Genomic DNA, 56,146 nt, shown 5'->3' with positions numbered 1-56,146 from the left:
CGACGATGGCGGTTCTTCTTCCGCTGGATCTGACTCAGGGGGAGAACAGCAACAGCAGTGATTAAATACGCATCTCACATGAGATGCGTATTTAATTATGTCATTTATTTTTATTAAAAAACCTAAATGACTTCTTTATATTTTTTAATACTTAGTATTTTTATTGGAATTGTAAACTTTAATTCTTAGCTTTATGGTAAAATATTAGAAATTAACACAATCGTTTTATAGCAAAAGGAGGGAATTCGATGGAATTTCGCGTTATTAAAACGTTTCAAACCATTGTTCGTTTAGGAAGCTTTCAATTAGCCGCTGAATATTTAAAGTACTCTCAGCCTACCATTACACTGCACATTCAAAAGTTAGAATCCGAACTAGGATTTAAGCTTTTAGAACGAGGAAAAAGCATTAAACTTACTGAAGCAGGTAAAATCTTTTACGAACGGGCAAATATTTTACTAAAGGAATATGAATATCTAAATAATACCTTAAAGGATTATTCAACAGGCGAAGCTGGCACGATCCGTATAGGTGCTGCAGAGCCTACAGCAAGCAGTCGACTGCCTTCCATTCTCTCATTATTTAAAAAAAGATATCCCAACACAGAAATTAGCTTACTCGTTGCAGACGAAAAGCACCTTCATCAACATATACGCAATCAAGAAATTGATTTCGCGATTGGCACTGTATCAGAATCGTTCAGAGATATAGAGTTTGAGGCATTGCTAACAGAAAAACTTGTGCTGCTACTACCATTCAATCATGCGCTAACAAAAAGAAAAACAATCTTTGCAAAAGATTTAATACACGAAACGCTGATTACAGCTGGGCAATCTTCCGTTCAAAAGAAAATTGAGCAGCTAATCTTTGAACGAACAGGACAGCTGCCTGCTAAAGTCCAGTTAGGCACTATTAGCACACTTCAGCATTTTGTAAAAGAAAACTTAGGAATAGCCGTTGTTCCACAAATAAGCGCAACTCTTCCGCCGGATCAAGTGGTGGTTAAAACGATTCATGACTTACATGAGGGGCCTGCAATCGGCATTTTAAAGCACCAGTCTCACACCGTAAGTACAGCTGGAAAAACATTTTTAGCTCTCTTAAAACAAAACCTCGCATTTGATTTAAAAAAGACGCAGATTGAACTCTCTGTATAATAATAAAAAGCACGCGCTCGAACAGCGCGTGCTTTTTATTATTTTCCTGTTGCTGCTTTTTCATTTTCGCAAATAAATGCAATCTTGCTTGCAATCTCTCCATATATTTGACCTAAACGATGTGATTCGTCGTAAATGGAAGGTGCAAAATCTTCTTCATTCCAATCAGGCTGACTTAACGGAAGCTGTCCTAACAGCTCTGTCTGAAGTTCCTCAGCCAGTTTTGGACCCCCGCCTTTACCAAATACATACTCTTTTTCCCCTGTTAGCTGGCTTTCAAAGTAAGCCATATTTTCTACAACTCCAATGACCTCATGATCGGTTTTCAAAGCCATAGCACCCGCTCTAGCTGCAACAAATGCCGCTGTAGGATGTGGTGTTGTAATAATCACTTCTTTACAAGCAGGAAGCATGGAGTGAACGTCTAATGCGACATCACCTGTTCCTGGAGGTAAGTCTAGTAAAAGATAATCTAATTCTCCCCATTCAACTTCTGTAAAGAAGCTCGTCAACATTTTTCCGAGCATAGGTCCTCGCCAGATAACAGGTGAATTATCTTCTACAAAGAAGCCCATGGAAATAACTTTTACTCCGAAACGATCAACTGGAATAATCTTTTCACCTTCTACTACAGGACGTTGTGTGATTCCCATCATGTCTGGGACGCTGAATCCATAAATGTCAGCATCAATTAAACCAACTTTTTTTCCTAAACGAGCTAGAGAAACGGCTAAGTTAACAGAGACTGTTGATTTACCAACGCCTCCTTTACCGCTGGCAATAGCAATAAATTCTGGTGCATTCGGACTAGTTAGTAAGTTGCCAGTATTCGGCTGCTCAGCGCGGTACTGCTGAAGTTCCTCAGGTGTAAACTCAACAAATCGCAGTCCAACCGACTGTACACCTGCTTTTTTTAATTCTTCTACAATTGTGCCTTGCAGGCTCAACTGTTCACTCGTACCTGTTTTTGCAACAGCAATCTTCAGGCTTATATGCTGTTTTTCAGCTTTAATTGTTATTTCTTTAATCGCATCTGTTTCTGATAGTTTTTTATTTAAAAATGGATCTGTAATTTCCCCTACTACTTCTTTTACTTGCTTTTCCGTTAGCATACTCCCACCACCATGTTAAAATCTATTTATTTATACTATCAAGTATATCATACATATTAGATTTTTCTGAATAGAAGGGTGCTATGCTTTTTATTTAGGCTTTTCTCCAGTAAAATACCGGCTGACTCCTTCATAAATGGATTCAGCTAACTTTTTTTGATAGCGTTTCGATTGAAGCATTTTACGTTCTGTAGGATTTGACAAGAATCCTACTTCAACCAAAGCACCGGGTGGCTTAGAATGCTTAAGAAGGTAAAGAGTTTGAATAGCTTTTGCTTCACGGGTCGTATTGTCCAGATTATTTCTTAGCTCTTGTTGAATGAGTTTGGCCACTTGCTCGTTTTCTTTTAGGGATCCGTAATAGAAAGTTTGAGCCCCTCTCCACGCAGAGGATGGAATAGCATTCAAGTGAATACTTAAGTACAAATCAGCGTTGGATTTATTAATCATCGTTAAGCGATTTTTTAAGTCTTCTACTTTTCTGCGACTGTATCCTCTTGTATCTTTGGCCGCTAGGTCTTCGTCTTTTTCTCTCGTCATAATAACAAGTGCCCCTTGCTCTTGCAGATAGTCTCGAAGCATTAACGAAATTTTAAGAGTTATTTCTTTTTCAAGCACCTCATCCTCTCCTACCGCTCCTCCATCAACACCGCCATGTCCAGGATCTAGTACAATAACTTTCCCGCTAAGAGGAAGTGAAAGCGAACCGGATGATGTTCTATGATCTATTTGATATTGTACAATGACAAAAAGAACGAGAAGCGCTATAATTGTGCTCATTATTTTTACTTTAGACATTTTATCCCTTCCCTTCTTGCCTCACCTATTTATTTCTATATGGGACAAGAACGGGAATTATGAGTACTTTTTAATGCAAACGTAAACGGCGTCTTTTTTCTGCGGTTCGATAACCTTCTTTCCACCAGTCTTGCACATATCCTTGACACAAATAATACAGACCATCTTGATAAAGATCTGTTACAGACATGCTGACGGCTCCGTACAATGTATCAATTAAAAGAGACTCTTCTTGCTTACTGTGCTTCTGAACATCTTCGTAGCCTTTACCACGTTTACTCACCCGGGCACCTAATAAAAATGATTCGATAGCAATGTCAAGACAGTACTCCTCCACATGTTCGTCTCCTAGCATATTCCACTGAAACATTGGATGAAAATAACGGCGCAGCCTCTCTTGAAGCAAATCAAACGATAGTTCCCTTAGGACTTTGCGTTCATATTTCATTTCTTTTTCATAACGTTTTTCTTTTAAATATGTAACCTCGTTCACGATAACGCCTCCCTTTTTTACATATTGTCTGCACAAGCCTTCGTCTCATACGCAAACAACAAATAAAAAAAGCCTTGGTCCAAAGACCAAGGCTTGAAACGTAATATAAAATTAACGTTTTGAGAATTGTGGTGCACGACGAGCGCCTTTAAGACCGTATTTTTTACGTTCTTTCGCACGAGCGTCACGAGTTAATAGACCAGCACGTTTTAATGTTCCACGGTATTCAGGGTCTGCTTCTAATAAAGCACGAGAGATTCCGTGACGAATAGCGCCAGCTTGACCTGCATAACCTCCACCATTAACGTTTACAAATACGTCATAGTTACCTACAGTTTCAGTTAAAGCAAGTGGTTGTTTTACTACTTCACGTAGTGCAGCAAATGGAATGTATTCTTCGATTTCACGACCGTTGATTGTTACGCGACCGTTACCTGGTACTAAACGTACACGAGCAACAGAGCTTTTACGACGACCAGTTCCGTAATATTGTACCTGTGCCAAGATAATAACCTCCTCTTATTAATTATCCGCGAAGTTCGTAAACTTCTGGTTTTTGTGCTTCATGTGGATGTGTTTCACCAGCATACACATGTAATTTTTTGAACATTTGACGGCCTAGGCTACCTTTTGGAAGCATGCCTTTGATTCCTAATTCAAGCATTTTCTCAGAGTAGTTAGTACGCATTTCTAATGCTGTACGTTGTTTCAAACCACCTGGGTGCATGCTGTGACGGTAATAAATTTTATCAGTTAATTTTTTACCTGTTAATTCGATTTTTGACGCATTGATAAGGATCACGTGATCACCAGTATCAACATGTGGTGTAAAAGTTGGTTTATGTTTACCGCGTAAGATTGATGCTACTTCACTTGCTAAACGACCTAAAGTTTTACCTTCAGCATCGACAACATACCATTTACGCTCTACTTCGTTTGCTTTCGCCATGAAAGTTGTACGCATGAGTTTCCCTCCTAATTTTCATCATCAATTATAAAATTATTTCAACCTTCTATTTCAACACGATTAATTTCCGGGGCTAACCGTGGGGTTAAAATACATACCATATGATATATTATATCTTTAAGCTACTAATGTCAAGAAAATGTTACACCAGGTTTAGTTGTCATAGAAAACGCGCCATAAATATAGTCCTTGCGAAGGCGCAGTTTTCCCTGCACGAGGACGTGATTTGCTTTCTAGAATATCTTTTATAGCATCTGGTTCAATACGGCCTTGTCCTACTTCTAAAAGCGTTCCAACAAGAATACGAACCATATTATACAGAAAGCCACTTCCAACGAATCTAAACACAAGCTGACTATTCTCTTCATACATATCAATCTTGTAAATCGTACGAATCTTATCTTCCACTTCTGTCCTCGCTGAACAAAAGCTTGTAAAGTCGTGTGTACCGAGTAAATATGTGATGGCTTTTTTCATTTTTGAGTAGTCTAATGGATAAGGGTAATGGTATGCATAAGAACGAGTGAAAGGATTTCGATCTTCGCCGCGCAAAATATGATAGCGATACTCTTTTGAAGTAACGTCATACCGGGCGTGAAAATGTGCATCAACTTCACATACATTCTTCATTACAATATCATCTGGTAGCATTGAATTCAATGCTTTTTTCCACTTATCACATGGAATATTTAGGTTTGTGTCAAAATGAATGACTTGCCCCTGTGCATGAACATTTGTGTCCGTTCGTCCAGAGGCGTAAATCGGAACTTTTTTGTTATGCATTTTCTCTAAAACGGCTTCAATCTCCAGTTGAACTGTTCGCTTATTGGGCTGAACTTGATAACCTGAAAAGTGTGTGCCGTCGTATGCAACTATACATTTTAAACGTTTCATCTTTTCACCAAACAATCTTTACGTTCTAATCAGCACTAAAACAACTGCTACTGCCAGCAGAAGTAAAAGCATAATTGTATCTATGCTTCCCCATTTTAATTGACGATACTTTGTACGCCCTTCTCCGCCTTTATATCCTCTTGCCTCCATGGCAATAGCTAGCTCTTCAGCACGCTTAAATGAACCTATAAATAAAGGAACAAGCAAAGGAACGACAGCTTTCAACCGATCCGTAACGGGACCGCTGCTAAAGTCCACTCCTCGTGCTGTCTGCGCTTTAATAATTTTATCTGTCTCTTCCATCAATGTAGGAATAAAGCGAAGAGAAATGGACATCATTAAAGCTAATTCATGAACAGGAAGCTTGAGCTTTTTAAATGGATTCAACAAGCTTTCCATTCCATCTGTTACTTCAATGGGCGTAGTCGTTAACGTTAGCATCGTCGTAATTAAAATTAAGAACAAGAAGCGCAAGGAAATTAAAACACCTTGAATAAGGCCGCCTTTATAGACAGAAAACCATCCCCATTCAAACAAAAGAGGACCTTCCTTCGTCATAAAAATGTGCAAAAGAAACGTGATGATAATAATAAATAGAACGGGCTTTAACCCTCTTAAAATAAAGGAAACGGGCACTTTACTCATGGCCACTATCACAAGGGTATACACACCTAAAAAAGCATAGCCGATAGGGTTATTTGCTAAAAACACAATTAATACATACGCAAATACGAGAAGCAGCTTGGCCCGAGGATCCATTCGATGGACAACAGAATGACCCGGGACATACTTACCAATAATGATTGAGTTCATCATATTCGTTCACCTTGCTGCATAAGGTGCTGCACTTTCTCTACCACTTCAGAAAAGGTAATAACCGTATCCGATGCTTCAAGCTGAAATTTCTCTTGCAGCTTCAGCATAAAGCGAAGCGATTCTGGAACATCCAATCCATATTCTTTTAGCTGCGTATGCTGACCGAAAACTTCTCTAGGTGACCCTTTCATCGCAATCGTTCCTTTATTCATTACAATTAGCTCATCAGCGTACATAGCTGCATCTTCCATGCTGTGAGTCACGAGAATCGTCGTCAAGCCTTTTTCTTTATGAAGACGATAAATCATATTCATAATTTCTTGACGGCCTCTAGGGTCCAATCCAGCAGTTGGCTCATCTAAAATTAGCACATTAGGATTCATCGCTAGAATACCTGCTATCGCTACACGACGCATTTGTCCACCACTCAAATCAAAAGGAGATCTGGTGAGAATGTCTTCTGGCAACCCCACTAACTTGATAAGCTCTCGTGCTTTTTGCTTTGCTTCTTCTTCCGAAACGCCATAATTCATTGGTCCAAAAGCTATATCTTTTTCCACCGTTTCTTCAAAAAGCTGATGTTCTGGAAATTGAAACACCACGCCTACTTGCTGACGAATAGCTTTTAAATTCTTTTCTTTTCGATTGGCTTTAATAGTGCGCTCACCGATTTGAATTTCACCAGCAGTTGGCTTCAATAAGGCATTCAGATGCTGTATGATTGTTGATTTCCCAGAACCAGTATGGCCAATAACAGCCAAAAATGTACCTGATTGAATGCTTAAATTTAAGTCATGCAGAGCAATTCGTTCAAATGGTGTATTAACTTGATAACGATGCTCTACTTCTTTGAATATAATGTCCATAGTTCGTCCACCAAGTCCTCATCTGTTAAATGAATTTTTGATAAAGGAATTCCTACGGAAGCAAAACGATGGCTTAGTTTAACGGAAAACGGCAAGTCTAGTCCAATATCCGTTAACTTGGAACCTAATGCAAATACTTCGCGTGGAGTACCTGTTGCATAGATCTTCCCTTTGTTCATCACAACGACTCTGTCAGCCATTGCTACTTCATCTAAATCGTGGGTAATTGAAATAACCGTCAGTTGTTTTTCTTCTTTTAATTTTCTAACAGTTTCAAGTACTTCAGTTCGTCCAATAGGATCTAACATAGATGTTGCTTCATCTAGAATGATAACAGATGGCTGTACGGCAATTATACCCGCAATGGCCACACGCTGTTTTTGTCCACCTGATAGCTGATGAGGCTCTTGATCCAGAAAAGCACTCATATTGACCATTTCGATTGCTTCAGGTATACGTTTTTCCATAATCTCAAATGGAATCCCGTTGTTTTCAAGCCCAAACGCAATATCATCTTGAACGGTTGAGCCAACAAATTGATTATCTGGGTTTTGAAACACCATTCCAATCTGCTTGCGCACATCCCATATTGTTTCTTCAGATAAAAGAGTATCGCCCACTCGAACCGTTCCTTTTTCAGGTAGCAAAAGGCCGTTTAGAATTCGTGCCAGCGTCGATTTACCAGATCCATTATGTCCAGCTATCGCTAACCATTCACCTTTATAAGCAGAGAGAGAAAGGTGATCTAATGTTAGGTCTGCTTCAGGATCGTATCGAAAGCATAAATCTTTTACCTCTAAAGACATTTCTTTCAACGCTATCTTCCTCTCAGCTTTTTCTATTGCAGCATTGCCTACATTGGTTTTTTACGCTATTTACCCGGTTTAAGGTATAAAAAAAGGGCAACGACTAGTTACACACTGTCTCGCCCTTTTCTATCTGTATTAAAAATATTAAACTAATTCAATGATAACCATTGGAGCACCGTCACCACGGCGAGGTCCAACTTTTAAGATACGAGTGTAACCGCCTTGGCGATCTTCGTAGCGAGTAGCGATATCGCTGAATAGTTTTTGTAAAGCGCTTTGACCAGCTTCCTCGTTAGCTACTTCATTACGGATGTAAGATGCAGCTTGACGACGAGCGTGTAGATCTCCACGTTTACCTAAAGTAATCATTTTTTCAACAGTTGAACGTAATTCTTTTGCACGAGCTTCAGTTGTCTCAATGCGTTCACTGATGATTAAATCAGTTGTTAAATCACGAAGAAGCGCCTTGCGTTGTGCGCTTGTACGACCTAATTTACGGTAAGACATGTGAGGTCCCCTCCTTTGTTAAGTAGTTAAACAGGTAGATATAATCAGTCGTCCTTACGTAGACCCAAACCTAATTCTTCAAGTTTAGCTTTAACTTCTTCTAAAGATTTACGGCCTAAGTTACGAACTTTCATCATATCTTCTTCTGTTTTATTAGCAAGCTCTTGTACAGTATTGATGCCTGCTCGTTTTAAGCAGTTGTAAGAACGAACAGATAAATCCAGTTCCTCGATCGTCATCTCTAGAACTTTTTCTTTCTGGTCTTCTTCTTTTTCTACCATGATCTCTGCTTTTTGAGCTTCATCTGTTAAGTTAACGAAGATATTTAAGTGTTCCGTTAGAATCTTTGCACCTAAAGCAACAGCTTTTTCTGGCTCGATGCTACCGTCAGTCCAAACATCCAACGTTAACTTATCGTAATTTGTCATTTGACCAACACGAGTATTTTCTACATAATACGATACGCGAGTAACAGGCGTATAGATTGAGTCAATTGGAAGTACACCAATTGGTTGGTCTTCACGCTTGTTAGCATCGGCAGGATTATAACCTCGACCTGTGCGAGCAGTAAGTCTCATACGGAAATGAGCATCTGACTCAAGTGTTGCAATATGAAGATCCGGATTTAGAACTTCGATATCACTGTCTGCTTGAATGTCAGCAGCCGTTACTGTACCAGGACCTTTAACATCGATCTCAAGTGTTTTCTCTTCATCAGAGTAAATCTTTAACGCTAACTTTTTAACGTTTAAAATGATGTTTGTTACATCTTCAACAACTCCAGGAACTGTTGAAAATTCATGTAATACACCTTCAATTTGAATAGATGTTACAGCTGCACCAGGGAGTGAGGATAATAGGATACGACGTAAGGAGTTACCCAAAGTAGTACCATATCCACGCTCAAGTGGTTCGACGACGAATTTACCGTACTTTCTATCATCGCTGATTTCTACCGTTTCGATTTTTGGCTTTTCAATCTCTATCAATATAAACCCTCCTTCAAAACGTCGAAACCTCGGCTAGACGGCTGATTTCTCAAATGCCTAACCGAAATTCCCTATTAGACAGTTCCCGAATGTGCACAACAAATGGAAAACATTTCGTTGCATGAATAAATTCTACACCATCATCATTATAGACAACGAAATAGAATCTATACATATTAATTATACACGACGACGTTTTGGTGGGCGGCATCCGTTGTGAGGTACAGGAGTAACATCTCTAATAGCTGTTACTTCTAAACCTGCAGCTTGAAGAGCACGGATAGCTGCTTCACGACCAGCACCAGGGCCTTTAACTGTAACTTCAAGAGTTTTCATTCCGTTATCCATAGAAACTTTTGCAGCAGCTTCAGCAGCCATTTGCGCAGCAAATGGAGTGGATTTACGAGAACCTCTGAAGCCAAGTGCGCCTGCACTAGACCAAGCAATCGCATTACCGTGAACATCTGTAATTGTTACAATAGTGTTGTTAAACGTTGAGCGAATATGAGCTACACCAGCTTCAATATTCTTTTTCACGCGACGTTTACGTGTATTAGTTTTACGTGCCATCTGTTAATGACCTCCCTTACTAATTATTTCTTCTTGTTCGCTACAGTACGGCGTGGGCCTTTACGTGTACGAGCATTGTTTTTACTGTTTTGACCACGAACTGGTAAACTACGACGGTGGCGGATACCACGGTATGAACCAATCTCAATTAAACGTTTGATGTTTAAAGAAACTTCACGACGAAGATCGCCTTCTACTTTATAGCTATCTAAAATATCACGAATTTTACCTAATTCTTCTTCTGTTAAGTCACGAACGCGAGTATCTTCAGAAACTCCAGCTTCAGCTAGAACTTTTTCAGCAGTTGGACGACCAATACCGAAAATGTATGTTAATGAAATTACTACACGCTTGTCACGAGGAATATCAACACCAGCAATACGTGCCATATGAATAGTGCACCTCCTTATTGATTAACCTTGTTTTTGTTTATGCTTAGGGTTTTCACAAATTACCATTACTTTACCTTTTCTACGGATAACTTTACATTTTTCGCAGATTGGTTTAACTGATGGTCTGACTTTCATGTTTCATACCTCCTTGATAGTACGGAGTGCATAGGTTTTATTTGAAACGGTACGTAATTCTACCGCGAGTTAAATCGTATGGTGACAATTCTACAGTTACTTTATCACCAGGTAAGATTCGAATGAAATGCATGCGAATTTTTCCTGATACGTGAGCAAGTACTGTATGACCATTTTCTAATTCTACCTTGAACATAGCGTTAGGTAAAGTCTCAGCAACTGTACCTTCAACTTCAATTACATCGTCTTTTGCCATTAAAGTGCTCTCCTTTCTTTGAAACAGTAACAAGCTATCATTAAACGACTTAAAAAGAACCTGTTCTGAACATCCGGAGATCGTAATCATTAAATTCAAGATGATTGACGCTAATATACATCTTTACCATTTTAACAGCAATTCAGACGAAAAACGATCATCGTGAATTTAGATAATTACTGTTTACTGTCCAGTGCATCTAGCGAGGAATGGATAGAGATAACATCCTTTAACATTACAATGCTGTCAGAATTTCATATCCCGTCTCAGTAATTGCAATAGTATGTTCGAAGTGCGCACACATTTTACCATCCACTGTCACAACTGTCCAGTTATCAGGTAATGTCTTTACATATCGCATACCAGCATTCACCATTGGCTCAACTGCCAATACCATGCCTGGACGTAGACGCGGTCCTTTATTCGGTGGACCATAATGAGGTACTTGCGGATCTTCATGTAAGTCTTTGCCGACACCATGGCCAACATATTCTCTTACAATCGAAAAGTTACGTGATTCTGCGTACTGTTGAATAGCATGTGAAATATTCGACAAACGCTCACCCGGCTTCGCTTCTGCTAATCCTTTGTAGAGAGATTGCTCAGTCACATCAAGCAGCTCTTGATTTTCTAATGAAATCTTTCCTACTCCATATGTCCAAGCTGAGTCACCATGATAGCCACCGAATTTAGCTCCGATGTCTAAACTGATGATATCCCCTTCATTAAGCTTGCGTTCTCCCGGAATACCATGAACTAATTCTTCATTCACAGAAGCACATACACTGCCGCGAAAACCATTATACCCTTTAAAAGACGGAATTGCATCATGTTGACGAATAAAATTTTCAGCAATTGCATCCAATTCTATAGTCGTAATACCTGGAACGATATGTTTTTTCAACTCTTGATGAGTTAAAGCCACGATTCGTCCAGCTTCACGCATGACCTCAATTTCCTCTGGTGTCTTGCAAATGATCATTGCTTAACCCCAGCAAGTAATTGACGAACATCCTCAAACACAATGTTAATATCTTGATTACCATTAATATTGCGTAGATAACCTTTTTCTTGATAAAAATCAAGTAGAGGTTGAGATTGTTTAACATTAACTGAAAGTCTAGTTGAAACCGTCTCAGCATTGTCATCTGCACGTTGATAAAGCTCTCCGCCACATTTGTCACAAACTCCTTCTTTCGCAGGAGGATTGAATACTAAGTGGTAAGTAGCTCCGCAATCTTTACAAATGCGGCGTCCAGTAAGACGCTCCATTAAAATGCTTTGATCTACATCAATATTAATCACATAATCAATTTGCTTGTTTAGTTCTTTTGTAATTGTTTCAAGAGCTTCTGCTTGGGCTACTGTTCTCGGGAAGCCATCAAGTAAAAAGCCGTTTTCACAATCTTGTTTGTTTAAACGCTCGCGCACAATTCCAATTGTTACTTCATCAGGAACAAGGTTACCTTGGTCCATAAATGATTTAGCTTTTAAACCTAGTTGCGTTCCTTCTTTAATTGCAGCTCGGAACATATCTCCTGTTGAGATATGAGGGATATCGTAATGCTCAACGATTTTTTCTGCTTGAGTACCTTTCCCAGCACCAGGAAGGCCCATTAACACTAAATTCATTTCTTGCTTCCCCCTCAGTATCTTATCCGTTTAATGGGAAAGCAGCCTGCCTCCCACTAAACAGCTTTACTTAATAAATCCCTTATAATGGCGTTTCACTAATTGACTCTCAAGTTGTTTCATTGTCTCAAGAGCTACACCGACAACAATTAACAAACTAGTACCGCCGATCTGAGCAGATGAGGGTAGGTTTGCAATTTTGATGAACAGAACCGGCAACACAGCAATTAACGCAAGGAATATCGAACCGATTAATGTCAGACGATATAACACTTTCGTTAAATAAGCTTGTGTGCTTTTACCAGGACGAATGCCTGGGATGTAGCCACCTTGCTTTTTCAAGTTCTCTGCTACTTGTTCAGGGTTAACTTGAACAAATGTATAGAAGTAACAAAAAGCAATGATTAACGCTACATACACTATCATACCAATTGGCTTAGTATAGTCAAATGTATTCTGAATCCACGTCGTTACATCATTTGGACCGAAAAATGATGCAATTGTTGGTGGTGTGATAATAAATGAAACTGCAAAGATAACAGGAATAACCCCAGCAGCATTTACTTTTAACGGTAAATGAGTGGATTGACCTCCAACAGGATTACGACCAGCTGAACCCTTTGCATATTGAATAGGAATTTTTCGTAGCGCTTGTTGGAAGTAAATAACCCCAACAATAATAGCTAAAACTGCAATCGCAATTAAAACTACCGTTACGATACGAATGAATAATTGATCCCCAACGTCTTCAAATTGCTGTGCATAAATTTGATTTAATGTTGTCGGAATACCAGCTGCAATCCCAGCAAAGATAATGATAGAAATACCATTACCTACGCCTTTTGCAGTAATCTGTTCTCCTAACCACATTAAGAAGGCAGTACCTGCCGTTAACACTGTAGCAATTAGAAGATACGTAGAAATTCCTGGATTAGCGATCAATTGTCCGCCCGAAATATTGTTGAATCCTATAGACATACCTAAAGCCTGGATAAATCCAAGCACAATTGTTCCATAACGAGTTACTTGAGCTAATTTGCGGCGCCCAACATCTCCCTGCTTTGACCATTCTGTAAACTTAGGTACAACATCCATCTGCAATAATTGGACGATGATGGATGCTGTAATATAAGGCATAATGCCCATAGCAAGAATGGAAAAGTTTTTTAACGCGCCGCCGCCAAATGTATTCAGAACTCCGAATACATTTAACCCATCTTGCAATTTTAGTACATCCGTATTAACACTTGGTACAGGAATAAATGTACCAATTCGGAAGACAATTAACATTAACAAAGTGAAAAAGATTTTTTGTCTTATTTCACGCACGCGCATTAAATTGGAGATTGTTTGAAACATTAGATCACCTCAACTGTACCGCCAGCAGCTTCGATAGCTTCTTTAGCAGTTGAAGAGAATTTAGCAGCTTTAACAGTTAGCTTAGAGTTTAATGTACCGTTTCCTAGTACTTTAACGCCAGCTTTTGCTTTGCTTACTAAACCAGTTTCGATTAATAATTCTGGTGTTACTTCAGTTCCATCTTCAAAACGGTTAAGAGCTTCTAAATTAACGATCGCGTATTCTTTGCGATTGATATTAGTGAACCCACGTTTTGGAAGACGACGGAATAAAGGAGTTTGACCACCTTCGAAGCCAGGTCTTACGCCACCGCCAGAGCGAGCGTTTTGCCCTTTGTGACCTTTACCTGAAGTCTTTCCGTTACCTGAACCAGTACCACGACCTACACGGTTACGTACTTTACGTGAACCTTCAGCTGGTTTCAATTCATGAAGTTTCATTCCGGAGCACCTCCTTAGAGTGACAATTTATACTTATTGCTCTTTTACTGTAACAAGGTGAGCTACTTTGTTAATCATTCCGCGAATTGCAGGATTATCGTCTTGAACGACAGTTTGATTTAACTTACGTAGGCCAAGTGTACGAACAGTTACACGTTGATCTTCTGGACGACCAATTACGCTACGAGTAAGGGTAATTGCTAGTTTGTTTGCCATTCCATATCCCTCCCTTATCCTAACAGTTCTTCTACAGTCTTGCCACGTAGTTTTGCAACATCTTCAGCACGTTTTAGGTTAGCTAAACCGTTAAGAGTTGCACGTACCATGTTGATTGGAGTGTTTGAACCTAAAGATTTAGATAGAATATCACTTACTCCACCCAATTCTAGTACCGCACGAACTGGGCCACCAGCGATAACTCCTGTACCTTCAGAAGCAGGTTTTAAGAAAATTTGACCTGCACCAAATTGTCCAAGGATTTCGTGTGGAATAGTTGTACCAACCATAGGTACAGTAATTAAGTTTTTCTTCGCATCTTCAATTGCTTTACGGATTGCATCTGGTACCTCTTGTGCTTTACCAGTACCGAATCCAACGTGACCGTTTTTGTCACCAACTACAACTAATGCAGCGAAGCGGAAACGACGTCCACCTTTCACAACTTTAGCTACGCGGTTAACGGTAACAACACGTTCTTCAAGCTCTAATTTATTTGGATCAATACGACGCATGATTTTCCCTCCTTTTACAATTAGAATTGTAATCCAGCTTCACGAGCAGCGTCAGCTAATGCTTTAACACGGCCATGATATAAATAACCGCCACGGTCGAATACTACTTCGTTTACACCTTTTTCTACTGCGCGTTTAGCGACTAATTCGCCAACTTTGATAGCAGCTTCAGTGTTACCAGTGCTTTCTAAAGTCAGGTCTTTATCTAACGTTGAAGCACTTGCGATTGTTACTGAATTTAAATCGTCGATAACTTGTGCGTAAATATGTTGATTAGAACGGAACACGTTTAAACGCGGACGAGTTGCAGTTCCAGATAACTTCGCACGAACACGAGCATGTCTTTTTTTACGAACTTTGTTTTTATCAAGCTTCGTGATCATTTCGGGCACTCCTTTCTTTTACCTAACCGGCATTACTTCTTAGCAGTTTTACCTTCTTTACGACGTACATATTCGCCTTCGTAACGAATACCTTTACCTTTGTAAGGCTCTGGTGGACGAACGTCACGAATATTTGCAGCTAATGCACCTACGCGTTCTTTATCAATACCTTTAATAACGATCTTAGTTTGAGAAGGAACTTCGATTTCGATTCCTGTTTCAGGAGTAATCTCAACTGGGTGAGAGTATCCAACGCTCAATACTAATTTGCTACCAGATTTTTGTGCACGGTAACCTACACCGACTAATTCTAAACCACGTTCGAATCCTTTAGTAACACCTTCAACCATGTTACCTAAAAGGCTACGAGTAGTTCCATGAAGAGCGCGGTGCTCTTTATTGTCACTAGGACGATTAACAACTAATACGTTGTCTTCAACTTTAATTTCGATTTCAGGGTGGAATGTACGAGTTAATTCACCCTTTGGTCCTTTTACAGTTACAGTGTTGCTCTCGTTCGTAACTGTAACACCTGCTGGAAGTTCTAAAGGCTTTTTACCAACACGTGACATAGTTACACCTCCATTCACATTTAAAACTTATTACCAAACGTACGCTAATACTTCTCCACCAGTTTGCTTTTGACGAGCTTCTTTGTCAGTTAAAACACCTTGAGAAGTAGAAACGATTGCGATACCTAAACCGTTAAGTACACGTGGTACTTCGTTAGTTTTTGCATAAACACGTAGACCAGGTTTACTGATACGTTTTAAGCCTGTAATTACACGTTCGTTATTTGAACCGTATTTTAAGAAGATACGGATAATACCTTGTTTGTTGTCTTCGATGTATTCTACATCACGTACGAAACCCTCACGCTTAAGGATTTCTGCAATTTGCTTCTTAATGTTAGAAGCAGGAACTTCAATTTTCTCATGACGAACCATGTTCGCATTGCGGATACGAGTTAGTAAATCTGCAATAGGATCAGTCATTACCATATTAATTTACCTCCTTCCCAAACTTGGGTTTTACCAACTAGCTTTTTTAACACCAGGAATTTGACCTTTATAAGCAAGCTCACGGAAACAAATACGGCAAAGCTTGAATTTACGTAGTACTGAGTGTGGACGTCCACAACGTTCGCAACGTGTATACTCTTGTACTTGGAATTTTTGCTGGCGTTTTTGCTTCGCAATCATTGATTTTTTAGCCACATTTTCGCCTCCTCTGCTTAACGTTGGCAGTTATTACTTCTGGAATGGCATACCGAACTGAGTTAAAAGCTCACGAGCTTCTTCATCAGTGTTTGCTGTTGTAACAATAACGATATCCATACCACGAACTTTAGTTACTTTATCATAATCGATCTCTGGGAAGATCAATTGTTCTTTAACACCTAACGTGTAGTTTCCACGACCATCAAATGCTTTTTTAGATACACCACGGAAATCGCGCACACGTGGAAGTGATACTGATACTAATTTATCGAAGAATTCGTACATACGCTCGCCGCGTAAAGTAACTTTCGCACCGATTGGCATACCTTCACGAAGACGGAAACCAGCGATAGATTTTTTCGCACGAGTTACAACAGGTTTTTGACCAGTGATTTCAGCTAGTTCTTCAACAGCGTTATCTAAAGCTTTTGAGTTAGAAACAGCATCACCGATACCCATGTTGATTACGATCTTGTCGATTTTTGGCACTTGCATTACAGATTCATAATTAAACTTGCTAACTAGAGCAGGAGTAATCTCTTTTGTAAATTTCTCTTTAAGACGGTTCATGTGAACTAAACCTCCCTTCACATTTCATTAATTATTTATCTAAAGTTTCACCAGATTTTTTTGCTACACGTACCTTTTTGCCATCGATAACTTGGTACCCAACACGAGTTGGCTCACCAGATTTAGGATCCAACGGCATTACGTTTGATACGTGGATAGGTGCCTCTTGGCTAACGATTCCACCTTGTGGATTTACTTGAGAAGGTTTAGAGTGTTTTTTCACAACGTTCACGCCTTCAACAAGTACACGGTCTTTCTTTGGGAAAGCTGCAAGTACTTCACCTTGCTTACCTTTGTCTTTACCAGAGATAACCACTACTTTGTCGCCCTTTTTAACATGCATCCTATTCGCACCTCCTTAAAAGGCATTTTGTATTTGTTCTATATATCAATTAGATAACTTCTGGAGCCAATGATACGATCTTCATGAAGTTGTTATCACGTAATTCACGAGCAACTGGTCCGAAGATACGAGTACCACGTGGTCCTTTGTCGTCACGGATGATTACGCAAGCATTTTCGTCGAAACGGATGTAAGAACCGTCAGTACGGCGAACACCACTTTTTGTACGTACAACAACAGCTTTAACAACGTCACCTTTTTTAACAACGCCTCCTGGTGTTGCTTGTTTCACCGTACAAACGATAACATCACCAATGTTTGCTGTCTTACGACCTGAACCACCAAGTACTTTAATAGTAAGTACCTCACGTGCACCAGAGTTGTCTGCAACTTTTAAACGAGATTCTTGTTGAATCATGTACGAAACCTCCCTTCGGATGAATCATTCTTATCCGATCTATCTTAACTATTAGATGATAACAGCTTTTTCTACAACTTCTACTAGACGGAAACGTTTAGTAGCTGATAACGGACGAGTTTCCATGATCTTCACGATATCGCCTAGTTGAGCTGTATTGTTTTCATCGTGAGCTTTGAATTTCTTTGAGTATTTTACACGCTTGCCATAAAGCGAATGCTTTTTGTAAGTTTCAACAAGAACAGTAACAGTCTTATCCATTTTGTCAGAAACTACGCGGCCAGTGTAAACTTTACGTTGGTTGCGTTCACTCATTCTGAAAGCCTCCTCTCAGACTTAATTATTTATTAGCAGCAATCTCTCTTTCACGAACTACAGTTTTCATACGAGCGATCGATTTGCGCACTTCGCGAATACGAGTAGTATTCTCTAATTGTCCAGTCGCTAATTGGAAACGAAGGTTAAACAACTCTTCTTTTAAAGCCTTAACTTTTTGTTCAATTTCAGCAGTGGTAAGGTCACGAATTTCATTAGCTTTCATTAGAATCACCACCAATTTCTTCACGTTTTACAAACTTACATTTTACAGGTAGCTTGTGTGCAGCTAAACGTAAAGCTTCACGTGCAACCTCTTCAGATACACCTGAAATTTCAAACATTACTTTTCCAGGTTTAACAACTGCTACCCAACCTTCAGGAGCACCTTTACCAGAACCCATTCGGACTTCTAGAGGCTTAGCAGTATAAGGTTTAGAAGGGAAAATTTTAATCCATACTTTACCGCCACGTTTCATGTAACGAGTCATTGCGATACGAGCAGCTTCGATTTGACGGTTTGTAATCCAAGAAGCTTCAGTAGCTTGTAAACCGAATTCACCGAAATGTACTTCCGTACCACCTTTAGCGCGTCCACGCATTTTTCCGCGATGTTCGCGACGATATTTAACGCGTTTTGGTAATAACATAATTATTTTCCTCCTTCCTCAGTTTTCTTTTTAGTAGGAAGAACCTCTCCACGATAGATCCATACTTTCACACCAAGTTTACCATAAGTAGTATCTGCTTCAGCGTGAGCATAGTCAATATCAGCGCGAAGTGTATGAAGTGGAACTGTACCTTCACTGTAATATTCAGAACGAGCAATATCAGCTCCGCCTAAACGACCAGATACCATTGTTTTGATACCTTGTGCGCCAGCACGCATACTACGTTGGATAGCTTGCTTTTGAGCACGACGGAATGATACACGGTTCTCAAGTTGGCGAGCGATGTTTTCAGCTACTAGTTTAGCATCTAAATCTGCTCGTTTAATTTCAAGGATGTTAATGTGTACACGCTTGCCTGTTAATTGGTTAAGAGCTTTACGAAGTGATTCTACTTCAGTACCACCTTTACCAATTACCATACCAGGTTTTGCAGTGTGGATCGTTACGTTTAAGCGGTTAGCAGCGCGTTCGATTTCAACTTTAGAAACAGCTGCATCGTTTAAACGTTTAGCGATATATTCACGTACTTTTAAGTCTTCATGTAATAAGTCAGCGTAGTCTTTGCCAGCGAACCATCTTGATTCCCAATCACGGATGACACCGACGCGAAGACCGACCGGATTTACCTTTTGACCCATGAATTATCCCTCCTTCTTTTCTGATACCACGATTGTGATGTGGCTTGTGCGCTTGTTAATTTGGCTTGCACGTCCCATAGCGCGTGGACGGAAACGTTTTAAAGTTGGACCTTCGTTAACAAAAGCGTCAGTAATAACTAAATTGTTAGCGTCCATTTCATAATTGTGTTCTGCATTGGCAATAGCAGATTTTAATACTTTCTCAACGACTGGAGAAGCAGCCTTTGGCGTGTGAAGTAGCACTGCTAGCGCTTCACCCACTTGCTTACCTCGAATTAAATCTACAACTAAACGAACTTTACGAGGAGCAATACGTACTGTTCTCGCGACAGCTTTAGCTTGCATTTAAAAGCCTCCTCTCATATTAGCGTCTTGTTTTCTTATCATCACTTGCGTGACCTTTGTAAGTACGAGATGGTGCGAATTCACCAAGTTTGTGACCTACCATGTCTTCAGTAACATAAACTGGTACATGTTTACGACCGTCATATACAGCAATTGTATGACCAATGAACTGAGGGAAGATAGTTGAACGACGAGACCAAGTTTTTACTACTTGCTTGCTGTCAGTTTCGTTTAACTTCTCAATTTTGTTGATTAAATGGTCATCTACAAAAGGTCCTTTCTTTAAGCTGCGACCCATAAATGAACCTCCCTTCGTGATTGTCCTACGGTTCGTTTGAACCGTAGCTCAATCCCGTTATTTTTTACGACGACGAACGATAAATTTATCGGATTTGTTTTTCTTCTTACGAGTTTTGTAACCAAGTGTTGGTTTACCCCATGGACTCATTGGAGACTTACGTCCGATTGGAGAACGTCCTTCACCACCACCGTGTGGGTGATCGTTAGGGTTCATTACAGAACCACGTACAGTTGGACGAATACCTAACCAACGAGAACGACCGGCTTTACCGATGTTGATTAACTCGTGTTGTTCGTTACCAACTTGACCTACAGTTGCACGACAAGTTGCAAGGATCATGCGTACTTCACCAGAAGTTAAACGTACTAATACGTATTTACCTTCTTTACCAAGTACTTGAGCAGATGTACCTGCAGAACGAACTAATTGTCCACCTTTACCAGGTTTCAATTCGATGTTGTGTACTACTGTACCAACAGGGATGTTAGCTAAAGGAAGCGCGTTACCTACTTTAATGTCAGCTTCAGGACCTGACATAACTTCTAAACCTACTTTTAGGTTTTTAGGAGCAAGGATGTAACGTTTTTCACCATCAGCATAATGAATTAATGCGATGTTAGCTGAACGGTTTGGATCATATTCGATTGTAGCAACGCGTCCAGGTATTCCATCTTTATCGCGTTTAAAATCGATGATACGGTATTGACGCTTGTGCCCACCACCTTGGTGACGAACAGTCAATTTACCTTGGTTGTTACGACCACCTTTTCTCTTGACAGGTGCAAGTAACGATTTTTCTGGTTTGTCAGTAGTAATTTCAGCGAAATCAGAAACTGACATACCACGACGACCATTTGAGGTTGGTTTATACTTTTTAATCGCCATCTCAATTTCCCTCCTTCTCTAGTAATCTTAAGCTTCGAAGAATTCGATTTCGTTGCTCTCTTGAGTTAGTGTTACTACCGCTTTACGACGACGGTTAGTAAGACCACTGTAGCGACCTACACGCTTGAATTTACCTTTGTAGTTCATGATGTTTACTTTTTCAACTTTTACGTCAAAGATTTTTTCGATAGCATCTTTAACCTCAGTTTTATTAGCTTTTACATCAACATCAAACGTATATTTTTTCTCAGCCATTAAGTCTGTTGAACGTTCTGTAATTACGGGGCGCTTAATAATATCACGAGGATCTTTCATTATGCAAGCACCTCCTCTACTTTTTCAACTGCGTCTTTAGTGATTACAAGCTTATCATGGTTCATAACGTCTAATACGCTTAAACCATTAGCTGCAACAACTGTTACACCAGGAATATTACGTGCTGAAAGTGCAACATTTTCGTTAAGATCAGCAGTTACTACTAATGCTTTGCGTTCTACTGTTAGGTTTTTAAGAACTGCTACCATTTCTTTTGTTTTTGGAGCGTCAAAAGAAAGAGCTTCAAGAACAACGATGCTGTTATCTTGAGCTTTAGTTGATAATGCAGACTTAATTGCTAAACGACGAACTTTTTTAGGTAATTTGTAGCTATAGCTTCTTGGAACTGGACCAAATACTACGCCACCACCACGCCATTGTGGAGAACGGATAGATCCTTGACGAGCACGACCAGTACCTTTTTGACGCCATGGCTTACGGCCACCGCCTCTTACTTCAGAACGATTTTTAACTTTAGAAGTACCTTGACGTTGAGATGCGCGTTGCATTACGATCGCGTCGAAAAGTACTTTGTTGTTTGGTTCGATACCGAAAACGGCATCTTGAAGTTCGATCTCTCCAACGTTTTCACCGTTTTGGTTAAACAATGCTACTTTTGGCATTGGTTATTCCTCCTTTCTCGAAGAATTATTATTTAGATTTAACTGCAGATTTAACAGTAACTAGAGATTTTCTAGCTCCTGGCACGTTACCTTTTACTAATAAAAGATTGCGTTCTGCGTCAACTTTAACGATTGATAAGTTTTGCACAGTGATGCGCTCTCCACCCATGCGTCCTGGTAATAATTTACCTTTAAATACGCGGTTTGGAGCTACAGGACCCATTGAACCTGGGCGACGGTGGTAGCGAGAACCATGAGACATAGGTCCGCGAGATTGTCCGTGGCGTTTAATAGCACCTTGGAAACCTTTACCTTTTGAGATTCCTGTTACATCAATTACATCGCCTTCTGCGAAAATATCAACCTTGACTTCTTGACCAACTTCATATGCTGAAGCGTCCACACCGCGTAACTCACGGATGAAGCGCTTAGGAGCAGTATTAGCTTTAGTAGCATGTCCTTTTGCAGGTTTGTTAGATAGTTTTTCACGGATATCTTCGAAACCTAATTGGATTGCTTCGTAACCGTCTGTCTCAGCGTTTTTAACTTGAAGAACTACGTTAGCAGAAGCTTCAATTACTGTTACTGGGATCAAGTCACCATTTTCAGCAAATACTTGAGTCATACCGATCTTTCTTCCTAAGATTCCTTTGGCCATTAGTCACACCTCCTAAGTATCTTTTCATTCTTTATTTTAAATTAAAGTTTAATTTCGATATCTACACCAGATGGTAAGTCTAAACGCATTAATGAATCAACAGTTTGTGGTGTTGGATTCACGATATCAATTAAGCGTTTATGCGTGCGCATTTCGAACTGCTCACGAGAATCTTTATATTTGTGTACTGCACGTAGAATTGTATAAATTGATTTTTCAGTCGGTAATGGAATCGGACCAGATACAGCCGCACCAGAACGTTTTGCAGTTTCTACGATTTTCTCAGCAGATTGATCAAGAATTCTGTGATCATATGCTTTTAAACGAATGCGAATTTTTTCTTTTGCCATTATTTTCCCTCCTTTTTCGCCTATTTTACAATAGACATTCTCCGCGGAAATTTCCCCACACTCGCCATGGCAAAGCGGCCGGGTGTGTCGGCAACCTTCCGCATCATCGCAGTCAAAGACCAACATTTTTATTATACTAAAAATGGGTTCATATTGCAACAATAAAGTTAAAAAACTTTTTTATGTGTCGCACACTTTTTTCATTATATATAAAAGGAGATCATTTTGCAAGTGTAATAGTAAAAACTATCTTTACCTTTTATCACCAAATAAAAAAGGAGTAGGTTACCCTACTCCCTTTACTAAAACGAGAAATTACTCGCTGATTTTAGCTACAACGCCAGCGCCTACTGTACGTCCACCTTCACGGATTGAGAATTTAGTACCTTCTTCAATCGCGATTGGAGCGATAAGTTCAACAGTCATTTCGATGTTGTCGCCAGGCATTACCATTTCTACGCCTTCAGGTAAGTTACAAATACCAGTTACATCAGTTGTACGGAAGTAGAACTGTGGACGGTAGTTTGTGAAGAATGGAGTGTGACGTCCACCTTCGTCTTTAGAAAGAACGTATACTTCAGCAGTAAATTTAGTGTGTGGAGTGATTGAGCCTGGTTTAGCTAATACTTGTCCACGTTGGATTTCTTCACGTGCTACACCACGAAGTAAAGCACCGATGTTGTCGCCAGCTTCAGCATAGTCAAGAAGCTTACGGAACATTTCTACACCTGTTACAGTAGTAGATTTTGGCTCTTCAGTTAAACCGATGATGTCGATAACGTCACCAACTTTAACTTGTCCACGCTCTACACGACCTGTAGCAACTGTACCACGACCAGTGATTGAGAATACGTCCTCAACTGGCATCATGAATGGTTTTTCAGTGTCACGTTCTGGAGTTGGGATGTACTCATCAACAGCGTCCATAAGCTCGATGATTTTAGCTTCCCAATCAGCTTCGCCTTCAAGAGCTTTAAGAGCAGAACCTTTGATTACTGGTACATCGTCACCAGGGAAGTCGTATTCAGAAAGAAGGTCACGTACTTCCATTTCTACTAATTCAAGTAGCTCTTCGTCGTCTACCATGTCACATTTGTTTAAGAATACAACTAGGTAAGGTACACCTACTTGACGAGAAAGAAGGATGTGCTCACGAGTTTGTGGCATTGGACCATCAGCAGCAGATACTACTAAGATACCGCCATCCATTTGAGCAGCACCAGTGATCATGTTTTTAACATAGTCAGCATGTCCTGGGCAGTCAACGTGTGCATAGTGACGAGTGTCAGTTTCATACTCAACGTGTGCAGTTGAGATTGTGATTCCACGCTCGCGCTCTTCTGGAGCAGCGTCGATCATGTCGTAAGCCATTGCTGCACCTTTACCACTTTTCTTAGCAAGAACAGTAGTGATAGCAGCTGTTAAAGTTGTTTTACCATGGTCAACGTGACCAATTGTACCGATATTGGCATGTGTTTTTGAACGGTCGAATTTTTCCTTAGCCATTCGAAAATCCTCCTTAAAATTCATGTAGTTTATGTTTTATGAGGCCGTGAAAGGGAATGAGCTCCACTTTCACAGCGTACATAAGTAGTTATACTTCAATAAAGAGTGAAAATCAATTATTCACCTTTATTTTTTTTAATAATTTCTTCTGAAATTGATTTAGGAACTTCTTCGTAGTGATCGAAGTGCATAGAATATGTTCCGCGACCTTGAGTGTTTGAACGTAATGCAGTTGCATAACCAAACATTTCAGAAAGTGGAACGAATGCACGTACAACTTGAGCGTTACCGCGTGCTTCCATACCTTCTACACGTCCACGACGAGACGTAACGTCACCCATGATATCTCCTAAGTATTCGTCAGGGATAACAACTTCAACCTTCATCATTGGTTCAAGGATAGCTGGGTTACATTTTGATACTGCGTTTTTAAGAGCCATAGAAGCGGCAATTTTAAACGCCATCTCACTTGAGTCAACATCATGGTAAGATCCATCAACTAAAGCAGCTTTGATATCGATTAATGGATAACCAGCAAGAACACCGTTTTGTAATGCATCTTCAAGACCAGCTTGAACTGCAGGGATGTATTCACGTGGAACTACACCACCAACGATTTTGTTCTCAAATTCAAAGCCTTTTCCTTCTTCGTTAGGTTCGAACTCAATCCAAACGTGACCGAATTGTCCACGACCACCAGATTGACGAGCGAATTTACCTTCAACTTTCGCACCAGCGCGGAAAGTTTCACGGTAAGCTACTTGAGGAGCACCAACGTTTGCTTCTACTTTGAATTCGCGACGCATACGGTCAACGATGATATCAAGGTGAAGCTCACCCATACCAGAGATGATGATTTGACCAGTCTCTGTATTAGTTTCCGCACGGAAAGTTGGATCTTCTTCTTGTAACTTTTGAAGAGCTGTCGTCATTTTATCTTGGTCAGCTTTTGATTTTGGCTCAACAGATAAAGAGATAACTGGCTCTGGGAATTCCATAGACTCAAGAATTACAAGACTCTTTTCGTCACATAGAGTATCACCAGTAGAAGTATCTTTTAATCCTACAGCTGCCGCGATATCTCCAGCGTATACTTCAGAAATCTCTTCACGAGAGTTAGCATGCATTTGTAGGATACGACCTACACGCTCACGCTTACCTTTTGTAGAGTTTTTGATGTATGAACCAGAGCTTAGTACACCAGAGTACACACGGAAGAACGTTAATTTACCAACATAAGGGTCCGTCATAACTTTGAACGCTAATGCTGAGAAAGGAGCGTTGTCGCTAGACTCACGCGTAACTTCTTCTTCTGTGTCAGGTACGATACCTTGGATTGCTGGTACATCAACTGGAGATGGTAGGTAATCAATTACCGCATCTAGCATTAATTGTACACCTTTGTTTTTGAATGCTGAACCACAGATAACTGGGTAGAATTCAACGTCACAAGTACCTTTACGGATACCAGCTTTTAGTTCTTCAACTGTAAGCTCGCCTTCGTCTAAGTACTTCATCATTAATTCTTCGTCAAGTTCTGCAACAGCTTCTACTAGGCTTGCACGGTATTCTTCAGCTTGCTCTTTGTATTCCTCAGGAATTTCACGAGATTCTGAACGAGTACCTAAGTCATCTTCGTAGAAGTATGCTTTCATTTCCACAAGGTCAATGATTGCTTCGAAGTCATCTTCAGCACCGATTGGCAACTGAATTGGGTGAGCATTTGCACCTAAACGATCGTGGATCGTTTTTACAGAGTACAAGAAGTCAGCACCAATTTTGTCCATTTTGTTAACGAATACGACACGGGGAACACCGTACGTAGTCGCCTGACGCCATACTGTTTCTGTTTGAGGCTCAACACCAGATTGAGCATCAAGAACTGCCACAGCGCCATCAAGTACACGTAATGAACGCTCAACTTCAACAGTGAAGTCTACGTGTCCAGGAGTATCGATGATGTTAACGCGGTGACCTTTCCAAGAAGCAGTTGTCGCAGCAGACGTGATAGTGATACCACGTTCTTGCTCTTGCTCCATCCAGTCCATTTGTGAAGCTCCTTCATGAGTTTCACCAATTTTATGGATACGGCCAGTATAATAAAGAACACGCTCAGTTGTTGTTGTTTTACCAGCATCAATGTGAGCCATGATCCCAATATTACGAGTGTTTTCTAAGGAGAACTCTCTTGCCATCTTAGGTATTTCTCCTTCCATATTATAATTTGTTTTTTTAAAAGTTTCGTTAAAAGATTACCAACGGTAATGAGCAAATGCTTTATTAGCTTCTGCCATTTTGTGAGTATCTTCACGTTTCTTAACTGCAGCACCAGTGTTGTTAGCTGCGTCAAGGATTTCGTTAGCTAAACGCTCTTCCATCGTTTTTTCTCCACGAAGACGAGCATAGTTTACTAACCAACGAAGACCTAAAGTAGTACGACGCTCTGGACGTACTTCTACAGGAACTTGGTAGTTAGAACCCCCTACACGGCGTGCTCTAACTTCTAGTACAGGCATGATGTTTTTAAGAGCTTGGTCGAATACTTCCATAGCTTCTTTACCACTGCGCTCTTGTACTAAATCGAATGCTCTATAAAGAATAGCTTGTGACTTACCGCGCTTTCCATCAAGCATCATTTTGTTGATTAAGCGAGATACAAGCTTAGAATTGTAAATCGGATCTGGTAATACGTCTCTTTTTGCAACAGGTCCCTTACGTGGCATTCTACTTCCTCCTTTCACTTTTAAAAGTTTATCTATTAATTGTTAAGCTATTATTTTTTAGCTGCTTTTGGTCGCTTAGTACCATATTTAGAACGACCTTGCATACGGCCATCCACACCAGCAGTATCAAGTGCACCACGTACGATATGGTAACGTACCCCTGGTAAATCTTTTACACGTCCACCGCGGATAAGTACCACGCTGTGTTCTTGTAAGTTGTGACCAATACCTGGGATATAAGCTGTTACCTCGATACCGTTTGTTAAACGTACACGAGCATATTTACGAAGAGCCGAGTTCGGTTTCTTCGGTGTCATAGTACCCACACGTGTACATACACCACGTTTTTGTGGAGAAGATTGGTTAGTTTGAGCTTTCTTGAAGCTGTTGTAACCTCTGTTTAAAGCAGGTGAGTCAGATTTTTTACCTTTACTCACACGACCATTACGGATTAATTGGTTAATAGTAGGCATTTAATTTTTCCTCCTTTCGCCTTTTGTAAGACCACACATCCAGGTGGTTCATTTTTTAGCAAAAAACAAAGTCTTTGAAACTAAAAGTTCAAAAACGTGTTAACTAATAATTGCAACAGTTGCAGCGTTAACTTCTATCCTACAAGCTTGACCAAGCTTTCGCATAGAAGGGACATACGTATACGGAACGTTTTCTTGCTGTGCCGTTTTTGCCACAATGGATGTGACATAAAAATCAGCGTCTTCAGCAATGATGACTTCCTTTACTGTACCTTTTTTTAATGCTTTCACCGTCTGCTTTGTTCCTACAATAATATGATCAGCCTGTAATACTTTTTCATAAGACATTATCATATCCTCCAAAGTAACAGGTAGTTTATAGGAGCACCTTTGATATAGTATCATTCCCTAGAATGGATGTCAACTAACGTTTCGTAGTTTTTTAAAAAAACATCCATTCTAGAGTAATGATTTTATAATTAGTCGATTGTTACCGTTTCTTCAGCTTGGTTTTTGATCGGTTCAGCATTACGATATCTCGTCATACCTGTACCAGCCGGAACTAGCTTACCAATGATAACATTCTCTTTAAGTCCAAGCAACTCATCACGTTTTCCTTTGATTGCAGCATCCGTAAGAACACGCGTTGTTTCTTGGAATGACGCAGCAGATAAGAAGGAATCAGTTTCAAGAGATGCTTTTGTAATACCAAGTAATACAGGACGGCCTGTCGCTGGACGATTGCCTTCAAGTAATACTTTTTCATTTGCATCAGTGAATTGGTGAATATCAAGTAATGAACCTGGTAATACATCTGTATCTCCTGAATCCATTACACGCACTTTACGAAGCATTTGGCGAACCATTACCTCTACGTGTTTATCTCCAATTTCTACCCCTTGCATACGGTATACTTTTTGCACCTCACGAAGCAAGTACTCTTGTACAGCCGTGATGTCTTTTACTTTTAGTAATTCTTTAGGATCAATTGAACCTTCCGTTAATTCTTGACCACGTGCAATGCGCTGTCCTTCAATAACTTTCAGGCGTGCACTGTACGGAGCTGTGTAAGAACGAGTTTCAATCTCTCCTTGAACAGTAATTTCGTGCTGACGATCGCGTCCTTCAGAAATGCCGGCAATTGTACCTTCAATTTCAGAAATAACGGCTTGACCTTTAGGGTTACGCGCTTCGAAAATCTCTTGGATACGCGGTAAACCTTGAGTGATATCGTCTCCAGCAACCCCACCTGTATGGAATGTACGCATCGTTAACTGTGTACCTGGCTCACCGATAGATTGAGCAGCGATGATACCAACTGCCTCACCCACTTCAACTTCTGAACCAGTTGCAAGGTTACGACCGTAACATTTTTTACATACACCGTGGCGAGTGTTACATGTGAATGCAGAACGAATCCATACTTCTTCAACACCAGCATCCACAATTGTTTCAGCTAGGTCTTCTGTAATTAGTTCGTTTTCTTTCACTAACACTTCGTTTGTTCCTGGGTGAAGTAGTGTTTTTCTTGCATAACGTCCAATTAGACGCTCATCAAGTTTCTCAATTTCTTCTGTTCCTTCTTTGATTGCAACAGCCAGAATACCGCGGTCTGTACCACAGTCGTCATCACGTACGATAACGTCTTGTGCCACGTCAACCAGACGACGAGTAAGGTAACCTGAGTCAGCTGTTTTAAGAGCCGTATCGGCAAGACCTTTACGTGCACCATGGGTAGAGATAAAGTACTCTAATACTGTTAAACCTTCACGGAAACTAGATTTGATTGGTAACTCAATGATACGACCGGACGGGTTGGCCATTAGTCCACGCATACCTGCAAGCTGAGTGAAGTTAGATGCGTTACCACGGGCACCAGAGTCACTCATCATGAAGATTGGGTTGCGTTTGTCTAATGACGCCATTAATTTACCTTGGATAACGTCTTTCGCGCTACTCCATACAGAGATAACACGCTCATAACGCTCATCTTCAGTAATTAAACCGCGACGGAATTGTTTTAGTACGTTATCTACTTTAGCTTGCGCTTCTGTTAAGATAACTTCTTTTTCTCCTAAAACCACGATATCAGCTACACCAACTGTAATACCAGCTTTAGTAGAATATTTGAAACCTAGGTCTTTCATACGGTCAAGCATTTTAGAAGTCTCAGTAATTTTGAAACGTTTAAATACTTCAGCGATAATATTACCTAAGATTTTTTTCTTAAACGGTGCGATAGCCGGTTGATTCTTGATGAATTCCTTCACATCTGCACCTTTTTCAACAAAGTACTTCTCAGGAGTTTTCACTTCTAAGTTTTCTCTTGTTGGTTCGTTAATGTATGGGAACGATTTTGGTAAAATTTCGTTGAAAACTAATTTACCAACCGTTGTAACAAGCAACTGTTGATTTTGTGCTTCTGTAAACGTTTCGTTGTTTAAAGAACCTGCATACACACCTACACGTGTATGAAGATGCACATAACCGTTTTGGTACGCTAATAGTGCTTCATTTGTATCCTTGAACACCATACCTTCTCCAACTGCCTCTTCACGCTCAAGCGTTAAGTAGTAGTTACCTAATACCATATCCTGTGAAGGTGTAACAACTGGTTTACCATCTTTAGGGTTCAAGATATTTTGAGCAGCAAGCATTAAGATACGTGCTTCTGCTTGTGCTTCCGCAGATAATGGAACGTGAACCGCCATTTGGTCACCGTCAAAGTCAGCGTTATATGCTGTACATACAAGCGGATGAAGACGAATAGCGCGACCTTCTACAAGCGTAGGTTCAAATGCTTGAATACCTAGTCTGTGTAGCGTTGGTGCACGGTTTAAAAGAACTGGATGCTCTTTAATAACCGATTCTAATACGTCCCATACTTCAGGTTGCACACGTTCAATTTTACGTTTTGCACTCTTGATGTTATGAGCTAAACCGCGTTCAACAAGCTCTTTCATTACGAAAGGTTTGAAAAGCTCTAACGCCATTTCTTTTGGAAGACCACATTGATACATCTTTAAGTTCGGACCTACAACGATTACCGAACGGCCAGAGTAGTCAACACGTTTACCTAATAAGTTTTGACGGAAGCGACCTTGCTTACCTTTTAACATGTGAGAAAGAGATTTTAATGGACGGTTACCTGGTCCTGTTACCGGACGGCCACGACGACCATTATCGATTAATGCATCTACAGCTTCTTGAAGCATACGCTTTTCGTTTTGAACGATAATGCTAGGAGCTCCAAGGTCTAATAAACGCTTTAAGCGGTTGTTACGGTTAATTACACGGCGATATAAATCATTTAGATCAGACGTAGCAAAGCGTCCACCATCTAATTGAACCATTGGACGAAGTTCTGGCGGAATAACCGGTAGAACGTCTAAAATCATCCAAGAAGGTTCGTTACCAGAATGACGGAAAGCCTCTAGTACCTCTAAACGTTTAATAGCACGTGTACGACGTTGACCTTGAGCAGTTTTCAATTCTTCTTTCAAAGCATCTACTTCTTTATCAAGATCGATGTCATGCAATAATTTTTTAACAGCTTCAGCACCCATTGCTGCATGGAAAGTTTGTCCGTACTTCTCACGATACGCACGGTATTCTTTCTCTGATAAAAGCTGTTTCTTTTCAAGTGGTGTATCACCAGCATCTGTTACTACATAAGAAGCAAAATAAATGATTTCCTCTAGCGCACGAGGGGACATGTCTAAGACAAGTCCCATGCGGCTAGGAATACCTTTGAAGTACCAAATATGTGAAACAGGTGCAGCTAGTTCGATGTGACCCATGCGTTCACGACGAACTTTTGCGCGCGTAACTTCTACGCCACAACGATCACATACAACACCTTTATAACGAACGCGCTTATATTTTCCGCAGTGACATTCCCAGTCCTTTTGTGGACCAAAAATACGCTCACAGAATAAGCCGTCTTTTTCAGGTTTTAACGTACGATAGTTGATCGTTTCAGGTTTTTTTACCTCACCGTACGACCAAGAACGAATTTTATCTGGCGAAGCTAGACCGATTTTCATATACTCAAAGTTATTTACATCTAGCAAGGAGCCTACCTCCCTTTTAATCTACAGGTTTTTTCCCTTAACGTTTATATGAAAGTAATTCCTTACTCTTTTGTGACAGGATCTTTTTGTCCTTCAGAAAGGCTTTCTTCGTTATCTGCAATAATTGATTCTGTTGGTTGCTCATGGTCCTCTTCTGAGTCCATGATATCAATTTCTTGCTCGTCAGCAGAAAGCATCTTCACATCCATACCTAAACTTTGTAGTTCTTTGATTAATACTTTGAACGATTCAGGTATGCCAGGTTCTGGAATGTTTTCACCTTTAACAATTGCTTCGTATGTTTTCACACGACCTACTACGTCGTCTGATTTCACTGTTAAGATCTCTTGTAATGTATAAGCAGCACCGTATGCTTCAAGTGCCCATACTTCCATCTCACCAAAACGCTGTCCACCGAACTGCGCTTTACCACCAAGTGGTTGTTGTGTAACAAGTGAGTATGGTCCAGTAGAACGAGCGTGAAGTTTATCGTCTACCATGTGAGCAAGTTTGATCATGTACATGATTCCTACTGATACACGGTTATCGAATGGTTCACCTGTTCGACCATCATATAGAACTGTTTTAGCATCACGAGACATGCCAGCTTCTTCGATTGTTGCCCAAACATCTTCCTCACGCGCACCATCAAATACTGGAGACGCAACGTGAATGCCAAGCTTACGAGCAGCCATACCTAAATGAAGCTCTAGCACCTGACCGATGTTCATACGAGATGGTACCCCTAATGGGTTTAACATGATGTCAATTGGCGTACCGTCTGGTAGGTAAGGCATATCTTCTTCCGGTAAAATACGTGAAATTACACCTTTGTTACCGTGACGACCGGCCATTTTGTCACCTTCAGAAATTTTACGCTTCTGAACAATGTATACACGGACTAATTGGTTTACACCTGGTGGTAATTCGTCGCCATCTTCACGGTTGAAGACTTTAACATCAAGGATAATTCCACCGCCGCCGTGCGGTACACGAAGAGAAGTATCACGAACTTCACGCGCTTTTTCACCGAAAATAGCGTGTAGAAGACGTTCTTCAGCTGTTAGTTCTGTTACACCTTTTGGCGTTACTTTACCAACTAAAAGATCTCCATCTTTTACTTCTGCACCAATGCGGATGATTCCACGCTCATCTAAGTTGCGAAGCGCATCTTCACCTACGTTTGGAATGTCACGCGTAATTTCTTCAGGTCCAAGTTTCGTATCACGAGACTCAGATTCATATTCTTCAATATGAACAGACGTATATACATCGTCTTTCACAAGGCGTTCACTCATGATGATGGCATCCTCATAGTTGTAACCATCCCATGTCATGAAACCAACCATTACGTTTCGTCCTAAAGCAAGCTCACCTTTTTCCATTGAAGGACCGTCGGCTAAGATCTCACCTTTTACTACTTCGTCGCCAACTGAAACAATTGGACGCTGGTTGTAACAAGTACCTTGGTTAGAACGAACGAATTTTAATAATTTGTATTGATCTAAGTTACCTTTAACTTTTTGTCCGTCTACTTCTTCATAGCGGCGAACAAAAATTTGTTTTGCTTCTACGCGCTCTACAACGCCAGGGTATTTACAAATCACGGCTGCACCAGAGTCTTTACCAGATACATATTCCATACCTGTACCTACGATTGGTGCTTCAGGATTTAATAAAGGTACTGCTTGACGTTGCATGTTCGCACCCATTAATGCACGGTTAGAGTCATCGTTCTCTAAGAATGGGATACATGCTGTAGCGGCAGATACAACTTGTTTTGGTGATACATCCATATAGTCTAAACGATCGCGACGGATAACCGTGTTTTCTCCACGGAAACGTGCAACGACATTTTCATCTAAGAATGAACCATCATCACCTAGACGAGCGTTCGCTTGGGCTACAACATAGTTATCTTCTTCATCAGCTGTTAAGTAGTCAATTCGCTCTGTCACTTTACCTGTTTCAGGATCGATACGACGGTAAGGTGTTTCGATGAAACCGAATTTGTTTACTTTTGCATAAGAAGAAAGTGAGTTGATTAACCCGATATTCGGACCCTCTGGCGTTTCAATCGGACACATACGGCCATAGTGGGAGTAGTGAACGTCACGCACTTCGAAACCAGCGCGTTCACGCGTTAAACCACCAGGTCCTAGAGCTGAAAGACGACGTTTGTGCGTCAATTCGCCTAATGGATTCGTTTGATCCATGAACTGTGATAATTGAGAACTTCCAAAGAACTCTTTAATCGCCGCAATAACTGGACGAATATTAATTAATTGTTGAGGTGTGATTGTATTCGTGTCTTGAATTGACATTCTTTCACGAACAACACGTTCCATACGAGATAAACCGATACGGAATTGGTTTTGTAACAATTCACCTACAGAACGCAGACGACGGTTACCTAAGTGGTCGATATCATCTGTGTCTCCTACTTGATGAAGCAAGTTAAAGAAGTAACTGATTGATGCTAAAATATCAGCAGGTGTGATATTTTTAACTTCTTCTGTTACATAAGCGTTGCCTGATACAGTGATGACTTTTTCACCTTCTGGATCATTTGGCGCATAAATCTTAATAGATTGTAATGTAACATCGTCTTCTACTACTCCACCAACCGGACTATAAGTTTTGAAGTTTACTCCACCTTCAAGCATCGGAATCAAGCGATCTAGCAGACGGCGATCAATCATTGCGCCTTTTTCTGCAATAATTTCACCTGTTTCAGGATCAACTAATGTTTCAGCTAGCTTTTGATTAAATAAGCGATGTTTGATATGAAGCTTTTTATTAATTTTATAGCGACCTACGTTCGCTAAGTCATATCGTTTTGGATCAAAGAAGCGAGATACTAATAGAGACTTCGCATTCTCAACTGTCGGTGGTTCACCCGGACGTAAACGCTCATAGATTTCTAATAGCGCTTTTTCCGTTGTTTCCGTATTATCTTTTTCAAGCGTATTACGGATGTATTCATTATCACCGATTAAATCGATAATCTCTTGGTCAGAACCGAAACCTAGCGCGCGTAACAGCACTGTTACTGGCAGTTTACGAGTACGATCAATACGCACGTATACTACATCTTTTGCATCAGTTTCATATTCTAGCCATGCACCACGGTTAGGGATAACAGTTGCTGTATATCCTTTTTTACCGTTTTTATCAAGCTTTCCACTATAGTAAACACTTGGTGAACGAACCAACTGTGATACGATAACACGCTCAGCACCATTAATTACAAAGGTACCTGTTTCGGTCATCAATGGGAAATCTCCCATGAACACATCTTGGTCTTTTACTTCACCTGTTTCTTTATTAATTAACCGCACCTTAACACGAAGAGGTGCTGCATAAGTTACATCACGTTCTTTAGACTCTCCTACTGAATACTTTGGCTCACCTAAGCTGTAATCAATAAATTCTAGTGATAAGTTACCTGTAAAATCATCAATTGGAGAAATATCTTGGAACATTTCTCGTAAACCTTCATCTAAAAACCATTGGTATGAAGCCGTTTGAATCTCGATTAAGTTCGGTAACTCTAAAACTTCACTAATACGAGCATAACTTCTGCGTTGGCGGTGGCGTCCATACTGAACTAGTTGACCTGTCAACTGATTCACCCCTCAAATCAAGCGTTATTATTCAAAATATATAATAAACCATATGTTTATTATTGAACAAAAGAAAAATGGTCTCTTTAAATAGAAAACCACAATTTCATAAAAACGTACTATTGATTTTATTAGTTTTTCCCATATAATTCAAAATTATACCTTTTATTTTATGTATAACCCGAGCTTATATGGAATATTTATATATTGGCATTTTATAATGCTAACATACTAAAAAATATTAGTCAACATTTTTTAGCACATATGATATAATACCCTTTTTTCTTTTCTACTACTTCTACTTCATTAAATAGAGATTCTAATTTCACAAGAGCAGATGGCGCTCCTTGCTTTTTCTGAATCACAATCCAAAGTTCTCCTTGGTCAGCAAGGTGATCTAATGACTTTTCTAGAATTTCATGAACAACTTTTTTACCCGCACGGATCGGCGGATTACTAAGAATAGCTGCAAAATTCGTTTCCTTCACATTTTCATAGCAAGAGCTTTGATAGATTGAAACATTTGATACTGAATTAACTTCAGCATTTTTTTGAGCTAGTGCTAATGCACGTTCATTAACATCGACCATATGAACGTTTCTTTGGCTATCCTCTTTTGCAAGAGCCAACCCAATCGGGCCATATCCGCACCCAACATCCAGAAGCGGGCCGGGACTCTCAGGCATTTGAAACGTTTCAATTAACAGGCGCGATCCAAAATCGATCTCTTTTTTTGAAAAAACACCGCTGTCACTCGTAAATGAAAAAGAGGTTCCTCTCAATTCAAATGAAAAGCGCTCTTCATTACTTGCAGACGATGGTGTATTAGAAAAATAATGTTCTGTCAAAATAGAACCTCCTAATCAATATGTTCTTCTTTACTATAAATGAAAAGGATGACAGAAGCAAAAAAGCTCGCTTGTACAAGCGAGCTTTTTTATATCAGTTGTTAAGCAATAATTACTTAACTTCTACAGAAGCGCCAACTTCTTCAAGTTTAGCTTTTGCTTCTTCAGCTTCTTCTTTAGAAATACCTTCTTTAAGAGCTTTTGGAGCGTTATCAACGATTTCTTTAGCTTCTTTTAAGCCAAGACCAGTGATTTCACGTACTACTTTGATAACTTTGATTTTTTGTCCGCCAGCACTTTCAAGTACTAGGTCAAATTCAGTTTTCTCAGCAGCAGCTTCACCAGCAGCACCGCCAGCTACAGCTACAGGAGCAGCAGCAGTTACGCCAAATTCTTCTTCGATTGCTTTTACTAAATCGTTAAGTTCTAAAACAGTCATATTTTTAACTGCTTCAATGATTTGTTCTTGAGTCATTGTTAATTTCCTCCTTGTGATTGTGTTATATATAACAGACTAGATTATGCACCTTGTTCTTCTTTTTGATCTGCCACAGCTTTTGTAGCAAGAGCAAGGTTGCGAATTGGAGCTTGAAGCACGCTAAGCAACATAGAAAGTAAGCCTTCGCGAGATGGTAGTTCTGCAAGTGCTTTAATTTCTTCAACAGATGCAACATTACCTTCAATTACACCAGCTTTGATTTCTAACGCTTCGTGTTCTTTAGCGAAGTTGTTTAAAATTTTAGCTGGAGCAACAACATCTTCTCCACCAAATGCGATTGCATTTGGACCTACTAACGCATCATTAAGATCTGTTAGTTCAAGTTTTTCTACAGCACGGCGAGTTAAAGTGTTTTTGTAAACTTTGAACTCAATGCCTGCTTCACGTAATTGCTTACGAAGTTCAGTAACTTCAGCAACATTCAAACCACGGTAGTCAACGACAACTATTGAGTTACTCGCTTGAAGTTTTTCAGCAATTTCGTCTACGACTTGTTTCTTTTGTTCAATTACGTTGCTCATCTTTACACCTCCTGTAGATTTCCTTCCGTACACTCAGACAAGGTGCAATAAAAAACCTCCATGACAATAAAGACATGGAGGTGTAGTAAGCGAACCATAACGTTTCACTAATTTATCTCACACACCTCGGTAGGAAATTAAGCTTTGCAGCACCTACTGTCTACGGTACAAATGTTATTCTTTTTAACAACATTATCTATTATAATCAGGGACTTTCAAAAAGTCAACACCGATTTATTTCCAAATTTATTAAGCAGAGAATGAAGCAGTATCAACTTTGATACCAGGGCCCATTGTTGAAGTAACAGCTACGTTCTTCATGTATGTGCCTTTTGCTGCTGCCGGCTTAGCTTTTACCATAGTTTCGAAGATTGTAGTGAAGTTTTCAACTAACTTGCTCTCTTCGAAAGATACTTTACCGATTGGTACGTGGATGTTACCAGCTTTATCAACACGGTATTCTACTTTACCAGCTTTGATTTCGTTAACTGCTTTTTGAACATCAAATGTTACTGTACCAGTTTTAGGGTTTGGCATTAAACCTTTAGGTCCTAATACACGACCAAGTTTACCAACTTCACCCATCATGTCTGGAGTAGCTACGATTACATCGAACTCGAACCAACCTTGTTGGATTTTGTTGATGTAGTCAGCATCGCCAACGTAGTCAGCGCCTGCAGCTTCAGCTTCTTTAGCTTTTTCGCCTTTAGCGAATACTAATACACGTTGAGTTTTACCTGTACCGTTTGGTAGTACTACTGCACCACGAATTTGTTGGTCAGCTTTCTTAGGGTCAACTCCTAAACGGAATGCTACTTCTACAGTTGCATCAAATTTAGTTGTGTTTGTTTTCTTTACTAATTCAATCGCTTCTTGTACTGAATAAGTCTGTGTACGATCTACAAGCTTAGCAGCTTCAACGTACTTTTTACCTTTTTTAGCCATTTTTGTTTCCTCCTTATGTGGTTTTAACGGAATAACCTCCCACTAATAAAGGTTGCGAGCATAGGAAAACTTCCATTTCTCGCAACCTTCTAACACCCAATCAAATGGAATTAGTCTTCAACTACGATTCCCATACTGCGCGCTGTACCTTCTACCATGCGCATTGCAGATTCAACGCTAGCAGCGTTTAAGTCAGGCATTTTAGTTTCAGCAATCTCACGCACTTTGTCACGCTTGACTGTTGCAACTTTATTACGGTTTGGTTCACCAGAACCAGACTCAATACCAGCCGCTTTCTTAAGTAGTACAGCAGCAGGTGGAGTTTTCGTAATAAATGTAAATGAACGGTCTTCAAATACCGTGATTTCAACAGGAATGATAAGACCAGCTTGATCAGCTGTGCGAGCGTTAAACTCCTTACAGAAACCCATGATGTTAACACCGGCTTGACCTAATGCAGGACCAACTGGTGGCGCTGGATTTGCTTTACCTGCAGGAATTTGTAACTTAACAAGTTTAATTACTTTTTTAGCCACGAGACACACCTCCTTAAGTCCGTGATGTGGTAATAGGGCGATGCCCTCCCACTCAATGTTCTTTATATATAAAATAAAGAAATAGTTGTTTTAGTCTCTAGTTTTGAGACATACTGACTTATGAAATATTAACATTAAACTTCATGAATTGCAAGGTCTTACAGATTATATTTTTTCAATTTGTGTAAAGTCTAGCTCTACTGGCGTTTGTCTTCCGAACATATCGACATGAACCTTAACTTTACGTTTATCTGTATCGATTTCTTCAATGGTACCTTCGAAGTTTGCAAACGGACCTTCTTGAACCAATACTGTTTCTTTTAGTTCAAAGTCAAAGTCAGCATGCTGCTCGTCCATGCCCATTTGTTTTAAGATCATTTCTACTTCTTCTGGTAGAAGAGCAGTTGGCTTTGATCCAGAACCTGCTGAACCTACAAAGCCCGTAACTCCAGGTGTATTACGAACTACATACCATGAATCATCTGTCATGATGATTTCAACTAACACGTACCCTGGGAATACTTTTTTCTTTGTAATCTTTTCTTTGTTGTTCTTAATTTCTCTTTCTTCTTCTTCAGGAACAACAACGCGGAAAATTTTATCTTGCATACCCATTGTTTCTACGCGCTTTTCTAAATTTGTTTTTACTTTATTTTCATATCCAGAATAAGTATGGACTACATACCAATTTTTCTCCATTTCTGAGGACTATACGTCCTTCCCTCCCAGCTCACTATAAAATAAGATGTCCTAATCTATTGCACAGACAACGCACTAGGAAAATAGTTGACTCCTAGCACAATCATTCTTAAAGCAAATTAAAAAACCCGTCTCCGGGCTTTTCTGAAAAAAACATAATTTAGCTTTATTATACCATGATTTAAGTCAATTTATTCAAGGGATTAAACGAATAAGTGACGAAATTCCGTAATCAACTACTACAAAAAAGAGTGTCATAAATACAACTGTAGAAATAACAGTAATTGTATAACGAGTTAGCTCATTTTTTTTAGGCCAACTTACCTTCTTCATCTCACGCCCAACATCACGCAAGAAATTTCCTACACGGTTCATGTTTGTAACCTCCAATAAATTAAAAGGGGTATTAGTCTGTGCAGATTATTGATCTACTTTGTTTCACGATGAATCGTATGTGCGTTACACGTTTTGCAAAACTTCTTCATTTCTAAACGCTCTTCGTTTTGCTGTGTGTTTTTCATAGTCGTATAGTTACGACTAGCACATTGCACACACGCAAGTACAACTTTTTTACGCATAATGTCAACCACCTATAGAGTGATAATGTCTATAAAAAAGTATCACAGACTTTCTTAGCATGTCAATATGAGGATAGAAGGCTACATTGTGATTTCACGAATCTCGAGGTAGCGCTCTAATTTCCTCTTCACACGCTGAAGTGCATTATCGATGGATTTGACGTGGCGGTTTAACTCTTCTGAAATCTCTTGATAAGATTGACCATCTAAATAAAGAACGAGAACTTTTCGCTCAAGATCACTTAACAGTTCAGCCATCTTTAATTCAATATCATCAAACTTCTCTCGATTAATGAGCAGCTCTTCTGGATTTGCTACTTTTGTCCCCGAAATAACATCCATTAAGGTTCGGTCGGACTCTTCATCATATATTGGCTTGTCCAATGATACATAAGAGTTTAATGGAATATGTTTTTGCCTTGTTGCGGTTTTAATAGCGGTAATAATTTGCCTGGTAATGCAAAGTTCAGCAAAAGCTTTAAACGAAGTTAGCTTATCTTCTCTAAAATCTCTAATTGCCTTGTATAACCCTATCATACCTTCTTGTACAATATCTTCACGGTCTGCCCCAATTAAAAAATACGACCGCGCCTTTGCTCGCACAAAGTTTTTGTATTTATGAATCAAATACTCTAATGCGTCAATATCGCCTTTATGCACAAGATCGACAACTGTTTCATCCTCTTGTTGTTCGAAATGAGCATGCAGTTTTCTCCCATAAGTATCGCCCATATCGATCCCCCCGACCGCACAGTAGATAGAAATATTATACAGTAGCTAATTCCGTACCGTCAATAACCTCACCGCTGTCCCCGGCGCCATTTTTCGAAAATTTCGGCTACTTGATTGGAAAGTTGAATGCGTGCCGCTGGCTTTTGATTTTGAATAGACTTCACATCAAGATTAATATGTTTCTCAATTTGCTCAATTTCGTTGTATAATTCTCGAGCAGAAATTCTAAGCGCACCTTGTCCAAAGATTGCCCACTGCTCCGTAAAATCAGATGTAGCAACATGAATCTGTGTCTTTACATTGTTTAGCTCTTGAGCTAGCTTTTCAATGTACTCATCCGCTGTTTCATTTTCTCGTGTAAATACAACGTCAACCTTATGATTTTTTGCCTTCTTTTCAATTCCTTCGACCATATGAGCATCGAAGACAATAATGACACGATACCCCATATATGCTTGATACTCTGCCATCTTTTCAATTAACAGGTCTCGAGCACCCGCTAAATCATTATCTCTAAGCTTTCTTAGGTCGGGCCACGCACCTATCATGTTATAACCATCCACCAGTAGAATATCCATTTTTATTCACCTAGAGGATGGCGTTTTCGGTAAACCTCATACATGAGAAGACTAGCTGCTACAGATGCATTTAACGATGTAACATGCCCAACCATTGGAAGCTGTACAAGAAAGTCGCATTTTTCACGAATCAAACGACTCATGCCTTTTCCTTCACTTCCAATCACTAACGTAAGCGGCATACCTCCATCTAAGTTGCGGTAATCGTCACTTTCTTTCGCATCCGTTCCAACAATCCATACGCCTCGATCTTTTAATTCATCAATCGTCCTTGATAGGTTTGTTACCCTTGCTACAGGAATATGTTCAATCGCTCCTGTAGACGCCTTTGCTACAGTGGCCGTTAATCCAACTGAACGGCGCTTTGGAATAATGATACCGTGTGCGCCAACGGCATCAGCTGTTCGCATAATAGAACCTAAATTATGGGGATCTTCGAGCTCATCTAATAGAAGGAAAAACGGACTTTCATTACGTTTTTCCGCTAAGTTAAATAAATCATCTAACTCTGCATACTGATAAGCAGCAACTTGTGCAGCTACTCCTTGATGAATACCGTCTACCATTTGCTCAATTTTCTTTTTCGGTACAAACTGCACCAATACACCATTACGTTTTGCTAACTGCGTGATTTGCCCCATAGAACCGCCTTGCGATCCTTCGGCAATCCATAGTTTGTTAATGTCACGCCCAGACTTTAGGGCTTCTAGGACCGGATTACGTCCAATGATAAATTCATGTTCCATGATTCATTCCTCCCTCTCCTTCATCGACGAAAGAGATAGCTTTAGTAATAAGTTCCATCATTCTTTCTTCTTCACCTAAAAGATACAAATAGCCTACGACCGCTTCAAATGCTGTACTGTAGCGATACGTTTGCACATCTGTGTTTTTAGGGACTGTACCAGACTTTGCATTGCGTCCTCGGCGCAGTACACCTTCTTCTTCTTCAGTAAAAAAGTTTTCATTTTTAAAATAATATACGATTTGTGCTTGTGCTTTTGCTGATACGTATTTTTTAGCTTTATTATGAAGCTGGTTAGGGCGCACTGTCCCTAACACCAGCAGGTGGCGGCGAACATGTAAATCAAACACCGCATCACCCATATAAGCAAGAGCTAAGCTATTTAGCTGTTTTACATCTAATTTACTGCTGCTCATAACACTATTATCCTCTTTTCCATCTTGTTCCTTGCGCCGTATCTTCTAAAATAATATTTTTAGCCTTCAATTCATCTCGAATTTGATCTGCTAATTGGAAATTACGATCTTTACGAGCTTGAATACGATCTTGGATCAATTGATCAATTTCTTCGTCTAAAAGTTCAGCTTCTCCAAATGCAATGCCTATTGCAGCACCTAGTTCTTTAAACTCTTTAATAAAGGCTTCAATTACATCTGTAGACGTTGTTTGTTCTAATAAATACAAGTTAGCTTGCTTTGCTAGCTCGAACAGAACAGAAATGGCATTTGCCGTATTAAAATCATCATCCATCTCTTCAACAAAGGTTTCGCGGAGCTCTTTTAGCTTTTCGAACCATTCTGAAGCATCTTCTTGAAGATTTGTTGCTGCCTCTAGACGGTGAGTTAAGTTGCCGTAAGCTGTTTGCAGACGTTCAAACCCTTTGCGCGTATTCTCTAAAATTTCCTCGTTATAGTTAATTGGGTGACGATAGTGAACAGATAAAATAAAGAATCGAAGTAGAGAAGGATCATGCTTTTTAATAATGTCATGAACTAACACGAAATTCCCTAGTGATTTAGACATCTTTTCATTATCAATATTGATATATCCGTTATGAAGCCAGTATTTCGCAAACGATTTCCCAGTGAGCGCTTCTGATTGAGCAATTTCATTTTCGTGATGAGGGAAAGCTAAATCCTGACCTCCCGCGTGGATATCAATTGTATCACCTAAATACTTGCGTGCCATCGCCGAGCATTCAATATGCCAGCCTGGTCTTCCTTGACCCCAAGGACTATCCCATGCAATCTCTCCATCTTTGGTTGCTTTCCAAAGAGTAAAGTCTAATGGATCTTCTTTCTTTTCTCCAACTTCGATACGAGCACCGGATTGCAATTCATCAATAGACTGATGTGATAATTTTCCGTATCCTTCAAACTTACGTGTACGATAGTATACGTCGCCCTCTGACTCATATGCATAACCTTTTTTCACCAGTTCGTCAATGAACTCAATAATGATATCCATATTTTCAGTTACGCGTGGATGCACATCGGCATGCTTGCATCCAAGAGCTGAAGTATCTTCAAAGTAGGCATCGATAAAGCGGTTTGCGATCGTTGGAACATCTTCTCCTAACTCTTTTGCTGCCTTAATTAATTTATCATCCACATCTGTGAAGTTTGAGACATACTCCACGTCATAGCCTCTAAATTCTAAATAGCGGCGCACCGTATCAAATACGATCGCAGGACGCGCATTTCCAATATGAATATAGTTATACACCGTCGGTCCGCACACGTACATTTTGACTTTGTTTTCTTCTAGCGGTACAAACGTCTCTTTTTGACGTGTTAACGTGTTATATAGCTTAATTGCCATGGTGAATCTTCCCTTCTTTTAATTCCTTTAATTGATTTTGCAGGTGTAAAATTTCTTTCTCTAGCTGTTTGAAACGCTCTGCATCTGGATCTGGCAAATCTTGATGATTCAAATCTTTTGGAATCCGGACGCCATTTTGAATGACGACTCGGCCAGGGATACCGACAACCGTTGAGTTTTCTGGGACGTCATTTAACACAACTGAACCTGCTCCAATTTTGGAGTGCGCATGAATCGTAATCGACCCTAGCACTTTAGCACCTGTTGCAATTAAGACATTGTCTTCAATCGTCGGGTGACGCTTTCCTTTTTCTTTCCCTGTTCCTCCGAGTGTTACTCCTTGATATACTGTTACATTATCTCCAATTTCGCACGTTTCCCCAATAACAATTCCCATTCCGTGGTCAATAAAAAAGCGGCGGCCAATTTTCGCACCCGGATGAATTTCAATCCCTGTGAAGAATCGGCTAATTTGTGAGATTACACGTGCCAGAAAAAACCACTTTCTTTTAAAAAGCCCGTGAGCGAATCTATGTGCCCAAATAGCATGCAACCCTGAATAGGTTAATATCACTTCAATATAACTTCTTGCTGCAGGATCTTGTTCAAATATGGCCTCAATGTCTTCCTTTAACAACTTTAGCATCATCTCACCCCAATTCCGCTATTCCTTTATCTACTCATTGATTGTATAAAAAAACGCCCCTATGTCAAATGACACAGAGACGTATATACGCGGTTCCACTCTGTTTGGATCAACAAACAATCCCAACTCTTCTCTCATAACGTGAAAGTAACCGCTTTTGCCTACTTACTTAGTAGCATTCAACAAAAGACTCAAAGGCGCACTTCAACAAGTTTTGTCATAGGTTACTTTCAGCCGGTGATAACCCTCTCTGATATGCAATGAACTTGCCTACTCTTCCTTCTCAACGATATCCATATTTGATTATTTTATCATATGGGCAAAATAGAAATTTGTTAACTATAAATGCTTTCTAGACGAGCTAAAACTGTTTCTTTCCCTAAAAGAGAAATAGCTTTTGGAAGCTCGGGACCGTGTGTTTCGCCTGTTGTTGCTACACGAATTGGCATAAATAGTTTTTTACCTTTTTGACCTGTTGCTTTTTGTACAGCCTTTGTTGCTGCCTTAATTTCATCAGCGCTGAATTCTTCTAAGGAAGAAATCTCTTCAGCAAATGCTTTTAACACTTCCGGTACTTGTTCTTCAGCAAGTACTGCTTTTGCTTCTTCACTGTAATCAATTTCTTTCTTAAAGAACATTTCAGTAAGTTCAACAATCTCAGCGCCAAAGCTCATTTGTTCTTGGTATAGAGCGACTAAGTCACGTACCCATTGTTCTGTTTCTGCATCGCGCGTTTCTTCAACTTTTCCAGCTTTCACTAAGTGAGGAACTGATAAAGCTACTACCTCGTCTAAATCCAATTGTTTCATGTATTGGTTGTTCATCCAACGTAATTTGCTTGTATCAAATAGTGCTGGAGATTTTGATAAACGAGCTGGGTCAAAAATTTCAATAAACTGTTCTTTAGAGAAAATTTCTTCTTCTCCCACAGGTGACCAGCCAAGCATTGTAATAAAATTAAATAGTGCTTCTGGCAAGTAGCCTAATTCTTTATATTGCTCGATAAACTGAATGATTGACTCATCACGTTTACTTAGCTTGCGACGATTTTCATTTACGATTAACGTCATATGACCAAATACAGGAGGCGTCCAGCCTAAAGCTTCATACACAAGAATTTGCTTCGGTGTATTGGAAATATGGTCATCTCCGCGTAGAACATGTGTCATCTTCATTAGATAATCATCAATGGCTACAGCGTAGTTATATGTTGGTGTACCGTCTTTTTTCACAATAACGAAATCACCAATGCCTTCAGACTCAAACGATACTTCATCTTTGACAATATCATTCCACTTAATTTCTGTGTTACTAGGAACACGGAAGCGAATGCTCGGCTCACGGCCTTCTGCTTCTAGTTCAGCACGCTGTTCAGCTGTTAAGTTACGGCACTTACCTGAATAGCGCGGCATTTGACTGTTCGCCTGCTGTTCTTCACGCTCTTTTTCAAGCTCTTCTGACGTACAGTAACAGTGATAAGCTAATCCTTTTTCAAGAAGTTCTTCCGTATATTTTTGATAGATTTCCGTACGTTCAGACTGGCGGTAAGGACCGTACTCCCCGCCTACGTCGATACTTTCATCCCATTCAATACCTAACCATTTTAAATAGCGCAGCTGACTTTCTTCGCCGCCTTCGATATTACGCTTTTGATCTGTATCTTCAATACGGATAATAAATTTACCGTTTTGATTTCGTGCAAATAAATAATTAAATAGTGCTGTTCTTGCATTCCCTATATGAAGATGTCCAGTTGGACTCGGGGCATAACGAACTCTTACTTCGCTTGACATAACTAAGATGACCTCCAATTTAATATTACTTATAGTATGTATTTATATGTTTTAGACATGTTCTAATTTTATCACCAAATAGGTATCTGTCAAAGTCAACTGTTTTTATTTTTGATAAACTAAAACGGCTGCTTGGGCAGCGATTCCTTCTTCACGTCCCGTAAAACCTAACTTTTCTGTTGTTGTTGCCTTGACGTTAATTTGAGAAATGCTTGCTTCTAACAGCTGCGCAATACGCTCTCTCATTGGTTCAATGTAAGGAGCCATTTTAGGTTTTTGCGCGATAATCGTGCAATCTACATTGCTTAATTCATAACCTTCATCTTTTAGTAGTTTCCATACGTGTTGAAGAAGCTTTGCTGAATCAGCATCTTTAAATTCAGGGTCTGTATCCGGAAAATGCTTTCCGATATCTCCTTTAGCCGCCGCTCCTAATAAGGCATCTGCGATTGTATGTAACAGCACATCTGCATCTGAGTGGCCTAATAATCCTTTTTCATACGGAATTTCTAAACCGCCGATGATTAAAGGTCTTCCTTCTGCAAATTCATGTACGTCGAAACCTTGTCCTACTCGAATGTTCATTTTTCCACTCCTTCAGTCCTGTTTAGCTTTGTTAATATAGCTTCTGCATATAACAAATCTTCTGGTGTTGTTAGTTTTATATTATCGTAATTTCCCTCTACAATCGATACTTTTTGTCCCGCTTTTTCTACTAAGCTTGCATCATCGGTGCCTAAGTATTCATTTGTTTTTGCTTTTTCGTGTGCATCCATTACTACATCAAAAAGAAAAGCCTGCGGCGTTTGAATAGCCCACAAGCTAGAGCGCTCAACTGTTTCAATGACAGTCCCCTGTTCCACACGCTTAATTGTGTCTTTTACTGGAACAGCCAGTACAGCAGCCTTATCACTAGCAGCTTTTTCTACTAACTCATGGATTGTGTTTTGTTGAACAAATGGTCGAGCGCCATCATGAATTAATACCATTTGAGCCTGCTTTAGACTTTTAAGGCCGTTATAAACGCTATGTTGACGTTCATCGCCTCCAACTGTCAATGATTGAACCTTTTGAATTGGATATTCAGTTAATAACTCTTCAAAAATCGCCACTTCTTTTTCGTTTACAACTAGTACAATTCCACTGCACCAAGGATCTTGTTCGAATTTTTGCAGCGTATGAATGATAAGCGGAACGTTTTGAATAGTTAAAAATTGTTTGTTCCGCCCCGCTTTCATTCGCTTCCCCTGCCCTGCAGCTAAAACGATAATTTCATACTTCATAGGTATACTCCCTTTACCTGTTACGTCACAGTGCTTTTTCTAATAACTTGGGTTTCGCAAAAATCATACGGCCTGCTGAGGTTTGGAGTACGCTCGTCACCAGTACATCAATTTGCTTTCCAATGTAATTTCTTCCTTCTTCTACCACGATCATTGTACCGTCATCAAGATAGGCAATACCTTGATTATGCTCTTTACCATCTTTTATAACCAACACATTCATTTCTTCTCCCGGAAGCACAATTGGCTTAACGGCATTTGCTAAGTCATTAATATTTAAGACGCCGACATTTTGAAGTTCACATACTTTATTTAAATTAAAGTCGTTTGTAACGACCAACCCAGAAGTCAGCTTTGCCAATTTGACCAGCTTACTGTCCACTTCTTGAATGTCTTCGAAATCGCCTTCATAAATTTCTACCTTCATTGCCAGTTCCTTTTGAATACGGTTTAGAATATCTAGACCTCGTCTACCTCTGTTTCGTTTTAGAACATCCGACGAATCAGCAATATGCTGAAGTTCCTCAAGCACAAAGCGCGGAATAACAATCGTTCCGTCTAAAAATCCTGTTTGACAAATATCTGCGATACGACCGTCAATAATAACGCTTGTATCTAAAATTTTAAGAGACTTTAGTGATTCTTCATTATCTGCTTCTTCTTCTTGCCCTTTTTTCTTCCCAATTCGAGATGGCATGGAAAACACGTTCACAAGCTCATCACGTTTTTTAAACCCGACTTGAAACCCTAAGTAACCTAAAAGAATACTTAGAAAGATTGGTAAAATGGTACTTACTACTTGAAGTTGAATTCTGCCTAAAAAAGCTCCGACCAAGTAGGCTACAATAAGCCCTAAAATCAATCCTAAGCTACCAAAAAGTACATCCGTTACAGGCGCCTTCAGCAACGCCTCTTCCACTCGGCGAATTAATTCAACTATATAATCAACAATCCAAAACGTGACAAGGAAAAACAAAATAGCTCCCAGTATTGCATCGACGTAAGGTTTTTCTAGAAATGCTACATCTTGCAGATTTAATAATTGAATAAGTTCAGGTATAAAAAAGACGCCCAATGTACCACCTGTAATAATAAAAAATAACTGTACAAAACGTTTTAACACGCCTTCACCTCCCTTTATCATTATAAACAGTTTACAATGATTGAAACCTGTTATTTAACCAAAAAACAGAATTTGTAAACAAACTGTCACTTTTTTTGTATTTTCACAATATCTTAATGAATCAAACATTTAATGTCAATTAATATCCTATAGCTGACGGTTTGTAAGATGCTGCTCTTTTAGTCTTTTTAGGCCTTCTCTAATTTTCCGTGCTCGAATTTCACCGATGCCTTCTACCTCATCCAATTCTTCTACCGACGCATCTGCTATCGTTTTTAAATCCCCTAATTCATCAATGAGATTTTCAATAATAATCGATGGAAGTCTTGGAATTTTATGAAGCATTCGATACCCTCTAGGAATAACGCTGTCTTCAAAGCTTGTATACATAGGATATCCCATTAAGCGAAGGAGCGTTTGGTCATCGAGAAGAACATTATTTGACGGCTGCTGCATGCGTTCAATCACTCGGTAAGGGTCAAAGCTGAGGTCATACATATAATCTTTGATTAATAAAGTTGCTTCTTCCTCTAAGTGAGAAAGCAGTTCATTCATTTGGAGACGAATTAGCCTTCCTTCTGTTCCTAACTCGCTAATATAGCTCAAAATTTCATTTTTAATACGCAAAACCATTTCTGTACGATGAAGCGACTGCAGCACATCTGTATGAGTTACTTGCTCTTCAAACTCTAATGCACTGAGACTTGTAATCGATTCATCTAATACCGCCTTGTACTTTTCAAGGGTTCCAAGCGCTTGATTCGCTTTTGCTAAAATAACGCTAATGTCTTTCAATACATACTGCAGAGACCCTTTGTAAAGCGTAATCACATTCCGTCTTTGTGAAATGGCTATCACCAATACACCTGACTGCTTAGCTACGCGCTCCGCTGTACGGTGACGCATTCCTGTCTGTGAAGAAGGGGTAGAGGGATCTGGCATGAGCTGAGCATTAGCAAACAATATCTTGCTTCCGCTGTCGTTTAAAATAAGCGCTCCATCCATTTTTGCTAACTCGTATAAATGCGCAGGTGTAAATGCACAATTAATCGAAAATCCTCCATCTACCATCTTTTTGACTTGTTCATTGTAGCCCATAACAATTAAGCCGCCCGTCTTTGCCCGCAAGACGTTATCGATACCGTCACGAATAGGGGTTCCTGGTGCTACAAACTGCAGAATTTCTGATATTTGTTTTTGACTAACTGTTGTTTTTTCTCCTTCCACTGCTTATCCTCCTAATGTATATTGCAGAGCCTCCGCTACTGTTGATACCCCAATCACATCAATACCATCTGGGACTTTCCATCCTCCTAAATTTTTCTCCGGAATAATAATTCGTTGGAACCCTAATTTTACCGCTTCTTGAACGCGCTGTTCAATTCTAGACACTCGGCGTACTTCGCCTGTTAATCCTACCTCTCCTACAATAACATCTGTAGCGCTAGAAGCAGCATCTCTGAAGCTTGAAGCAATGCTAACGGCTACAGCTAAATCGATTGCTGGTTCATCTAATTTCACTCCACCTGCTACTTTTAAATAAGCATCTTGATTCTGCAGCAGCATTCCTACACGCTTTTCTAAGACAGCCATGATAAGCGAAACGCGATTATGATCTACTCCTGTCGCCATTCTTCTAGGGTTTCCAAAGCTCGTTGGACTGATTAGCGCCTGCAGCTCTACTAATACGGGTCTTGTCCCTTCCATTGAAGCGACAACAACCGAACCTGCTGCTCCCTGAGACCGTTCTTCTAGAAAGATTTCAGATGGATTCAATACTTCTTCTAGCCCACTTTCTTTCATTTCAAAAATGCCCATTTCATTTGTAGATCCAAATCGGTTCTTAACCGCTCTTAATATACGATACGTATGATGGCGCTCTCCTTCAAAATAAAGAACCGTATCTACCATATGCTCAAGAAGTCTTGGACCCGCAATGGCCCCTTCTTTCGTTACATGACCCACAATAAAGATGGCAATGCCATTCGTTTTAGCAACACGCATTAGTTCAGCCGTACACTCTCGCACCTGTGAGACGCTTCCTGGCGCTGATGTCACATCAGCATGGTAAATGGTTTGAATTGAATCAATCACCACAAAATCAGGCTGCATGCTTGAGATGGCCTCTAGTATTAATTCTAAGTTTGTTTCTGCGTGAACATAAAGCTCTTCAGCTTTTACACCTAGCCTGTCCGCTCTTAACTTCGTTTGTTTGGTTGATTCCTCTCCCGAAATATATAGTACTTTATTTTGTTTCATTGCTAACTGCGCGGAGGTTTGCAAAAGTAAAGTAGACTTTCCGATACCCGGATCTCCCCCTATTAAAACGAGTGACCCTCTGACAATACCGCCTCCTAATACACGGTTTAACTCTGCAGAAGGTGTAAAAATCCGTGGTTCTGTTGTAGATTCAATCGCTGTAATTGACTGAGGTTTTTGAACTTTAGAAGCAGTAGCTCCGGAAAAAGCTCCTCGGCGTGATGATTTCGTTTCTTCCATTTCTTCCACCATCGAATTCCAGCTTCCGCATCCAGGACATTTCCCCATCCATTTTGCGGATTCATATCCGCAATGCTGACATGCAAATTTTGTTTTTCGTTTCGCCATTATGTTATCAATCTCTCCGTTCATTCAATCGATTTCTACCTCTATTGTACACTATTTCCTAAGCTAAAATAAAAAGGGAGGCATACGTGTTTTTTCGTATGCCTCGTCTTGGTTTGAGTAAATTTAGCTGATGCTGCTTGGAGCGGAGGATTTAACAACAAATTCTCCTTTGTCTACATCTAGCGTCACTTTCTGACCTTTTTGAACAACCCCTTTTAGCAGCTCTTCAGATAAACGGTCTTCAATATGTTTTTGAATTGCTCTACGAAGTGGACGAGCGCCGTATTCTGGGTCAAAACCTTCCTCTGCAATCTTATCAATTGCTTCTTTTGTTAATTCAAGATCAATTTCTTGCTCTTTTAAGCGTTTTGTTAACTGGTCCGCCATTAATTTAACGATTTCAGCTAAGTGAGGTTTCTCCAATGAATGGAAGACGATAATTTCATCTATACGGTTTAGGAACTCCGGACGGAATGCGCGCTTCATTTCCGCCATTACTTTTCCTTTCATATCTTTGTAGTCTTGGCCTTCTGCTTCTACTGTGAACCCTAAGTGCTTGCTTCGTTTTAATGTGTCCGCACCTACGTTTGATGTCATAATTAAAATCGTATTACGGAAATCAACTGTACGGCCTTTTGAATCTGTTAAGCGTCCATCTTCTAACACTTGTAATAAAATGTTAAATACATCCGGATGTGCTTTTTCAATTTCGTCTAAAAGAACAACTGAGTAAGGTTTTCTTCTTACTTTTTCCGTTAACTGGCCGCCTTCTTCGTATCCAACATATCCTGGAGGTGAACCTACTAAGCGTGAAGTAGAATGTTTCTCCATGTACTCAGACATATCGATACGAATCATTGCGTCTTCGTCGCCAAAGATTGACTCCGCTAATGCGCGTGCAAGCTCTGTTTTACCAACCCCTGTTGGTCCTAAGAAAATGAATGAACCAATTGGGCGTTTTGGATCTTTCAAGCCTGCTCTAGCACGGCGCACAGCTTTTGCAACTGCTTTTACCGCTTCTTCTTGCCCAATTACACGAGAGTGAAGAATCTCTTCCATGTTTAGCAGTCTTTCTGTCTCTTCCTGTGCCAGTTTAGAGACCGGTACACCCGTCCAGCTAGATACCACCATCGCAATATCTTCTACGGTTACAGCTGAGTTTTCTTTACCTTGCTGCTCTTTCCAAATTTTCTTTGTGTCTTCTAATTCTTCGCGTAGGCGTTGTTCTGTGTCGCGTAAAGATGCTGCTTTTTCAAATTCTTGACTTTGAACAGACGCATCTTTTTCATTGCGTACTGATTCTAATTTTTGCTCTAATTCCTTTAAATTTGGCGGCGTTGTAAATGAACGTAAACGCACTTTTGAACCAGCTTCATCAATTAAATCGATTGCTTTATCCGGTAAGAAACGATCCGAAATGTAGCGATCTGATAGTTTCACCGCTTGCTCGATTGCCTCATCAGAAATAGATACTCGGTGATGCGCTTCATAACGGTCACGAAGCCCTTTTAAGATTTGAATAGACTCTTCCAACGTTGGTTCATCCACTTGAATTGGCTGGAAGCGACGCTCTAACGCTGCATCTTTTTCAATATATTTTCTGTATTCATCTAAAGTCGTAGCACCGATACACTGAAGTTCTCCACGAGCAAGAGACGGTTTTAAAATATTAGAAGCATCGATAGCACCTTCTGCACCACCAGCGCCAATTAATGTGTGTAACTCATCGATAAAGAGAATGATATTACCTGCTTGACGAATTTCATCCATTACTTTCTTCAGGCGATCTTCAAATTCTCCGCGATATTTTGTACCAGCCACGACCGTTCCCATATCCAAAGTCATAACGCGTTTGTCACGTAAAATTTCTGGAACTTCATTGTTGACGATTTGCTGAGCCAAACCTTCAGCGATTGCCGTTTTACCGACACCTGGCTCCCCAATTAATACAGGATTGTTTTTTGTACGTCGGCTTAACACTTCAATAACACGCTGAATTTCTTTCCCACGTCCGATAACAGGGTCTAAGCTTCCTTCGCGCGCTACAACTGTTAAATCGCGTGCTAAGCTGTCTAGCGTAGGTGTATTGGCATTTGAAGAACCTCCGCCTTGATGGCTTGAAGCAGCTTCATTGCTACCTAATAAATGAAGTACTTGCTGACGAGCTTTATTTAGGCTGACACCTAGATTATTTAAAACGCGTGCTGCAACGCCTTCACCTTCACGAATTAAGCCTAGTAAGATATGTTCTGTTCCTACGTAAGAATGACCAAGCTTTCGGGCTTCATCCATTGAAAGTTCAATGACTTTTTTCGCTCGAGGTGTATAATGAATGGTCTGCGTTAATTCTTGGCCTCTGCCAATTAATGCTTCCACTTCTTTTTGAATTTTTTCAGTGCTTAGGCCTAGAGCAGAAAGAGCTTTTGCTGCAATTCCTTCACCTTCACGAACGATACCTAATAAAATGTGCTCCGTTCCAATGTTGTTGTGACCTAGGCGTAGTGCTTCTTCCTGTGCTAAAGCTAATACTTTTTGTGCGCGCTCTGTAAATCTACCAAACATCATATAATCGTCACCCTCCACGTTTAATTTGTGTTTTTATTTATAGTGAGACGTTCTCGAATTAAGGTGGCTCTTTTAATGTCACGTTCCTGAGGCTTTAGGGGCCCTCCCGAATACTTTTGTAAAAAGCCTGGCTGCGTCATAATGATAAGTTCATTCAATATATTTTGACTCAGTCCTTTTATATACCCTAAATCGATTCCTAATCGAACATCTGATAAACATTGTGAAGCTTCTTTGGACTCAATAATACGGCTATTGGCCAATACTCCATATGAACGATACACTCGATCTTCTAACTCTACATGAGATGTTTTAAACAGTGCGTCTCTTGCAGAGTGCTCTTGTGTAATTAACTGCTGTACGACACTATTTAAATCTGCCACAATATCTTCTTCAGATTTCCCTAAGGTTATCTGATTAGAAATTTGAAAGATATTCCCTAAAGCTTCGCTACCTTCTCCATAAATTCCTCTCACCACTAAGCCAAGCTGGTTAATAGCGGGAATAATACGATGAATTTGACGGGTCATCACTAAAGCCGGCAGATGCATCATCACAGATGCACGTAGCCCAGTACCCACATTTGTGGGACAGCTGGTTAAATACCCTCTATTTTCATCAAACGCATAATCTACGTATTTCTCAATCCAATTATCTACTTTATTCGCTGTGCTTAAAGCTTCAGATAATTGAAGGCCTGGAAATAAACATTGTATGCGTAAATGATCTTCTTCATTAACCATAATACTCAAATCTTCTTTTTCTGATAAAAAACAAGCTCCGTTGTTGTCTCCTTCAGCCAAGTTAGGACTGATAAGATGTTTTTCAACCAACACTTGCTTTTGAAGAGGCTGTAATTCGTTCATCTTTAGTAAATGCAAATTCCACTGATTGGTGTTCTCGCTTTTTTGAAAAACTTGCTCAAATACTCGAACCACTTCAACTGCTTGTTCTTTAGAAAAGAGAGTTGGAAAAAGATAATGAGTTAAATTTCGAGCCAGCCTGATTCGACTGCTTAGCACAATATCTGAATTCGAAGCTTCTTGACGCATCCAAGAGCTAACAGGCTGGGAAAAGAACAAATCCTGGGACATGAATTACGCTTCCTCCTCTCTCGATTCGTTCATCTTCTTTTCTAGTAATCGAATGTGATCTCGGAGTTCGGCTGCTTTCTCAAACTCCTCTTTTTCGATATACTCTTTTAAGTTCAATCTTAATGCCTGTAATTCCTTTTTTAAATGAAGATTACTTGCAATTCTTGCTGGTATTTTTCCATGATGTAGATAATTACCTCCATGCAGCCTCTTCAAGAAAGGAATAAGAGGTCGCTCAAATGTTTTGTAGCAATCTGCACATCCAAACCTGCCGATTTTAGCAAATTTTTGATATGTCATGCCACAAGTAGGACAAGAAAGAACGTCCTGACTTTGTTTCTTATAATTTTCAGTTACTGCTGGGTCTAGGTTAAGTAGGCCAGCTAGTAAGTTATTGATTGAAAAACCTTGCTGATTTGAAAAAGAAAATGCATCTCCATTTTCTGAAGCGCATTGTTCACATACGTGCATCTCCGTCTTTTCACCATTAATAATTTTTGTGAAGTGAAGAGTTGCAGGTCTCGTTTCACATTGCTGACAAATCATCCTGTCATCACTCCCTGTTCTAAATAAAATAGATCATGAGCTTATCGGTAGCGTAATGAATTAAGCATTGCTTTTAAAAGATTGGCTCTTAGCTCATCACGATAAGGAAGTTCAATATTAATAACTGAACGATTGATAACGCTCAACATGATTTTTGCTTCTCGTTCTGTGATGACTTTTTCTTCAACTAACCTAATAATGACATTTTCAGCACTTACTTGTGAAATTTCATTTTGAATCATCTCAATCACTTGCTGAAACAAATCCGCTGCATCATGCATTTTTACTTTTGCAATACGAATAAATCCGCCGCCGCCTCGCTTACTTTCTACAAGGTAACCTCTCTCAACCGTAAAGCGGGTATTGATAACGTAATTAATTTGCGACGGAACGCATTGAAATTTATCAGCAATCTCACTGCGCCTTATTTCAACAATTTCTCTTTCACTTAATTCAAGTACTTGTTTTAAATACTGTTCGATAATGTCAGAGATATTTGGCACGCTGCCCCCTCCTTCTGACTTTGACTATATTTGACCTTAATTTAAATATAAAAGGAAACGAAAAAATTTTCAACTATGTACTATTAAAGTTTATTCTTTACTTTTATCGTTGCCACTAAAATTTA

72 protein-coding genes and 2 other annotated features (1 of these 74 running past the window's edge) are annotated in these 56,146 nt (G+C 39.8%); of the genes, 2 read left to right on the top strand and 70 right to left on the bottom strand.

The genetic code is table 11. The annotated features are described in order from the left end of the window. Both gerD and LJY09_RS00865 read left to right on the top strand, forming a co-directional pair. Positions 1-61 carry the end of a spore germination lipoprotein GerD gene (gene gerD, locus LJY09_RS00870; protein WP_033580786.1) on the top strand. 569 nt of this gene lie to the left of the window's left edge, so the window shows 61 of its 630 coding nt (coding positions 570-630); its start codon lies off the left edge, out of view; it ends in the stop codon at positions 59-61. A gap of 187 nt (positions 62-248) precedes the next feature. Continuing rightward, the gene (locus LJY09_RS00865; RefSeq protein ID WP_014462003.1) at positions 249-1,157 is read left to right on the top strand and encodes a LysR family transcriptional regulator; all 909 of its coding nucleotides are present in this window, start codon (positions 249-251) and stop codon (positions 1,155-1,157) included. A gap of 38 nt (positions 1,158-1,195) precedes the next feature. Here the strand turns inward: LJY09_RS00865 and LJY09_RS00860 are convergent, their stop codons facing one another. The 70 genes from LJY09_RS00860 to LJY09_RS00515 all read right to left on the bottom strand — a co-directional run bounded on the left by LJY09_RS00860 (position 1,196) and on the right by LJY09_RS00515 (position 56,021). Continuing rightward, the gene (locus LJY09_RS00860; RefSeq protein ID WP_014462004.1) at positions 1,196-2,269 is read right to left on the bottom strand and encodes an Mrp/NBP35 family ATP-binding protein; all 1,074 of its coding nucleotides are present in this window, start codon (positions 2,267-2,269) and stop codon (positions 1,196-1,198) included. Positions 2,270-2,359: 90 nt separating this feature from the next. Further along, positions 2,360-3,067, bottom strand: a complete 708-nt coding sequence (cwlD, locus tag LJY09_RS00855; protein ID WP_014462005.1) for an N-acetylmuramoyl-L-alanine amidase CwlD — start codon at positions 3,065-3,067, stop codon at positions 2,360-2,362. A 70-nt stretch (positions 3,068-3,137) separates the two neighbouring features. Beyond that, entirely contained in the window at positions 3,138-3,560 is a 423-nt protein-coding gene (locus LJY09_RS00850; RefSeq protein WP_028412723.1) for a DUF2521 family protein, read from the bottom strand. A 111-nt stretch (positions 3,561-3,671) separates the two neighbouring features. Next, positions 3,672-4,064, bottom strand: coding sequence for a 30S ribosomal protein S9 (gene rpsI, locus LJY09_RS00845; protein ID WP_013054959.1), 393 nt, complete (start codon positions 4,062-4,064; stop codon positions 3,672-3,674). Between the two features lie 22 nt (positions 4,065-4,086). Beyond that, positions 4,087-4,524: a 50S ribosomal protein L13 gene (rplM, locus tag LJY09_RS00840; RefSeq protein ID WP_013054958.1), complete on the bottom strand. Its 438-nt coding sequence runs from the start codon at positions 4,522-4,524 to the stop codon at positions 4,087-4,089. A gap of 156 nt (positions 4,525-4,680) precedes the next feature. Beyond that, positions 4,681-5,421, bottom strand: a complete 741-nt coding sequence (truA, locus tag LJY09_RS00835; protein WP_013054957.1) for a tRNA pseudouridine(38-40) synthase TruA — start codon at positions 5,419-5,421, stop codon at positions 4,681-4,683. Positions 5,422-5,439: 18 nt separating this feature from the next. Next, a complete protein-coding gene (locus tag LJY09_RS00830; protein WP_028412724.1) occupies positions 5,440-6,237 on the bottom strand; it encodes an energy-coupling factor transporter transmembrane component T family protein in 798 nt (265 codons plus the stop codon). After that, complete coding sequence (locus LJY09_RS00825) at positions 6,234-7,103, bottom strand: energy-coupling factor ABC transporter ATP-binding protein (protein WP_034263658.1); 870 nt, start codon at positions 7,101-7,103, stop codon at positions 6,234-6,236. Before LJY09_RS00825 ends, LJY09_RS00830 begins: the two co-directional genes overlap by 4 nt. After that, positions 7,079-7,918 (bottom strand): energy-coupling factor ABC transporter ATP-binding protein, encoded by an 840-nt coding sequence (locus LJY09_RS00820; RefSeq protein WP_013054954.1) that lies wholly within the window; start codon positions 7,916-7,918, stop codon positions 7,079-7,081. Before LJY09_RS00820 ends, LJY09_RS00825 begins: the two co-directional genes overlap by 25 nt. Positions 7,919-8,056: 138 nt before the next feature. Next, positions 8,057-8,419, bottom strand: a complete 363-nt coding sequence (rplQ, locus tag LJY09_RS00815) for a 50S ribosomal protein L17 (RefSeq protein WP_013054953.1) — start codon at positions 8,417-8,419, stop codon at positions 8,057-8,059. 44 nt (positions 8,420-8,463) lie between these two features. After that, positions 8,464-9,408, bottom strand: coding sequence for a DNA-directed RNA polymerase subunit alpha (locus tag LJY09_RS00810; protein WP_013054952.1), 945 nt, complete (start codon positions 9,406-9,408; stop codon positions 8,464-8,466). A gap of 180 nt (positions 9,409-9,588) precedes the next feature. Beyond that, positions 9,589-9,978 carry a 30S ribosomal protein S11 gene (gene rpsK, locus LJY09_RS00805; RefSeq protein ID WP_028412666.1) on the bottom strand — a complete coding sequence of 130 codons (390 nt, stop codon included), beginning with the start codon at positions 9,976-9,978 and terminating at the stop codon, positions 9,589-9,591. Positions 9,979-10,001: 23 nt separating this feature from the next. Then, positions 10,002-10,367: a 30S ribosomal protein S13 gene (rpsM, locus tag LJY09_RS00800; RefSeq protein ID WP_013054950.1), complete on the bottom strand. Its 366-nt coding sequence runs from the start codon at positions 10,365-10,367 to the stop codon at positions 10,002-10,004. 24 nt (positions 10,368-10,391) lie between these two features. Continuing rightward, the gene (rpmJ, locus tag LJY09_RS00795; RefSeq protein ID WP_003156543.1) at positions 10,392-10,505 is read right to left on the bottom strand and encodes a 50S ribosomal protein L36; all 114 of its coding nucleotides are present in this window, start codon (positions 10,503-10,505) and stop codon (positions 10,392-10,394) included. A 37-nt stretch (positions 10,506-10,542) separates the two neighbouring features. Further along, entirely contained in the window at positions 10,543-10,761 is a 219-nt protein-coding gene (infA, locus tag LJY09_RS00790) for a translation initiation factor IF-1 (protein WP_010285101.1), read from the bottom strand. A gap of 235 nt (positions 10,762-10,996) precedes the next feature. Further along, positions 10,997-11,743: a type I methionyl aminopeptidase gene (gene map / locus LJY09_RS00785; RefSeq protein ID WP_028412665.1), complete on the bottom strand. Its 747-nt coding sequence runs from the start codon at positions 11,741-11,743 to the stop codon at positions 10,997-10,999. Next, entirely contained in the window at positions 11,740-12,393 is a 654-nt protein-coding gene (locus tag LJY09_RS00780) for an adenylate kinase (protein ID WP_013054948.1), read from the bottom strand. Before LJY09_RS00780 ends, map begins: the two co-directional genes overlap by 4 nt. Before the next feature lie 66 nt (positions 12,394-12,459). Then, the gene (secY, locus tag LJY09_RS00775; protein ID WP_013054947.1) at positions 12,460-13,752 is read right to left on the bottom strand and encodes a preprotein translocase subunit SecY; all 1,293 of its coding nucleotides are present in this window, start codon (positions 13,750-13,752) and stop codon (positions 12,460-12,462) included. After that, entirely contained in the window at positions 13,752-14,192 is a 441-nt protein-coding gene (gene rplO, locus LJY09_RS00770) for a 50S ribosomal protein L15 (protein ID WP_013054946.1), read from the bottom strand. The genes secY and rplO overlap by 1 nt, the downstream gene beginning before the upstream one ends. 33 nt (positions 14,193-14,225) lie before the next feature. After that, positions 14,226-14,408 carry a 50S ribosomal protein L30 gene (rpmD, locus tag LJY09_RS00765; RefSeq protein WP_013054945.1) on the bottom strand — a complete coding sequence of 61 codons (183 nt, stop codon included), beginning with the start codon at positions 14,406-14,408 and terminating at the stop codon, positions 14,226-14,228. A 14-nt stretch (positions 14,409-14,422) separates the two neighbouring features. Continuing rightward, positions 14,423-14,923, bottom strand: a complete 501-nt coding sequence (rpsE, locus tag LJY09_RS00760; protein WP_013054944.1) for a 30S ribosomal protein S5 — start codon at positions 14,921-14,923, stop codon at positions 14,423-14,425. Between the two features lie 20 nt (positions 14,924-14,943). Beyond that, positions 14,944-15,306 (bottom strand): 50S ribosomal protein L18, encoded by a 363-nt coding sequence (gene rplR / locus LJY09_RS00755; protein ID WP_013054943.1) that lies wholly within the window; start codon positions 15,304-15,306, stop codon positions 14,944-14,946. Positions 15,307-15,338: 32 nt separating this feature from the next. Continuing rightward, positions 15,339-15,878 carry a 50S ribosomal protein L6 gene (rplF, locus tag LJY09_RS00750; RefSeq protein WP_013054942.1) on the bottom strand — a complete coding sequence of 180 codons (540 nt, stop codon included), beginning with the start codon at positions 15,876-15,878 and terminating at the stop codon, positions 15,339-15,341. Positions 15,879-15,908: 30 nt separating this feature from the next. Continuing rightward, on the bottom strand, positions 15,909-16,307 hold the full coding sequence (gene rpsH / locus LJY09_RS00745; protein WP_013054941.1) for a 30S ribosomal protein S8: 399 nt from the start codon (positions 16,305-16,307) through the stop codon (positions 15,909-15,911). A gap of 30 nt (positions 16,308-16,337) precedes the next feature. Continuing rightward, entirely contained in the window at positions 16,338-16,523 is a 186-nt protein-coding gene (locus LJY09_RS00740; RefSeq protein ID WP_013054940.1) for a type Z 30S ribosomal protein S14, read from the bottom strand. 33 nt (positions 16,524-16,556) lie between these two features. Then, entirely contained in the window at positions 16,557-17,096 is a 540-nt protein-coding gene (rplE, locus tag LJY09_RS00735) for a 50S ribosomal protein L5 (protein WP_013054939.1), read from the bottom strand. A gap of 31 nt (positions 17,097-17,127) precedes the next feature. Then, entirely contained in the window at positions 17,128-17,439 is a 312-nt protein-coding gene (gene rplX, locus LJY09_RS00730) for a 50S ribosomal protein L24 (protein ID WP_013054938.1), read from the bottom strand. 49 nt (positions 17,440-17,488) lie between these two features. Then, positions 17,489-17,857: a 50S ribosomal protein L14 gene (rplN, locus tag LJY09_RS00725; RefSeq protein ID WP_013054937.1), complete on the bottom strand. Its 369-nt coding sequence runs from the start codon at positions 17,855-17,857 to the stop codon at positions 17,489-17,491. A 51-nt stretch (positions 17,858-17,908) separates the two neighbouring features. Further along, a complete protein-coding gene (gene rpsQ, locus LJY09_RS00720; RefSeq protein WP_013054936.1) occupies positions 17,909-18,172 on the bottom strand; it encodes a 30S ribosomal protein S17 in 264 nt (87 codons plus the stop codon). A 25-nt stretch (positions 18,173-18,197) separates the two neighbouring features. After that, entirely contained in the window at positions 18,198-18,398 is a 201-nt protein-coding gene (rpmC, locus tag LJY09_RS00715; protein WP_013054935.1) for a 50S ribosomal protein L29, read from the bottom strand. Then, a complete protein-coding gene (rplP, locus tag LJY09_RS00710) occupies positions 18,388-18,822 on the bottom strand; it encodes a 50S ribosomal protein L16 (protein ID WP_013054934.1) in 435 nt (144 codons plus the stop codon). The genes rpmC and rplP overlap by 11 nt, the downstream gene beginning before the upstream one ends. 2 nt (positions 18,823-18,824) lie before the next feature. Continuing rightward, entirely contained in the window at positions 18,825-19,481 is a 657-nt protein-coding gene (gene rpsC, locus LJY09_RS00705; RefSeq protein ID WP_013054933.1) for a 30S ribosomal protein S3, read from the bottom strand. Between the two features lie 3 nt (positions 19,482-19,484). After that, positions 19,485-19,826 carry a 50S ribosomal protein L22 gene (gene rplV, locus LJY09_RS00700; RefSeq protein ID WP_013054932.1) on the bottom strand — a complete coding sequence of 114 codons (342 nt, stop codon included), beginning with the start codon at positions 19,824-19,826 and terminating at the stop codon, positions 19,485-19,487. A gap of 19 nt (positions 19,827-19,845) precedes the next feature. Then, the gene (gene rpsS, locus LJY09_RS00695) at positions 19,846-20,124 is read right to left on the bottom strand and encodes a 30S ribosomal protein S19 (RefSeq protein WP_013054931.1); all 279 of its coding nucleotides are present in this window, start codon (positions 20,122-20,124) and stop codon (positions 19,846-19,848) included. A 57-nt stretch (positions 20,125-20,181) separates the two neighbouring features. Next, a complete protein-coding gene (rplB, locus tag LJY09_RS00690) occupies positions 20,182-21,012 on the bottom strand; it encodes a 50S ribosomal protein L2 (protein ID WP_013081374.1) in 831 nt (276 codons plus the stop codon). A 27-nt stretch (positions 21,013-21,039) separates the two neighbouring features. Beyond that, positions 21,040-21,327: a 50S ribosomal protein L23 gene (gene rplW, locus LJY09_RS00685; RefSeq protein WP_028412664.1), complete on the bottom strand. Its 288-nt coding sequence runs from the start codon at positions 21,325-21,327 to the stop codon at positions 21,040-21,042. Next, positions 21,327-21,950 carry a 50S ribosomal protein L4 gene (gene rplD, locus LJY09_RS00680; RefSeq protein WP_013081372.1) on the bottom strand — a complete coding sequence of 208 codons (624 nt, stop codon included), beginning with the start codon at positions 21,948-21,950 and terminating at the stop codon, positions 21,327-21,329. The genes rplW and rplD overlap by 1 nt, the downstream gene beginning before the upstream one ends. A 28-nt stretch (positions 21,951-21,978) precedes the next feature. Next, positions 21,979-22,608 (bottom strand): 50S ribosomal protein L3, encoded by a 630-nt coding sequence (gene rplC, locus LJY09_RS00675; protein WP_013054927.1) that lies wholly within the window; start codon positions 22,606-22,608, stop codon positions 21,979-21,981. Positions 22,609-22,649: 41 nt separating this feature from the next. Then, positions 22,650-22,958 (bottom strand): 30S ribosomal protein S10, encoded by a 309-nt coding sequence (gene rpsJ, locus LJY09_RS00670; RefSeq protein WP_013054926.1) that lies wholly within the window; start codon positions 22,956-22,958, stop codon positions 22,650-22,652. 315 nt (positions 22,959-23,273) lie between these two features. Continuing rightward, positions 23,274-24,464 (bottom strand): elongation factor Tu, encoded by a 1,191-nt coding sequence (tuf, locus tag LJY09_RS00665; RefSeq protein ID WP_013081371.1) that lies wholly within the window; start codon positions 24,462-24,464, stop codon positions 23,274-23,276. Positions 24,465-24,580: 116 nt separating this feature from the next. Beyond that, entirely contained in the window at positions 24,581-26,659 is a 2,079-nt protein-coding gene (fusA, locus tag LJY09_RS00660; protein ID WP_028412663.1) for an elongation factor G, read from the bottom strand. Between the two features lie 57 nt (positions 26,660-26,716). Continuing rightward, positions 26,717-27,187 (bottom strand): 30S ribosomal protein S7, encoded by a 471-nt coding sequence (gene rpsG / locus LJY09_RS00655; RefSeq protein ID WP_013054923.1) that lies wholly within the window; start codon positions 27,185-27,187, stop codon positions 26,717-26,719. 50 nt (positions 27,188-27,237) lie between these two features. After that, positions 27,238-27,660 (bottom strand): 30S ribosomal protein S12, encoded by a 423-nt coding sequence (gene rpsL / locus LJY09_RS00650; RefSeq protein WP_013054922.1) that lies wholly within the window; start codon positions 27,658-27,660, stop codon positions 27,238-27,240. Positions 27,661-27,759: 99 nt separating this feature from the next. Then, on the bottom strand, positions 27,760-28,008 hold the full coding sequence (locus LJY09_RS00645; protein WP_013054921.1) for a 50S ribosomal protein L7ae-like protein: 249 nt from the start codon (positions 28,006-28,008) through the stop codon (positions 27,760-27,762). Positions 28,009-28,139: 131 nt separating this feature from the next. Next, on the bottom strand, positions 28,140-31,733 hold the full coding sequence (gene rpoC / locus LJY09_RS00640; RefSeq protein ID WP_013081369.1) for a DNA-directed RNA polymerase subunit beta': 3,594 nt from the start codon (positions 31,731-31,733) through the stop codon (positions 28,140-28,142). A 62-nt stretch (positions 31,734-31,795) separates the two neighbouring features. After that, a complete protein-coding gene (rpoB, locus tag LJY09_RS00635) occupies positions 31,796-35,359 on the bottom strand; it encodes a DNA-directed RNA polymerase subunit beta (protein WP_028412662.1) in 3,564 nt (1,187 codons plus the stop codon). A 245-nt stretch (positions 35,360-35,604) separates the two neighbouring features. Beyond that, positions 35,605-36,207 carry a class I SAM-dependent methyltransferase gene (locus LJY09_RS00630; RefSeq protein WP_028412661.1) on the bottom strand — a complete coding sequence of 201 codons (603 nt, stop codon included), beginning with the start codon at positions 36,205-36,207 and terminating at the stop codon, positions 35,605-35,607. 112 nt (positions 36,208-36,319) lie between these two features. Beyond that, positions 36,320-36,682, bottom strand: a complete 363-nt coding sequence (gene rplL, locus LJY09_RS00625) for a 50S ribosomal protein L7/L12 (RefSeq protein ID WP_013054917.1) — start codon at positions 36,680-36,682, stop codon at positions 36,320-36,322. Between the two features lie 44 nt (positions 36,683-36,726). After that, positions 36,727-37,227: a 50S ribosomal protein L10 gene (rplJ, locus tag LJY09_RS00620; protein WP_013054916.1), complete on the bottom strand. Its 501-nt coding sequence runs from the start codon at positions 37,225-37,227 to the stop codon at positions 36,727-36,729. A 40-nt stretch (positions 37,228-37,267) separates the two neighbouring features. Continuing rightward, positions 37,268-37,411: a sequence feature (ribosomal protein L10 leader region), on the bottom strand. Positions 37,412-37,476: 65 nt separating this feature from the next. After that, entirely contained in the window at positions 37,477-38,172 is a 696-nt protein-coding gene (gene rplA, locus LJY09_RS00615) for a 50S ribosomal protein L1 (RefSeq protein WP_013054915.1), read from the bottom strand. A gap of 110 nt (positions 38,173-38,282) precedes the next feature. Beyond that, positions 38,283-38,708, bottom strand: coding sequence for a 50S ribosomal protein L11 (rplK, locus tag LJY09_RS00610; protein ID WP_013054914.1), 426 nt, complete (start codon positions 38,706-38,708; stop codon positions 38,283-38,285). 165 nt (positions 38,709-38,873) lie between these two features. Continuing rightward, positions 38,874-39,407: a transcription termination/antitermination protein NusG gene (gene nusG, locus LJY09_RS00605; protein WP_014462032.1), complete on the bottom strand. Its 534-nt coding sequence runs from the start codon at positions 39,405-39,407 to the stop codon at positions 38,874-38,876. 195 nt (positions 39,408-39,602) lie between these two features. Beyond that, positions 39,603-39,782, bottom strand: coding sequence for a preprotein translocase subunit SecE (gene secE / locus LJY09_RS00600; RefSeq protein WP_013054912.1), 180 nt, complete (start codon positions 39,780-39,782; stop codon positions 39,603-39,605). Positions 39,783-39,835: 53 nt separating this feature from the next. Beyond that, positions 39,836-39,985, bottom strand: coding sequence for a 50S ribosomal protein L33 (gene rpmG / locus LJY09_RS00595; protein WP_013081365.1), 150 nt, complete (start codon positions 39,983-39,985; stop codon positions 39,836-39,838). An 81-nt stretch (positions 39,986-40,066) separates the two neighbouring features. After that, positions 40,067-40,717 carry an RNA polymerase sporulation sigma factor SigH gene (gene sigH, locus LJY09_RS00590; RefSeq protein WP_028412660.1) on the bottom strand — a complete coding sequence of 217 codons (651 nt, stop codon included), beginning with the start codon at positions 40,715-40,717 and terminating at the stop codon, positions 40,067-40,069. Positions 40,718-40,785: 68 nt separating this feature from the next. After that, positions 40,786-41,295: an NYN domain-containing protein gene (locus tag LJY09_RS00585; protein WP_013081364.1), complete on the bottom strand. Its 510-nt coding sequence runs from the start codon at positions 41,293-41,295 to the stop codon at positions 40,786-40,788. A gap of 2 nt (positions 41,296-41,297) precedes the next feature. After that, a complete protein-coding gene (gene rlmB, locus LJY09_RS00580) occupies positions 41,298-42,041 on the bottom strand; it encodes a 23S rRNA (guanosine(2251)-2'-O)-methyltransferase RlmB (protein WP_014462034.1) in 744 nt (247 codons plus the stop codon). Beyond that, a complete protein-coding gene (locus tag LJY09_RS00575) occupies positions 42,031-42,456 on the bottom strand; it encodes a Mini-ribonuclease 3 (RefSeq protein WP_013054907.1) in 426 nt (141 codons plus the stop codon). Before LJY09_RS00575 ends, rlmB begins: the two co-directional genes overlap by 11 nt. Before the next feature lie 7 nt (positions 42,457-42,463). After that, complete coding sequence (gene cysS / locus LJY09_RS00570; protein ID WP_033580789.1) at positions 42,464-43,861, bottom strand: cysteine--tRNA ligase; 1,398 nt, start codon at positions 43,859-43,861, stop codon at positions 42,464-42,466. Beyond that, positions 43,851-44,507 (bottom strand): serine O-acetyltransferase, encoded by a 657-nt coding sequence (gene cysE / locus LJY09_RS00565; protein ID WP_025753192.1) that lies wholly within the window; start codon positions 44,505-44,507, stop codon positions 43,851-43,853. Before cysE ends, cysS begins: the two co-directional genes overlap by 11 nt. 72 nt (positions 44,508-44,579) lie before the next feature. Beyond that, positions 44,580-44,803 (bottom strand) — a binding site (T-box leader). A 39-nt stretch (positions 44,804-44,842) separates the two neighbouring features. After that, positions 44,843-46,300 (bottom strand): glutamate--tRNA ligase, encoded by a 1,458-nt coding sequence (gene gltX / locus LJY09_RS00560; protein WP_028412658.1) that lies wholly within the window; start codon positions 46,298-46,300, stop codon positions 44,843-44,845. A 105-nt stretch (positions 46,301-46,405) separates the two neighbouring features. After that, positions 46,406-46,885 carry a 2-C-methyl-D-erythritol 2,4-cyclodiphosphate synthase gene (gene ispF, locus LJY09_RS00555; protein ID WP_013054903.1) on the bottom strand — a complete coding sequence of 160 codons (480 nt, stop codon included), beginning with the start codon at positions 46,883-46,885 and terminating at the stop codon, positions 46,406-46,408. Beyond that, positions 46,882-47,583, bottom strand: coding sequence for a 2-C-methyl-D-erythritol 4-phosphate cytidylyltransferase (gene ispD, locus LJY09_RS00550; protein ID WP_028412657.1), 702 nt, complete (start codon positions 47,581-47,583; stop codon positions 46,882-46,884). The genes ispF and ispD overlap by 4 nt, the downstream gene beginning before the upstream one ends. 25 nt (positions 47,584-47,608) lie before the next feature. After that, the gene (locus LJY09_RS00545) at positions 47,609-48,706 is read right to left on the bottom strand and encodes a PIN/TRAM domain-containing protein (RefSeq protein ID WP_014462040.1); all 1,098 of its coding nucleotides are present in this window, start codon (positions 48,704-48,706) and stop codon (positions 47,609-47,611) included. A 147-nt stretch (positions 48,707-48,853) separates the two neighbouring features. Then, the gene (gene disA / locus LJY09_RS00540) at positions 48,854-49,933 is read right to left on the bottom strand and encodes a DNA integrity scanning diadenylate cyclase DisA (RefSeq protein ID WP_013054900.1); all 1,080 of its coding nucleotides are present in this window, start codon (positions 49,931-49,933) and stop codon (positions 48,854-48,856) included. A gap of 3 nt (positions 49,934-49,936) precedes the next feature. After that, positions 49,937-51,313 carry a DNA repair protein RadA gene (gene radA, locus LJY09_RS00535; protein ID WP_013054899.1) on the bottom strand — a complete coding sequence of 459 codons (1,377 nt, stop codon included), beginning with the start codon at positions 51,311-51,313 and terminating at the stop codon, positions 49,937-49,939. Between the two features lie 123 nt (positions 51,314-51,436). Further along, positions 51,437-53,878, bottom strand: a complete 2,442-nt coding sequence (gene clpC, locus LJY09_RS00530; protein WP_014462041.1) for an ATP-dependent protease ATP-binding subunit ClpC — start codon at positions 53,876-53,878, stop codon at positions 51,437-51,439. A 20-nt stretch (positions 53,879-53,898) separates the two neighbouring features. Next, entirely contained in the window at positions 53,899-54,972 is a 1,074-nt protein-coding gene (locus LJY09_RS00525) for a protein-arginine kinase McsB (protein ID WP_013054897.1), read from the bottom strand. A 3-nt stretch (positions 54,973-54,975) separates the two neighbouring features. Beyond that, on the bottom strand, positions 54,976-55,518 hold the full coding sequence (locus LJY09_RS00520) for a protein-arginine kinase activator protein McsA (protein WP_028412656.1): 543 nt from the start codon (positions 55,516-55,518) through the stop codon (positions 54,976-54,978). A gap of 41 nt (positions 55,519-55,559) precedes the next feature. After that, on the bottom strand, positions 55,560-56,021 hold the full coding sequence (locus tag LJY09_RS00515; protein WP_013054895.1) for a CtsR family transcriptional regulator: 462 nt from the start codon (positions 56,019-56,021) through the stop codon (positions 55,560-55,562). Positions 56,022-56,146: the final 125 nt, after the last annotated feature.

This window comes from Priestia sp. J2 (genome assembly GCF_020790095.1).
Classification (GTDB): Bacteria; Bacillota; Bacilli; order Bacillales; family Bacillaceae_H; genus Priestia; species Priestia zanthoxyli.
Note: the sequence above shows the minus strand (reverse complement) of the source record. Positions and strands in the feature narration are given on the sequence as shown.

Bases quoted from the DNA above. Each gene is read 5' to 3' on its own strand.
- LJY09_RS00865 (WP_014462003.1), top strand. From the start codon at position 249: ATGGAATTTCGCGTTATTAAAACGTTTCAAACCATTGTTCGTTTAGGA.
- LJY09_RS00860 (WP_014462004.1), bottom strand. From the start codon at position 2,269: ATGCTAACGGAAAAGCAAGTAAAAGAAGTAGTAGGGGAAATTACAGAT.
- cwlD (WP_014462005.1), bottom strand. From the start codon at position 3,067: ATGTCTAAAGTAAAAATAATGAGCACAATTATAGCGCTTCTCGTTCTT.
- rplM (WP_013054958.1), bottom strand. From the start codon at position 4,524: ATGCGTACAACTTTCATGGCGAAAGCAAACGAAGTAGAGCGTAAATGG.
- truA (WP_013054957.1), bottom strand. From the start codon at position 5,421: ATGAAACGTTTAAAATGTATAGTTGCATACGACGGCACACACTTTTCA.
- LJY09_RS00830 (WP_028412724.1), bottom strand. From the start codon at position 6,237: ATGATGAACTCAATCATTATTGGTAAGTATGTCCCGGGTCATTCTGTT.
- LJY09_RS00825 (WP_034263658.1), bottom strand. From the start codon at position 7,103: ATGGACATTATATTCAAAGAAGTAGAGCATCGTTATCAAGTTAATACA.
- rplQ (WP_013054953.1), bottom strand. From the start codon at position 8,419: ATGTCTTACCGTAAATTAGGTCGTACAAGCGCACAACGCAAGGCGCTT.
- rpsK (WP_028412666.1), bottom strand. From the start codon at position 9,978: ATGGCACGTAAAACTAATACACGTAAACGTCGCGTGAAAAAGAATATT.
- rpsM (WP_013054950.1), bottom strand. From the start codon at position 10,367: ATGGCACGTATTGCTGGTGTTGATATTCCTCGTGACAAGCGTGTAGTA.
- rpmJ (WP_003156543.1), bottom strand. From the start codon at position 10,505: ATGAAAGTCAGACCATCAGTTAAACCAATCTGCGAAAAATGTAAAGTT.
- infA (WP_010285101.1), bottom strand. From the start codon at position 10,761: ATGGCAAAAGACGATGTAATTGAAGTTGAAGGTACAGTTGCTGAGACT.
- map (WP_028412665.1), bottom strand. From the start codon at position 11,743: ATGATCATTTGCAAGACACCAGAGGAAATTGAGGTCATGCGTGAAGCT.
- LJY09_RS00780 (WP_013054948.1), bottom strand. From the start codon at position 12,393: ATGAATTTAGTGTTAATGGGCCTTCCTGGTGCTGGGAAAGGTACTCAA.
- secY (WP_013054947.1), bottom strand. From the start codon at position 13,752: ATGTTTCAAACAATCTCCAATTTAATGCGCGTGCGTGAAATAAGACAA.
- rplO (WP_013054946.1), bottom strand. From the start codon at position 14,192: ATGAAACTTCATGAATTGAAACCAGCTGAAGGTTCACGTAAAGTACGT.
- rpmD (WP_013054945.1), bottom strand. From the start codon at position 14,408: ATGGCAAACAAACTAGCAATTACCCTTACTCGTAGCGTAATTGGTCGT.
- rpsE (WP_013054944.1), bottom strand. From the start codon at position 14,923: ATGCGTCGTATTGATCCAAATAAATTAGAGCTTGAAGAACGTGTTGTT.
- rplR (WP_013054943.1), bottom strand. From the start codon at position 15,306: ATGATCACGAAGCTTGATAAAAACAAAGTTCGTAAAAAAAGACATGCT.
- rplF (WP_013054942.1), bottom strand. From the start codon at position 15,878: ATGTCACGTGTTGGTAAAAAGCCTTTAGAACTTCCAGCAGGTGTTACA.
- rpsH (WP_013054941.1), bottom strand. From the start codon at position 16,307: ATGGTAATGACTGATCCTATTGCAGATTTACTAACTCGTATCCGCAAT.
- rplE (WP_013054939.1), bottom strand. From the start codon at position 17,096: ATGAACCGTCTTAAAGAGAAATTTACAAAAGAGATTACTCCTGCTCTA.
- rplX (WP_013054938.1), bottom strand. From the start codon at position 17,439: ATGCATGTTAAAAAGGGCGACAAAGTAGTGGTTATCTCTGGTAAAGAC.
- rplN (WP_013054937.1), bottom strand. From the start codon at position 17,857: ATGATTCAACAAGAATCTCGTTTAAAAGTTGCAGACAACTCTGGTGCA.
- rpsQ (WP_013054936.1), bottom strand. From the start codon at position 18,172: ATGAGTGAACGCAACCAACGTAAAGTTTACACTGGCCGCGTAGTTTCT.
- rpmC (WP_013054935.1), bottom strand. From the start codon at position 18,398: ATGAAAGCTAATGAAATTCGTGACCTTACCACTGCTGAAATTGAACAA.
- rplP (WP_013054934.1), bottom strand. From the start codon at position 18,822: ATGTTATTACCAAAACGCGTTAAATATCGTCGCGAACATCGCGGAAAA.
- rpsC (WP_013054933.1), bottom strand. From the start codon at position 19,481: ATGGGTCAAAAGGTAAATCCGGTCGGTCTTCGCGTCGGTGTCATCCGT.
- rplV (WP_013054932.1), bottom strand. From the start codon at position 19,826: ATGCAAGCTAAAGCTGTCGCGAGAACAGTACGTATTGCTCCTCGTAAA.
- rpsS (WP_013054931.1), bottom strand. From the start codon at position 20,124: ATGGGTCGCAGCTTAAAGAAAGGACCTTTTGTAGATGACCATTTAATC.
- rplB (WP_013081374.1), bottom strand. From the start codon at position 21,012: ATGGCGATTAAAAAGTATAAACCAACCTCAAATGGTCGTCGTGGTATG.
- rplW (WP_028412664.1), bottom strand. From the start codon at position 21,327: ATGAAAGATCCTCGTGATATTATTAAGCGCCCCGTAATTACAGAACGT.
- rplD (WP_013081372.1), bottom strand. From the start codon at position 21,950: ATGCCAAAAGTAGCATTGTTTAACCAAAACGGTGAAAACGTTGGAGAG.
- rplC (WP_013054927.1), bottom strand. From the start codon at position 22,608: ATGGCCAAAGGAATCTTAGGAAGAAAGATCGGTATGACTCAAGTATTT.
- rpsJ (WP_013054926.1), bottom strand. From the start codon at position 22,958: ATGGCAAAAGAAAAAATTCGCATTCGTTTAAAAGCATATGATCACAGA.
- tuf (WP_013081371.1), bottom strand. From the start codon at position 24,464: ATGGCTAAGGAAAAATTCGACCGTTCAAAAACACATGCCAATATCGGT.
- fusA (WP_028412663.1), bottom strand. From the start codon at position 26,659: ATGGCAAGAGAGTTCTCCTTAGAAAACACTCGTAATATTGGGATCATG.
- rpsG (WP_013054923.1), bottom strand. From the start codon at position 27,187: ATGCCACGTAAGGGACCTGTTGCAAAAAGAGACGTATTACCAGATCCG.
- rpsL (WP_013054922.1), bottom strand. From the start codon at position 27,660: ATGCCTACTATTAACCAATTAATCCGTAATGGTCGTGTGAGTAAAGGT.
- LJY09_RS00645 (WP_013054921.1), bottom strand. From the start codon at position 28,008: ATGTCTTATGAAAAAGTATTACAGGCTGATCATATTATTGTAGGAACA.
- rplL (WP_013054917.1), bottom strand. From the start codon at position 36,682: ATGACTCAAGAACAAATCATTGAAGCAGTTAAAAATATGACTGTTTTA.
- rplJ (WP_013054916.1), bottom strand. From the start codon at position 37,227: ATGAGCAACGTAATTGAACAAAAGAAACAAGTCGTAGACGAAATTGCT.
- rplA (WP_013054915.1), bottom strand. From the start codon at position 38,172: ATGGCTAAAAAAGGTAAAAAGTACGTTGAAGCTGCTAAGCTTGTAGAT.
- nusG (WP_014462032.1), bottom strand. From the start codon at position 39,407: ATGGAGAAAAATTGGTATGTAGTCCATACTTATTCTGGATATGAAAAT.
- secE (WP_013054912.1), bottom strand. From the start codon at position 39,782: ATGAACCGTGTAGGAAATTTCTTGCGTGATGTTGGGCGTGAGATGAAG.
- rpmG (WP_013081365.1), bottom strand. From the start codon at position 39,985: ATGCGTAAAAAAGTTGTACTTGCGTGTGTGCAATGTGCTAGTCGTAAC.
- sigH (WP_028412660.1), bottom strand. From the start codon at position 40,717: ATGGGCGATACTTATGGGAGAAAACTGCATGCTCATTTCGAACAACAA.
- LJY09_RS00585 (WP_013081364.1), bottom strand. From the start codon at position 41,295: ATGGATATTCTACTGGTGGATGGTTATAACATGATAGGTGCGTGGCCC.
- rlmB (WP_014462034.1), bottom strand. From the start codon at position 42,041: ATGGAACATGAATTTATCATTGGACGTAATCCGGTCCTAGAAGCCCTA.
- LJY09_RS00575 (WP_013054907.1), bottom strand. From the start codon at position 42,456: ATGAGCAGCAGTAAATTAGATGTAAAACAGCTAAATAGCTTAGCTCTT.
- cysS (WP_033580789.1), bottom strand. From the start codon at position 43,861: ATGGCAATTAAGCTATATAACACGTTAACACGTCAAAAAGAGACGTTT.
- cysE (WP_025753192.1), bottom strand. From the start codon at position 44,507: ATGCTAAAGTTGTTAAAGGAAGACATTGAGGCCATATTTGAACAAGAT.
- gltX (WP_028412658.1), bottom strand. From the start codon at position 46,300: ATGTCAAGCGAAGTAAGAGTTCGTTATGCCCCGAGTCCAACTGGACAT.
- ispF (WP_013054903.1), bottom strand. From the start codon at position 46,885: ATGAACATTCGAGTAGGACAAGGTTTCGACGTACATGAATTTGCAGAA.
- ispD (WP_028412657.1), bottom strand. From the start codon at position 47,583: ATGAAGTATGAAATTATCGTTTTAGCTGCAGGGCAGGGGAAGCGAATG.
- radA (WP_013054899.1), bottom strand. From the start codon at position 51,313: ATGGCGAAACGAAAAACAAAATTTGCATGTCAGCATTGCGGATATGAA.
- clpC (WP_014462041.1), bottom strand. From the start codon at position 53,878: ATGATGTTTGGTAGATTTACAGAGCGCGCACAAAAAGTATTAGCTTTA.
- LJY09_RS00525 (WP_013054897.1), bottom strand. From the start codon at position 54,972: ATGTCCCAGGATTTGTTCTTTTCCCAGCCTGTTAGCTCTTGGATGCGT.
- LJY09_RS00520 (WP_028412656.1), bottom strand. From the start codon at position 55,518: ATGATTTGTCAGCAATGTGAAACGAGACCTGCAACTCTTCACTTCACA.